59 protein-coding genes (2 of these 59 only partly in view) are annotated in these 54,694 nt (G+C 64.8%); 24 read left to right on the forward strand and 35 right to left on the reverse strand.

The genetic code is table 11. The annotated features are described in order from the left end of the window. Both IR187_RS06825 and IR187_RS06830 read right to left on the reverse strand, forming a co-directional pair. Positions 1 to 350, reverse strand: the start of a protein-coding gene (locus tag IR187_RS06825; protein WP_194953855.1) for a bifunctional [glutamine synthetase] adenylyltransferase/[glutamine synthetase]-adenylyl-L-tyrosine phosphorylase. It extends 2,359 nt beyond the left edge of the window; only the first 350 of its 2,709 coding nucleotides appear in the window; the start codon lies at positions 348 to 350; the stop codon falls past the left edge of the window. Between the two features lie 144 nt (positions 351 to 494). Continuing rightward, positions 495 to 1,289 (reverse strand): response regulator, encoded by a 795-nt coding sequence (locus IR187_RS06830; RefSeq protein ID WP_194953856.1) that lies wholly within the window; start codon positions 1,287 to 1,289, stop codon positions 495 to 497. Positions 1,290 to 1,486: 197 nt separating this feature from the next. Here IR187_RS06830 and IR187_RS06835 point away from each other — a divergent pair, with 197 nt between their 5' ends. Further along, positions 1,487 to 1,657 (forward strand): NepR family anti-sigma factor, encoded by a 171-nt coding sequence (locus IR187_RS06835; RefSeq protein WP_194953857.1) that lies wholly within the window; start codon positions 1,487 to 1,489, stop codon positions 1,655 to 1,657. A gap of 2 nt (positions 1,658 to 1,659) precedes the next feature. On the opposite strand, the gene tgt is transcribed toward IR187_RS06835, so the two are convergent. The 3 genes from tgt to IR187_RS06850 form a co-directional block, all read right to left on the reverse strand. After that, a complete protein-coding gene (gene tgt / locus IR187_RS06840) occupies positions 1,660 to 2,784 on the reverse strand; it encodes a tRNA guanosine(34) transglycosylase Tgt (protein ID WP_194953858.1) in 1,125 nt (374 codons plus the stop codon). 194 nt (positions 2,785 to 2,978) lie between these two features. Next, on the reverse strand, positions 2,979 to 3,467 hold the full coding sequence (locus IR187_RS06845; RefSeq protein ID WP_194953859.1) for a hemerythrin domain-containing protein: 489 nt from the start codon (positions 3,465 to 3,467) through the stop codon (positions 2,979 to 2,981). Between the two features lie 57 nt (positions 3,468 to 3,524). Continuing rightward, on the reverse strand, positions 3,525 to 5,705 hold the full coding sequence (locus tag IR187_RS06850) for an EAL domain-containing protein (RefSeq protein ID WP_194953860.1): 2,181 nt from the start codon (positions 5,703 to 5,705) through the stop codon (positions 3,525 to 3,527). 169 nt (positions 5,706 to 5,874) lie between these two features. On the opposite strand from IR187_RS06850, the gene IR187_RS06855 reads away from it, so the two are divergent. Next, positions 5,875 to 6,540: a helix-turn-helix domain-containing protein gene (locus IR187_RS06855; RefSeq protein ID WP_194953861.1), complete on the forward strand. Its 666-nt coding sequence runs from the start codon at positions 5,875 to 5,877 to the stop codon at positions 6,538 to 6,540. 132 nt (positions 6,541 to 6,672) lie between these two features. Further along, complete coding sequence (locus IR187_RS06860) at positions 6,673 to 7,455, forward strand: MerR family transcriptional regulator (protein WP_194953862.1); 783 nt, start codon at positions 6,673 to 6,675, stop codon at positions 7,453 to 7,455. Here the strand turns inward: IR187_RS06860 and queA are convergent. From queA to IR187_RS06885, 5 genes are all read right to left on the reverse strand, one after another. Further along, positions 7,404 to 8,450, reverse strand: coding sequence for a tRNA preQ1(34) S-adenosylmethionine ribosyltransferase-isomerase QueA (gene queA, locus IR187_RS06865; RefSeq protein WP_194953863.1), 1,047 nt, complete (start codon positions 8,448 to 8,450; stop codon positions 7,404 to 7,406). The two genes, IR187_RS06860 and queA, sit on opposite strands and share 52 nt — an antisense overlap. A gap of 14 nt (positions 8,451 to 8,464) precedes the next feature. Then, positions 8,465 to 9,169, reverse strand: a complete 705-nt coding sequence (locus IR187_RS06870) for a peptidylprolyl isomerase (RefSeq protein ID WP_194953864.1) — start codon at positions 9,167 to 9,169, stop codon at positions 8,465 to 8,467. An 87-nt stretch (positions 9,170 to 9,256) separates the two neighbouring features. Then, positions 9,257 to 9,763 (reverse strand): pantetheine-phosphate adenylyltransferase, encoded by a 507-nt coding sequence (gene coaD, locus IR187_RS06875; RefSeq protein WP_194953865.1) that lies wholly within the window; start codon positions 9,761 to 9,763, stop codon positions 9,257 to 9,259. Further along, a complete protein-coding gene (locus IR187_RS06880; protein WP_407699076.1) occupies positions 9,763 to 10,617 on the reverse strand; it encodes a polyprenyl synthetase family protein in 855 nt (284 codons plus the stop codon). The genes coaD and IR187_RS06880 overlap by 1 nt, the downstream gene beginning before the upstream one ends. Before the next feature lie 72 nt (positions 10,618 to 10,689). Beyond that, on the reverse strand, positions 10,690 to 10,965 hold the full coding sequence (locus IR187_RS06885) for an exodeoxyribonuclease VII small subunit (RefSeq protein ID WP_194953867.1): 276 nt from the start codon (positions 10,963 to 10,965) through the stop codon (positions 10,690 to 10,692). Positions 10,966 to 11,076: 111 nt separating this feature from the next. Here IR187_RS06885 and IR187_RS06890 point away from each other — a divergent pair, with 111 nt between their 5' ends. The 4 genes from IR187_RS06890 (at position 11,077) to IR187_RS06905 (ending at position 15,111) form a co-directional block, all read left to right on the forward strand. Then, the gene (locus IR187_RS06890) at positions 11,077 to 11,493 is read left to right on the forward strand and encodes a DUF2177 family protein (protein WP_194953868.1); all 417 of its coding nucleotides are present in this window, start codon (positions 11,077 to 11,079) and stop codon (positions 11,491 to 11,493) included. 132 nt (positions 11,494 to 11,625) lie between these two features. Further along, positions 11,626 to 11,922 (forward strand): hypothetical protein, encoded by a 297-nt coding sequence (locus tag IR187_RS06895; RefSeq protein WP_194953869.1) that lies wholly within the window; start codon positions 11,626 to 11,628, stop codon positions 11,920 to 11,922. Between the two features lie 84 nt (positions 11,923 to 12,006). Next, the gene (gene purL / locus IR187_RS06900; protein WP_194953870.1) at positions 12,007 to 14,262 is read left to right on the forward strand and encodes a phosphoribosylformylglycinamidine synthase subunit PurL; all 2,256 of its coding nucleotides are present in this window, start codon (positions 12,007 to 12,009) and stop codon (positions 14,260 to 14,262) included. A gap of 111 nt (positions 14,263 to 14,373) precedes the next feature. Next, complete coding sequence (locus IR187_RS06905; protein ID WP_194953871.1) at positions 14,374 to 15,111, forward strand: DUF72 domain-containing protein; 738 nt, start codon at positions 14,374 to 14,376, stop codon at positions 15,109 to 15,111. Between the two features lie 72 nt (positions 15,112 to 15,183). Here IR187_RS06905 and IR187_RS06910 read toward each other — a convergent pair whose 3' ends face one another. Continuing rightward, positions 15,184 to 15,540 (reverse strand): winged helix-turn-helix transcriptional regulator, encoded by a 357-nt coding sequence (locus IR187_RS06910; protein ID WP_194953872.1) that lies wholly within the window; start codon positions 15,538 to 15,540, stop codon positions 15,184 to 15,186. 130 nt (positions 15,541 to 15,670) lie between these two features. Here IR187_RS06910 and IR187_RS06915 point away from each other — a divergent pair, with 130 nt between their 5' ends. Further along, positions 15,671 to 16,333, forward strand: coding sequence for a flavodoxin family protein (locus IR187_RS06915; RefSeq protein ID WP_194953873.1), 663 nt, complete (start codon positions 15,671 to 15,673; stop codon positions 16,331 to 16,333). A 73-nt stretch (positions 16,334 to 16,406) separates the two neighbouring features. Here IR187_RS06915 and IR187_RS06920 read toward each other — a convergent pair whose 3' ends face one another. After that, a complete protein-coding gene (locus IR187_RS06920) occupies positions 16,407 to 17,222 on the reverse strand; it encodes a Coq4 family protein (protein WP_194953874.1) in 816 nt (271 codons plus the stop codon). Positions 17,223 to 17,359: 137 nt separating this feature from the next. Between IR187_RS06920 and IR187_RS06925 the strand changes: the two genes are divergently transcribed. After that, positions 17,360 to 18,613, forward strand: coding sequence for a DUF418 domain-containing protein (locus IR187_RS06925; protein WP_194953875.1), 1,254 nt, complete (start codon positions 17,360 to 17,362; stop codon positions 18,611 to 18,613). Here the strand turns inward: IR187_RS06925 and IR187_RS06930 are convergent. The 6 genes from IR187_RS06930 to panB all read right to left on the reverse strand — a co-directional run bounded on the left by IR187_RS06930 (position 18,607) and on the right by panB (position 23,945). Then, entirely contained in the window at positions 18,607 to 19,029 is a 423-nt protein-coding gene (locus IR187_RS06930) for an Hpt domain-containing protein (protein ID WP_194953876.1), read from the reverse strand. The genes IR187_RS06925 and IR187_RS06930 overlap by 7 nt on opposite strands. Positions 19,030 to 19,127: 98 nt before the next feature. Beyond that, positions 19,128 to 19,364 (reverse strand): sulfurtransferase TusA family protein, encoded by a 237-nt coding sequence (locus IR187_RS06935; protein ID WP_194953877.1) that lies wholly within the window; start codon positions 19,362 to 19,364, stop codon positions 19,128 to 19,130. Next, positions 19,354 to 20,742, reverse strand: a complete 1,389-nt coding sequence (gene der, locus IR187_RS06940) for a ribosome biogenesis GTPase Der (RefSeq protein WP_194953878.1) — start codon at positions 20,740 to 20,742, stop codon at positions 19,354 to 19,356. Before der ends, IR187_RS06935 begins: the two co-directional genes overlap by 11 nt. 81 nt (positions 20,743 to 20,823) lie before the next feature. Continuing rightward, on the reverse strand, positions 20,824 to 22,158 hold the full coding sequence (locus IR187_RS06945; RefSeq protein ID WP_194953879.1) for an outer membrane protein assembly factor BamB family protein: 1,335 nt from the start codon (positions 22,156 to 22,158) through the stop codon (positions 20,824 to 20,826). A 1-nt stretch (position 22,159) separates the two neighbouring features. Beyond that, the gene (locus IR187_RS06950; RefSeq protein WP_194953880.1) at positions 22,160 to 22,963 is read right to left on the reverse strand and encodes a tetratricopeptide repeat protein; all 804 of its coding nucleotides are present in this window, start codon (positions 22,961 to 22,963) and stop codon (positions 22,160 to 22,162) included. Positions 22,964 to 23,081: 118 nt separating this feature from the next. Beyond that, positions 23,082 to 23,945 (reverse strand): 3-methyl-2-oxobutanoate hydroxymethyltransferase, encoded by an 864-nt coding sequence (panB, locus tag IR187_RS06955; RefSeq protein ID WP_194953881.1) that lies wholly within the window; start codon positions 23,943 to 23,945, stop codon positions 23,082 to 23,084. Between the two features lie 126 nt (positions 23,946 to 24,071). Between panB and IR187_RS06960 the strand changes: the two genes are divergently transcribed. From IR187_RS06960 to IR187_RS06975, 4 genes are read left to right on the forward strand one after another with little or no spacing between them, the layout of a single operon-like run. Continuing rightward, positions 24,072 to 24,491, forward strand: coding sequence for a hypothetical protein (locus IR187_RS06960; protein ID WP_194953882.1), 420 nt, complete (start codon positions 24,072 to 24,074; stop codon positions 24,489 to 24,491). Beyond that, the gene (locus IR187_RS06965) at positions 24,488 to 24,757 is read left to right on the forward strand and encodes a hypothetical protein (RefSeq protein WP_194953883.1); all 270 of its coding nucleotides are present in this window, start codon (positions 24,488 to 24,490) and stop codon (positions 24,755 to 24,757) included. Before IR187_RS06960 ends, IR187_RS06965 begins: the two co-directional genes overlap by 4 nt. Positions 24,758 to 24,760: 3 nt before the next feature. Beyond that, complete coding sequence (locus tag IR187_RS06970; RefSeq protein ID WP_228765607.1) at positions 24,761 to 25,249, forward strand: hypothetical protein; 489 nt, start codon at positions 24,761 to 24,763, stop codon at positions 25,247 to 25,249. Next, the gene (locus IR187_RS06975) at positions 25,242 to 25,463 is read left to right on the forward strand and encodes a helix-turn-helix transcriptional regulator (RefSeq protein WP_194953885.1); all 222 of its coding nucleotides are present in this window, start codon (positions 25,242 to 25,244) and stop codon (positions 25,461 to 25,463) included. The genes IR187_RS06970 and IR187_RS06975 overlap by 8 nt, the downstream gene beginning before the upstream one ends. A 264-nt stretch (positions 25,464 to 25,727) precedes the next feature. Here IR187_RS06975 and IR187_RS06980 read toward each other — a convergent pair whose 3' ends face one another. The 3 genes from IR187_RS06980 to IR187_RS06990 are packed head-to-tail and all read right to left on the reverse strand — an operon-like array spanning position 25,728 to position 27,883. Then, the gene (locus IR187_RS06980) at positions 25,728 to 26,801 is read right to left on the reverse strand and encodes a glycerophosphodiester phosphodiesterase (protein WP_194953886.1); all 1,074 of its coding nucleotides are present in this window, start codon (positions 26,799 to 26,801) and stop codon (positions 25,728 to 25,730) included. After that, positions 26,798 to 27,148 (reverse strand): ArsC family reductase, encoded by a 351-nt coding sequence (locus IR187_RS06985; protein WP_194953887.1) that lies wholly within the window; start codon positions 27,146 to 27,148, stop codon positions 26,798 to 26,800. Before IR187_RS06985 ends, IR187_RS06980 begins: the two co-directional genes overlap by 4 nt. 57 nt (positions 27,149 to 27,205) lie before the next feature. Continuing rightward, on the reverse strand, positions 27,206 to 27,883 hold the full coding sequence (locus IR187_RS06990) for a Crp/Fnr family transcriptional regulator (RefSeq protein ID WP_194953888.1): 678 nt from the start codon (positions 27,881 to 27,883) through the stop codon (positions 27,206 to 27,208). A 254-nt stretch (positions 27,884 to 28,137) separates the two neighbouring features. On the opposite strand from IR187_RS06990, the gene IR187_RS06995 reads away from it, so the two are divergent. Continuing rightward, a complete protein-coding gene (locus tag IR187_RS06995; RefSeq protein ID WP_194953889.1) occupies positions 28,138 to 29,511 on the forward strand; it encodes a class II 3-deoxy-7-phosphoheptulonate synthase in 1,374 nt (457 codons plus the stop codon). A gap of 105 nt (positions 29,512 to 29,616) precedes the next feature. Here IR187_RS06995 and IR187_RS07000 read toward each other — a convergent pair whose 3' ends face one another. Then, on the reverse strand, positions 29,617 to 31,119 hold the full coding sequence (locus IR187_RS07000) for a M28 family peptidase (RefSeq protein ID WP_228765608.1): 1,503 nt from the start codon (positions 31,117 to 31,119) through the stop codon (positions 29,617 to 29,619). 93 nt (positions 31,120 to 31,212) lie between these two features. Then, positions 31,213 to 32,019, reverse strand: a complete 807-nt coding sequence (locus tag IR187_RS07005; protein WP_194953891.1) for an HpcH/HpaI aldolase/citrate lyase family protein — start codon at positions 32,017 to 32,019, stop codon at positions 31,213 to 31,215. 83 nt (positions 32,020 to 32,102) lie between these two features. Here IR187_RS07005 and IR187_RS07010 point away from each other — a divergent pair, with 83 nt between their 5' ends. Then, positions 32,103 to 33,014 carry an SPFH domain-containing protein gene (locus IR187_RS07010; protein WP_194953892.1) on the forward strand — a complete coding sequence of 304 codons (912 nt, stop codon included), beginning with the start codon at positions 32,103 to 32,105 and terminating at the stop codon, positions 33,012 to 33,014. Between the two features lies 1 nt (position 33,015). Beyond that, the gene (locus IR187_RS07015; RefSeq protein ID WP_194953893.1) at positions 33,016 to 33,462 is read left to right on the forward strand and encodes an NfeD family protein; all 447 of its coding nucleotides are present in this window, start codon (positions 33,016 to 33,018) and stop codon (positions 33,460 to 33,462) included. Between the two features lie 108 nt (positions 33,463 to 33,570). Here IR187_RS07015 and IR187_RS07020 read toward each other — a convergent pair whose 3' ends face one another. The 3 genes from IR187_RS07020 to IR187_RS07030 all read right to left on the reverse strand — a co-directional run bounded on the left by IR187_RS07020 (position 33,571) and on the right by IR187_RS07030 (position 35,844). Beyond that, a complete protein-coding gene (locus IR187_RS07020; protein ID WP_194953894.1) occupies positions 33,571 to 34,101 on the reverse strand; it encodes a GNAT family N-acetyltransferase in 531 nt (176 codons plus the stop codon). Positions 34,102 to 34,132: 31 nt separating this feature from the next. Next, the gene (locus IR187_RS07025; protein ID WP_228765609.1) at positions 34,133 to 34,681 is read right to left on the reverse strand and encodes a hypothetical protein; all 549 of its coding nucleotides are present in this window, start codon (positions 34,679 to 34,681) and stop codon (positions 34,133 to 34,135) included. Positions 34,682 to 34,953: 272 nt separating this feature from the next. Further along, a complete protein-coding gene (locus IR187_RS07030) occupies positions 34,954 to 35,844 on the reverse strand; it encodes a metal-dependent hydrolase (RefSeq protein WP_194953896.1) in 891 nt (296 codons plus the stop codon). A gap of 58 nt (positions 35,845 to 35,902) precedes the next feature. On the opposite strand from IR187_RS07030, the gene IR187_RS07035 reads away from it, so the two are divergent. Beyond that, a complete protein-coding gene (locus IR187_RS07035) occupies positions 35,903 to 36,502 on the forward strand; it encodes a TetR/AcrR family transcriptional regulator (RefSeq protein WP_194953897.1) in 600 nt (199 codons plus the stop codon). Between the two features lie 64 nt (positions 36,503 to 36,566). On the opposite strand, the gene IR187_RS07040 is transcribed toward IR187_RS07035, so the two are convergent. Continuing rightward, the gene (locus IR187_RS07040; protein WP_194953898.1) at positions 36,567 to 37,022 is read right to left on the reverse strand and encodes a PA2169 family four-helix-bundle protein; all 456 of its coding nucleotides are present in this window, start codon (positions 37,020 to 37,022) and stop codon (positions 36,567 to 36,569) included. Positions 37,023 to 37,319: 297 nt separating this feature from the next. Here IR187_RS07040 and obgE point away from each other — a divergent pair, with 297 nt between their 5' ends. The 5 genes from obgE (at position 37,320) to sppA (ending at position 43,487) form a co-directional block, all read left to right on the forward strand. Next, positions 37,320 to 38,369, forward strand: coding sequence for a GTPase ObgE (obgE, locus tag IR187_RS07045; protein ID WP_194953899.1), 1,050 nt, complete (start codon positions 37,320 to 37,322; stop codon positions 38,367 to 38,369). A gap of 49 nt (positions 38,370 to 38,418) precedes the next feature. Beyond that, the gene (locus tag IR187_RS07050) at positions 38,419 to 39,216 is read left to right on the forward strand and encodes a MipA/OmpV family protein (protein WP_194953900.1); all 798 of its coding nucleotides are present in this window, start codon (positions 38,419 to 38,421) and stop codon (positions 39,214 to 39,216) included. 46 nt (positions 39,217 to 39,262) lie between these two features. After that, positions 39,263 to 40,366, forward strand: coding sequence for a glutamate 5-kinase (gene proB / locus IR187_RS07055; RefSeq protein WP_194953901.1), 1,104 nt, complete (start codon positions 39,263 to 39,265; stop codon positions 40,364 to 40,366). 142 nt (positions 40,367 to 40,508) lie between these two features. Continuing rightward, complete coding sequence (locus IR187_RS07060; protein WP_194953902.1) at positions 40,509 to 41,426, forward strand: NAD-dependent epimerase/dehydratase family protein; 918 nt, start codon at positions 40,509 to 40,511, stop codon at positions 41,424 to 41,426. A 78-nt stretch (positions 41,427 to 41,504) separates the two neighbouring features. Further along, positions 41,505 to 43,487, forward strand: coding sequence for a signal peptide peptidase SppA (gene sppA / locus IR187_RS07065; protein ID WP_194953903.1), 1,983 nt, complete (start codon positions 41,505 to 41,507; stop codon positions 43,485 to 43,487). Positions 43,488 to 43,522: 35 nt separating this feature from the next. Here the strand turns inward: sppA and IR187_RS07070 are convergent, their stop codons facing one another. The 8 genes from IR187_RS07070 to mdh form a co-directional block, all read right to left on the reverse strand. Then, a complete protein-coding gene (locus IR187_RS07070; protein ID WP_324187653.1) occupies positions 43,523 to 44,446 on the reverse strand; it encodes an alpha/beta fold hydrolase in 924 nt (307 codons plus the stop codon). Between the two features lie 38 nt (positions 44,447 to 44,484). After that, the gene (locus IR187_RS07075) at positions 44,485 to 45,114 is read right to left on the reverse strand and encodes a trimeric intracellular cation channel family protein (RefSeq protein WP_267463762.1); all 630 of its coding nucleotides are present in this window, start codon (positions 45,112 to 45,114) and stop codon (positions 44,485 to 44,487) included. A 13-nt stretch (positions 45,115 to 45,127) separates the two neighbouring features. Beyond that, positions 45,128 to 46,525 carry a dihydrolipoyl dehydrogenase gene (gene lpdA, locus IR187_RS07080; RefSeq protein WP_194953904.1) on the reverse strand — a complete coding sequence of 466 codons (1,398 nt, stop codon included), beginning with the start codon at positions 46,523 to 46,525 and terminating at the stop codon, positions 45,128 to 45,130. Between the two features lie 110 nt (positions 46,526 to 46,635). Next, complete coding sequence (gene odhB / locus IR187_RS07085; protein ID WP_194953905.1) at positions 46,636 to 47,868, reverse strand: 2-oxoglutarate dehydrogenase complex dihydrolipoyllysine-residue succinyltransferase; 1,233 nt, start codon at positions 47,866 to 47,868, stop codon at positions 46,636 to 46,638. Positions 47,869 to 47,900: 32 nt separating this feature from the next. Beyond that, a complete protein-coding gene (locus IR187_RS07090; protein ID WP_194953906.1) occupies positions 47,901 to 50,723 on the reverse strand; it encodes a 2-oxoglutarate dehydrogenase E1 component in 2,823 nt (940 codons plus the stop codon). A 90-nt stretch (positions 50,724 to 50,813) separates the two neighbouring features. Further along, positions 50,814 to 51,704: a succinate--CoA ligase subunit alpha gene (gene sucD / locus IR187_RS07095; protein WP_194953907.1), complete on the reverse strand. Its 891-nt coding sequence runs from the start codon at positions 51,702 to 51,704 to the stop codon at positions 50,814 to 50,816. Further along, entirely contained in the window at positions 51,705 to 52,079 is a 375-nt protein-coding gene (locus tag IR187_RS07100; RefSeq protein WP_194953908.1) for a hypothetical protein, read from the reverse strand. It lies immediately after the preceding gene. Continuing rightward, positions 52,063 to 53,025: a malate dehydrogenase gene (gene mdh / locus IR187_RS07105; RefSeq protein WP_194953909.1), complete on the reverse strand. Its 963-nt coding sequence runs from the start codon at positions 53,023 to 53,025 to the stop codon at positions 52,063 to 52,065. Before mdh ends, IR187_RS07100 begins: the two co-directional genes overlap by 17 nt. A 318-nt stretch (positions 53,026 to 53,343) precedes the next feature. On the opposite strand from mdh, the gene IR187_RS07110 reads away from it, so the two are divergent. Together IR187_RS07110 and IR187_RS07115 are read left to right on the forward strand one after the other, a co-directional pair. Next, complete coding sequence (locus tag IR187_RS07110; protein WP_194953910.1) at positions 53,344 to 53,886, forward strand: phosphatase PAP2 family protein; 543 nt, start codon at positions 53,344 to 53,346, stop codon at positions 53,884 to 53,886. 146 nt (positions 53,887 to 54,032) lie between these two features. Then, positions 54,033 to 54,694, forward strand: partial view of a polysaccharide deacetylase family protein gene (locus tag IR187_RS07115; protein ID WP_228765610.1) — the 5' portion only. Its footprint extends 316 nt past the window's final position; 662 of the gene's 978 nt are visible here — the first part of the coding sequence; its start codon is at positions 54,033 to 54,035; its stop codon lies beyond the right edge, outside the window.

The following is a 54,694-nucleotide window of genomic DNA, read 5'->3' on the forward strand; positions in this document are numbered from 1 at the left end:
CGCGGTTCCTCGTCGGGCACCCGCTCGGCAAAGGCGGCGGCGAGCGCGATGTCGCAGGCGCGGTCGGCAAACTCGGTCAGCCGCCGCGTCGTCGCCGCGACGTCATGCTCGCCCGACAGGTCGCCGAGCGCGAGCAGCAACGCGACGCGACCGCGCCATTGGCGCATGGTCCGCATGATATCGTCATCGACCGGCGGCGGCAGGACATGGTCGAGCGCCGCGTCGGTTCCATCGCTGAGGAAGCGCGAGACGTCGTCGGGGTTCAGTTCGGCGAGTCGCGCGAGAAAGGGTGCGTGGGCGGTAAGCCTGTCGAGCGCGGACCGGCGGCTGGAAGCGTCGAGGATCGTCATCGGCGGTGGCTATCGCCCGCCACCATTACGGTATCAACCCCTCCTCGTCATTGCGAGCGTAGCGAAGCAATCCAGGGGTTGCGTAAATCGCTCTGGATTGCTTCGCTACGCTCGCAATGACGATCCGGTCGAAGCGACCGCGCCTCAGGCCGGAACCGTGCTCTCGTCGAAAAACAGCACCTGCGAAATCGCCGCGCGCAGCGTTGCCGGCTGATAAGGCTTGGTCAGCAGGAACGCCGGCTCGGGGCGATCGCCCGTCAGCAGCCGTTCGGGGAAGGCGGTGATGAAGATGACCGGCACCTTGAGGTCGGTCAGGATTTCCTGCACCGCCTCGATCCCCGAGCTGTTGTCGGCGAGTTGGATGTCGGCGAGCACCAGTCCGGGCTGGTGCTTTTGCGCTTCGGCAACCGCCTCGCGGTGGGTGGTGGCGACTGCGACGACATCATGGCCGAGGTCGCGGACGATCATTTCGATGTCCATCGCGATGATCGGTTCGTCCTCGATGATCAGGATGCGCGCGCGGGTCTGGCGGTCGATTTCCGCGGTGGCTTCGGCGATCAGCGTTTTTACATCGTCGGCGCTGCGACCGATGATGCGGCCGGTGTCCTCGATGTCAAAGCCTTCCACCGCGGTCAGCAGCAGCGCTTGGCGCGCGAGCGACGGAATGCGGCGCAGCCGCGCGTCGGCGATCGCGATGTCGGTGCCGTCATCCGCATCCGCCGCAGCGGCCGCCTCGGCCATCAGACCAAAATTGTCGTGAACCATCCGGTACAGCTGGATGCGCAGGTCGCTGCCGGTATCGACCGCGTCGGGGTTCGCCACCAGCGTTTCCAGCAGGCGCGCGACCAGCGCGTCGCCATTTTGCTGGCTTCCCGAAATTGCCCGACCATAACGCCGCAGATATGGAAGATGCGGCGCGATCGCCTGACCCAATGACATATATTTTCCCTCCTGAGCGGGCTGCAACCCGCGAAAAAGCCGGCAAAACCGCCGCAACGCGGCGGCCGCCGACATAATTTCACCCAATGGGAACGAATTAGCCGCAAATTAGTTTCATGGGGAAGAACAAACACGCCATTGCGGTTTGATGAATGCGCGGTTAGCAACAGGCCCCATGTCAAGCGGATGCCCCGATAATGTCGTCTGAAACCGGTTCGCCACGCGGCGATACGTCGGGGAAGGATGCTGCCAAAAGACCCCCCGCCCGGACGCAGGACGTCAATGGCGCCCTGCGCCGTGCCTATGAATCGACGGTGGACGAGACGATTCCCCAGTCGATGCTCGACCTGCTCAGCAAACTCGACTGAGCTCAGCGCCGGTAGCGCGCTGCGAATTCGGACTGGAATACCGCGAAGCGGCGCTCCGCAATCGCGTCGCGCATCGCCTGCATCAACGCCTGGTAAAAATGCAGATTATGCTGGGTCATCAGCATCGCGCCCAGCATCTCGCCCGAGCGGACAAGATGATGCAGATAGGCGCGCGACCAGGTCGTACAGACCGGGCAATCGCATGACGGATCGAGCGGTCCCTGATCCTCGGCATGCTTGGCGTTGCGGATGTTGACCGGACCATCCCAGGTAAAGGCCTGGCCGTTGCGCCCCGATCGCGTCGGCAGCACACAGTCGAACATATCGACCCCGCGCGCGACCGCCCCGACCAGATCGTCGGGCTTGCCGACCCCCATCAGGTACCGCGGCTTGTCGGCGGGCAACTGGCCGGGGGCATAGTCGAGCACGCCGAACATCGCCGCCTGCCCCTCGCCCACCGCAAGCCCGCCGATCGCATAGCCGTCGAAACCGATATCGGTCAGCGCCGCCGCCGATCGCGCGCGCAGCTTTTCGTCGAGCGAACCCTGCTGGATGCCAAACAGCGCCGACCGTTCGGCATGTTCCTCGCCCGCGTCGAACCCGGCGCGGCTGCGTGCGGCCCAGCGCATCGACCGCTCCATGCTCGCCTCGGCGCGCTTCGCATCGACGCCGTTGGGCGGACATTCGTCGAACGCCATCACGATGTCGCTGCCCAGCAGCCGCTGGATTTCCATCGAGCGTTCGGGGGTCAGCATATGGCGCGAGCCGTCGAGGTGGCTCTTGAACGCAACCCCATCTTCGCTCTGCTTGGTCAGGGCCGACAGGCTCATCACCTGATAGCCGCCGCTGTCGGTCAGGATCGGGCGGTCCCAGCCCATGAACTGGTGCAGCCCGCCGAGCCGCGCCATGCGTTCGGCCGTCGGGCGCAGCATCAGATGATAGGTATTGCCGAGGATGATGTCGGCGCCGGTCGCGCACACCTCGGCGGGGCGCATCGCCTTCACCGTCGCCGCGGTGCCGACCGGCATGAACGCGGGCGTACGAATGTCGCCGCGCTGCATTTTGATCGTGCCCGTGCGCGCGGCACCGTCGGTCGCGGCGATAGAAAAGGCGAATCTTGTCGTCATCGCGCGCGCCTATGGCGGGGTAGCCCGATAAAGTCGAGGTTGGTCAATCCTCCCTGTCGCGCAGGGATGGGGAGGTGGCAGCGCGGAGCGCTGACGGAGGGGCTTTTGCGCCGACGTCGCCAAGCCCCTCCACCATCCGCTTCGCGGACGGTCCCCCTCCCCATCGCTGCGCGACAGGGAGGATCGACAATCGCCTATTCCCGCGCGTGCTCGCTCGACGGCTCGTCGGCAGCGGCCTTCGCCTTCTCCTTCGGCTTTTCCTTTTCGAAGATTGCCAGCAGTTCCTTTTTCTTCGCTTCGGACAGTCCCTCCTCGGCTTCGGGGAACATCTCGTCCTCTTCCTCTTCGATATGGTGGAGGTAGCGGTCCTTCATCGTGCGAAACCGCGTCAGCCAGCCGGTCGAGCCGAAATCCATCTCGTAAAGCTCGGTCAGCATGTCGTCGATTTCCTTGTGCTCGGCGACGCTGTGCTGCGCCTCGTCGCGCAGGTCGGGCTTGCCGAGCATCGTGGCGTACAGCGACATTTCTTCCGACGCGGCATGCGCAGTCACCTCGACGCGAAAGGCTTCGAACAGTTTTTCGCGTTCGGGGCTGTCGCCCTTGGTCTGGTCGATCCGGTCGAGCAGTTCGCGGTGGCGATCGTGGTCGGCTTTCAGTCGCGCGAAGATTTTCGTTTCGGCCATGTTCGTCTCCTCTGCGAGGGAGAACGGACTATCACGCCGACGGTTCCCGGTCCGCGATCAGGCGGCCTTCCAGTCGCTCGTCGTGGTGAAGGCGGGCAGCGCCATGCCCGCCGTCGACTGGGTGGCCGCGGCGATCAGATAGGGCGATACGCGGTGGCGCGTACACAGGCCGCCGTTGCCGTCGCTGACCATCGTCTGTTCGAACTCGACGCCCTGCTGGTGCTTCATCGACCGGCGGACGGTCGCGGTCACCAGCTGCCCTTCGCCGAAATCGATGACGAACTGCGTCCCGACGGGCACATCCAATATCCCTTCGATAAAGGCGCCGGTCGCCGACAGGTTGCGGATGACGACGTCGTAACGATGGTTGTCGTGGACCGCCCCGACCTTGCGGAACAGCGAGAAGCGATCGTTGCGCTGTCGCGCCGGCCCGGCTGGCTTGATCGTCCACGACCCCGCCTCGGCATGTTCGAGCAATTCGGCATTGCCCACCGGCTTGCTGTACACATAACCCTGGACGTGGCTGACGTTGAGCTTGCGGATCAGGTCGAGCTGGTCGAGCGATTCGATACCTTCGGCCGTGGTTTCCATCTCCAGCGCTTCGGCCAGCGCGACGATGGCGGCGATCAGCGCGCTGTTGCGCGATCCCTTTTCCGTCGCCCCGCGCACAAAACTCTGGTCGATCTTGATCTTGTCGAACGGCGCGTTCTGCAGATAGCCGAGCGACGAATAGCCGGTGCCGAAATCGTCGAGCGCCAGGCGAACCCCGAGTCCTTTCAGCGCCTTGAACATCTGGGCGGTGTCGGCCGAATCGCCCAGAAAGACGCTTTCGGTGATCTCGAGTTCGAGCCGGTCGGGCGACAATCCCGTCGCCGCCAGCGCCTTGGCGACGACCTTGGGCAAATCGGCATTGGCGAACTGGATCGGCGAGACATTGACCGCGACGCGCATGTCCCCCGGCCACCGCACGGCATCCTCGCACGCCTGACGCAACACCCATTCGCCAAGCGGCCAGATCAGATTGGTTTCCTCGGCAATCGGAACAAACACGCCCGGCGAAATCACGCCGCGCTCGGGATGCGTCCAGCGTACGAGCGCCTCGACCCCCGTCACCATATTGGTCTTCGCCTGCACCACCGGCTGATAGTGCAACTCCATCTCGCCGCGCGCCAGCGCATCGCGCAGATCCTCCTCGAGCGCGCGGCGCACTTCGGCCGCCTGATGGAGTTCGCTCGAATAAAAGGCGAAACGACCGCGGCCGTTACCCTTTGCGGCATAGAGCGCGAGGTCGGCGTTGCGAACGAGGTCGTCGCTGTTCACCCCGTCGAACGGTGCGATCGCGACCCCGACCGACGCGCCGATGATACAGCGGCTGCCATCGACCGAATAGGGTTGCGACAGGCTGGCAATGATATCCGCCGCCAGGTCGCCCAATTTGCCGCGATCGTCGACGTCGGGCAGGATGATCTTGAACTCGTCGCCGCCAAGGCGGCTGACCATTTCCTTGTCGCCGACGATCTTGAGCAACCGTTCGGCGACCTGCTTGAGCAGCGCGTCGCCCGCCGGATGCCCCAGCGTATCGTTGACCTGTTTGAAACGGTCGAGGTCGAGCAGCATGATCGCGCAGGACCGCTGTTGCTGGGCAAAGGCAGCCAGCGTCGAATCGAGCTTTTTCGAGATGTTGAACCGGTTGGCGAGCCCGGTCAGCGAATCATAGAGCGCCAGCCGCGACGCATCCTCGGCCGACCGGCGCTGCGCGGTGACATCGGTGCCGCTGCCGCGATAGCCGGTGAACCTGCCGCCAGCATCAAACTGCGGACGACCCGAAATCGCCCACCAGCGATCGTCGCCCTCGAACGCGCTGCGCAGCGGCAGTTCGTCGAACTTCGACTGTTTGGTCAGGAGGAAGGGCAACGTGCGCTGGTGCTCGCCATGGCCATCGACCGGCAGGAACAATTCGGTGAAATAGCTACCCAGAATCTGCCCGCTCGTCCGGCCCATCAGTTGCGCAACCGAATCGGTAATATAGGTTAGCCGGCCTTTGGCATCGGTCGACCAGAACCAGCCCTGCCCGCTTTCCTCGTAATTCTGGAGCAGGAGCAGCGCCTCGCGCGTGTGCAGATTGGGAGGCGCCGCGTCGATCCGCGGTTTGCCGATACGCGAGCCGAACTTGCCGAAAAAGCCGCGCTGGCCTTCATCGACTAAATCTTCCTCACGTTGGGCAGCCCCCATCCGCATCGGCCCATCCATCAATTCATGCTCTTGCTGAACCCCACATTGAGCACGGCTATGGGCGTAAGGGATTGCGATTATGTAAATAAGCGACGGGTCGCGTCGATACCACGCCTCGCCGTATTTCGCTCCCGGTAACGCTCCCTTAACCGCGCCAGGTTGATTATCGGGGCCGATGGCTATTCCAGCATATATCGAAAAGGTCGCGCAGTCGCGTGACAAGCGTCAAAGCATGCGGCGAAAGCTCCGCCTGCAATTGCCAGGCACAAAAATAAATGGCGTCGAAGTCGAGGTGTTGTTGCACAATATATCGGCGACGGGCCTGCTCCTCGAAGGCGAAGTCGGGCTGGCACCTGGCCATGGGATCGACGTAACCTTGCCTCATGCGGGTGTGACGCGCGCCAGAGTGGTCTGGATCAGCGGCGTGCTTTGCGGTTGCGAATTCGACACACCGATCTCGCCTGCGACGCTCAGCGCCGCCCAGTTGAGAGGCGTTGGCGATGCCCCTCCCAACGAGACCGACTTTTTTCCTAAGCCCGTGACCGACAGCTTCGGTGTCCGGCTGCACCGATTGCGCACCATCAAGCGATTGACGCAGGTTCAAATCGCAGCTGAACTGGGCGTCAGCGAACAGTCGATTTCAGCTTGGGAACAGGACAAAGCGAGGCCCAAGGCCGGACGAATGAAAGCGCTCGCAATCCTGCTGGGGGTTCCGATATCCGAACTGCTCGGGATCGACGAGCCTGTCAGTATCGGCGACGTCGTTGCCCGTGCCAAGGCGCAGATCGCCGAGGCCGCCGATGTCAGCGCCGACAACGTCAAGATTATCATTGAAATCTAGCGACCTTCCACAATCATCATGCCGCGATCAGCAACTATTGCGGTGTCGCGATACCGTGATCGCCAAACAAAAGCGCTTGACCCTGACGCTGCGTCATCCCCGATAGGGTGCGGCGTGATGAGGAGACAGGCGTTGCGAACGGTCAAACAGGTTGCCACGGCAGCGGGGATCAGCGTCCGGACGCTGCATCATTATGATGCGGTGGGCCTGCTCCGCCCCGGGCATGTCGGGGCCAACGGCTATCGCTATTACGGGAAAGAGGAGTTGCTGCGGCTCCAGCAGATCCTCTTTTACCGCGAGCTCGGCATGCCACTCGCCGAGATCGGCGCGGTGCTCGACGATCCCGCCTTCGACCTGCTTACCGCGCTGCGCGGGCATCGCGCCGCGCTTCAGCGCCGGATCGCGCAATATCGCGACCTCATCCAGACCATCGATCGCACGATCGCATCACTGGAAAGGAACGAAATGATGGAAGACAATGATTATTACGCCGGCATCGCCCCCGAAACGCGCGACCGCTGGGAGCGCGAGGCCGAAGCTTTCTGGGGCAAGGAGGCGGTCGCCGCGGCGCATGAAAAGGCGCGCGCGCTGACGAAAGAACAGGTCGATCATATCCGCCGCGAGATGGCGGATATCCGCGACGACTTCACGCAGCTGTTTCGCGGCGGCGCCGCGCCGGGGTCGGACGCGGTGCAGGCGGTCACCGACCGCCATTGCCGCTGGGTCTCGCACAGTTGGACTCCCGACGCCGCGGCATTCGCGGGCCTGGGTCGCTTTTACGTCGAGAATCCCGAGTTTCGCGCGACATATGACGACGGCACGCTGCCCGGCTGCCCCGAATTCATCGCCGAGGCGATGGCAATCTATGCCGAACGGTCGCTCGGACGCGGCAACAGCAGGCTCGCGTCGCCATAGCTGTAGAAACGATATCCGGCGCCGATCGCATGGGCATAGGCCGCCTGCATCGTCTCCAGTCCCATCAGCGCGCTGACCAGCATGAACAGGGTCGAGCGCGGCAGATGAAAATTGGTCATCAGCCCGTCGATCGCCTTGAAGCGATAACCGGGGGTGATGAAGATCGCGGTGTCGCCAGCGAACGCCGCGATCGTGCCGTCGTCCTGTGCCGCGCTTTCGAGCAGGCGCAGGCTGGTGGTGCCGACCGCGATGATCCGACCGCCTGCTGCGCGCACCGCATTCAGCCGCGCCGCGGTGTCGGTTTCGATCCGGCCCCATTCGGCGTGCATCACATGGTCGTCGGTGTCGTCGGCCTTGACCGGCAGGAAGGTGCCCGCGCCGACGTGCAGCGTCAGCGTTTCGGTCGCGATGCCTGCCGCGGCAAGCCCAGCGAGCAGGCCGGGGGTGAAATGCAGCGCCGCGGTCGGCGCCGCAACCGCGCCGTCTTTCGCCGCGAACATCGTCTGGTAATCGGACCGGTCGTCCTCGTCGGTCGCGCGCTTGCCCGCGATATAGGGCGGCAGCGGCATCGTGCCCGCGCGTTCGAGCAGCACCTCGACCGGCTCATCACCCGCGAAAGCCAGAATGAAGCTGCCGTCGGATAGCCGCTCCTCGGCCTGCGCCGACACGCCCGCGCCGAAATCGACCGTTTCGCCGACGCGCAGCCGTTTGGCGTTGCGCACGAACGCCTGCCAGCGGCGCAGGTCGATCCGCTTGTGCAAGGTGGCGCCGATTTTGGCGTCGCCCCGCCGACCCTCCAGCTGGGCGGGGATCACGCGCGTGTCGTTGAACACCAAGCAGTCGCCGGGGCGCAGCCATGACGGCAGATCTCGCACGCCCGCATCGACGATATTGTCGCCCTCGACCACCAGCATCCGCGCCGCATCGCGCGGCCGCGCCGGGCGCAGCGCGATGCGCTCGTTCGGCAGCTCGAAATCAAAAGCATCGACGCGCATCGCGCGCGAATCCCTTAACGGATCGGGGCGTTGAGCTGGTCGGCGGTGATTTCGACGGCGGGTGGCGGCGGCGCTTCGACCAGCATCGACGCGGGCGGCATCGGGCGGTTGTCGGCCGCGACCGACACCTGAACCATCCGCGACATCACCGCGGGCGGCTCGCCCTTCTGGATCGCGTCGACATATTGCATCCCCGACACGACCCGCCCGAAGGCGGTGTAGCGCCGATCGAGCGAAAACCGCGGCTGGAACATGATGAAGAACTGGCTGTTCGCGCTGTCTTCGCTTTCGGCGCGCGCCATCGACACGGTCCCGCGCAGGTGCGGGGTGGGATTAAATTCGGCTTTCAGGTCGGGCAACTGCGACCCCCCCTGCCCGGTCGCCGTCGGATCACCGGTCTGCGCCATGAACCCGTCGATCACACGGTGGAATTTGACCCCGTCGTAAAAGCCGGCACGGGCCAGCTGCTTCAGCCGCTCGACATGGCCCGGGGCGACATTGGGATAGAGCTGGATCACCACCCGGCCGCCCGTCGAAAGGTCGAGGTTGAGCATATATTCGGGGTTGTTGATATATTGATCGGGCGACATCGTCGGAGCGGCGGGCGTTTCGGCCGTGGCTTCGGCTGCCGGGGCCGGAGCGGCTTCCTGCGCCGCGCCAGGGGCCGCGAACGCAAGCGTCATGGCGACAAGGATCGTGGGGCGAAAGGTAAATTTCATGCTGGATCGGCCCTTGGAAAAATCGTTTGCGGTTGCGCCCCGTTGGCGCGCCCTAGCGGGAAAAAGCTGAACGCTCAATGATCGGTATCAGCGCTCACCCTGGAGCAGCCCGCGCTCGGCAATGCGACCCACCACCGCTTCGCGGACCGCAGGCGTCACGAACTTGCGAATGTCGCCGCCAAAGATCGCGATTTCCTTGACCAGCCGCGACGCGATCGGTTGCAGGCCGACGTCGGCCATCAGGAATACCGTTTCGATCCGGTCGTTCAATTGCTGGTTCATCCCCGCCATCTGATATTCATATTCGAAGTCGGCGACCGCGCGCAGCCCGCGCACGATCATCCCCGCGCCTTCGCGCTCGGCAAAATCCATCAACAGGGAGTTGAACCCGACGACGCGGATGTCGCCGCCCAGCCCCGCGACTTCGGTGCGCACCATCGCGATGCGCTCGTCATCGTCGAACAAAGGCGATTTGGCGATATTTGTCGTCACCCCGATCACCAGCCGATCGACCAGCTTTGCGCCGCGGCGGATGATGTCCATGTGGCCCAAGGTGATCGGGTCGAAGGTTCCGGGATAAACCCCAATGCGCATCAACGGTCCCTTTCCACCACATAGCGCGCGATCGCGCGCAGCAGCGCCGCCTCGTCGCCGAAGCTCGCCAGATGTCCGATTGCCTGCTCGACCAGCGCGGTCGCCTGTTCGCGCGCGCGTTCCAGCCCCATCAGCGTCACGAACGTACCCTTGCCCGCCGCCGCATCCTTGTGCAGCGCCTTGCCCGCCAGCGCCTCGTCGCCCTCGACATCCATGATGTCGTCGGCGATCTGGAACGCGAGCCCGATGTCGCGGGCATAGGCGCGCAGCGCGGTGCGCCCCTCGGGCGGGATGCGCGCCAGGATCGCCCCCGCCTCGACCGAAAAGGCGATCAGCGCCCCGGTCTTGAGCTGTTGCAGCCGCGTCACCGTCGGCAGGTCGAAGTTTGCCGTTTCGGCAGCAAGGTCCATCATCTGGCCGCCCGCCATCCCCGCCGGTCCCGCGGCGCGCGCCAGTTCGCAGCACAGCTCGCCGCGCACGAACGGATCGTTGCTCGTCGCCGGATCGCACAGCCACTCGAACGCCAGCGCGTGGAGCGAATCGCCTGCCAGCACCGCGGTCGCCTCGTCGAACGCCTTGTGCACCGTCGGCTTGCCGCGGCGCATATCGTCGTCGTCCATGCACGGCAGATCGTCGTGGATCAGCGAATAGACGTGCATCGCCTCGACCGCAGCCCCGACGCGCAGGCTGGCAGTCCGGTCGACGTGGAACAAATTACCGGTCGCGCAGACCAGCAGCGGGCGCAGCCGCTTGCCCCCTGCAATTGCGGCATAGCGCATCGCCTCGTACAGCGGCGCGCGCGGATCGTGCGGAACCGGGAGCAGCCGGTCGAACAGCCGGTCGATATCGGCCATGATGTCCGCCTGCGCGCTGCGCAAGATGTCCGATCCGCGCGTCAATTCGTCGTTCGTCAAAGCCATGATCGCTCAGCTTTCGCCGAACGCGGTGGTCCCGGTCGGACGACCGTCGGCGCCCAGGCTGACCTGTTCGATCCGCGCCTGCGCCGCGGCAAGCCGCGCCTCGCAATGCGCGCGCAGCGCATGGCCACGTTCGTAAAGGGCGACCGATTCCTCCAGATTGACGTCGCCGCTTTCCAGCCGCCGCACAATCGTTTCGAGCTCGCCCATCGCCGCCTCGAACGACAGCGCGGTGATGGCAGGGTCCGGGGCGGGTGCGGCAGCGGCGTCGGGGGTGTCCGTCATAGCCCTGCTTTGGCCCTTTCGCCCCCCCATGGTCAAGTGCGGTCAGGCTTGACGTCGCACCCCGTCCGCCTACGCTGGCCCATATCCGATCGCCTCGACGAAAGTTCTGCCATGACCCTGCAAACCGTCAGCGCCTATTTCGCCACCGCCATCATTTTCGGCGTCCTCGACGCGATCTGGCTGCGCACGATGTTGACGAAAGTCTATCGCCCCGAAATCGGCGCGCTGTTGATGGACGGCTGGCGCCCTGCCCCGGCCCTGATTTTCTATGCACTTTATATGCTGGGCATCCAGATTTTCGCGGTCGCGCCGGCGCTGGCGGCGGGCAAATGGCAGGTCGCGGCGCAATGGGGCGCGATGTTCGGCTTTTTCTGTTACATGACCTACGACCTCACCAACCATGCGACGATGAAAATCTGGTCGACCAAGGTGACGCTCCTCGACATCGTATGGGGGACGCTGGCGACGGGATTTGCCGCGGGTGCAGCGGCGTGGCTGGTGCTCACATTGCTGCCGCGAGCCACTTAAACCCGCTTCACTTTCGACAATCACGATTCCGCTTTTTGCAATTGCCGCGCGGCGCGCGGCCAATCATGCTGCATTGCACAAGAGAGAGGGGCGTAAAGGCAAGTTTTGTTCTGGTAAACAAGGACTTGCATCATGAAAAAACTCTTCCTCCCCGCCCTGGCGCTGCTCGCCGTCACCCCCGCCAGCGCCCAAGCTGACGAACCCGTGACGCAGCGGTTCGAGCATAAGGGCGCCAGCTACCGCTATACCGTCACCCAAGTCGGCGATGTCCGCGTCATCAGCGGCGTCGAGGAACGCACCGGCAAACCCTTCACGCTGCGCGTCGGCCAGCACCGCGTCCGCGGCACCGTCGGATCGCAACAGGTGAGTTTTCCGCTGCGCGACGTCGAACCGCTGACCAAACCCGCCACCACCCTCGCCGCGCGTTGACCCCTTCACACCGCAGGCCCCATGGTGCCCAAAAAGGCATTATGGGGTCTGTTCGTTTTCCCCGCGCCCCGCTAAAGGCGCGCCATGACTCAGACCGCAACCGCGCCCGCCTCCGTCATCACCCCCGAGATCGTCGCCGAACACGGCCTCTCGCCGGAAGAATATGAGCGCGTCCTGGCCGCGCTCGGGCGCGAGCCGAATCTCGTCGAACTCGGCATCTTCTCGGTCATGTGGTCCGAGCATTGCAGCTACAAAAGCTCGCGTATCCATTTGAAGAAGCTGCCGACCGAGGCGCCGTGGGTGATCTGCGGTCCCGGCGAAAATGCCGGCGTGATCGACATCGGCGAAGGGCCGGACGGCAAGAAGCTCGCGGCGATCTTCAAGATGGAGAGCCACAACCACCCGTCGTATATCGAACCCTATCAGGGCGCAGCGACCGGCGTCGGCGGCATCCTGCGCGACGTCTTCACGATGGGGGCGCGCCCCGTCGCGAACCTCAACGCGCTGCGCTTCGGTCGCCCCGACCATCCGAAGATGAAGCATCTGATCTCGGGCGTCGTCCACGGCATCGGCGGCTATGGCAATTGCGTCGGCGTTCCGACGGTCGGCGGCGAGGTCAATTTCCACAAGGCCTACGACGGCAATATCCTCGTCAACGCGATGACGGTCGGTGTCGCCGAACAGGACAAGATCTTTTACTCGGCCGCTAGCGGCGTCGGCAATCCGATCGTCTATGTCGGATCGAAGACCGGCCGCGACGGCATCCATGGCGCCACCATGGCGTCGGCCGACTTCGGCGAGGATGCCGAGGAAAAGCGCCCGACGGTGCAGGTCGGCGACCCGTTCACCGAAAAATTGCTGATCGAGGCGTGCCTCGAACTGATGGCATCGGACGCGATCGTCGCGATTCAGGACATGGGCGCCGCGGGCCTGACCAGCTCGTCGGTCGAAATGGCGTCGAAGGGCGGCGTCGGCCTCCACCTAAAGATGGACGATGTGCCGCAGCGCGAAACCGGCATGACGGCATACGAGATGATGCTGTCCGAATCGCAGGAACGCATGCTGATGGTGCTGAAGCCCGGCAAGGAGGAGTTTGCGAAGGCGATTTTCCACAAATGGGAGCTCGATTTTGCGGTCATCGGCACCGTCACCGACACCGGCCGCATGGTGCTCGAACATCATGGCGAGATCGTCTGCGACATTCCGCTCGCGCCGCTCGCCGACGATGCGCCGCTCTATGACCGACCGCACGTCCCGACCCCGAAACAGGCGCCGCTGACCAACGTTCCCGAGACGAAGGACGTCGCCGCCGACCTCAAGACGCTGATGGGGACCCCCGACATCGCCAGCCGCCGCTGGATCTGGGAGCAGTATGACAGCCAGGTCGGCGCCGACACGGTGCAGACCGGCGGCGACGCCGCGCTCGTCCGCATCCATGGCACCAACCGCGCGCTCGCGATGAGCACCGACTGCACCCCGCGCTATTGCTACGCCGACCCCGTCGAGGGCGGCAAGCAGGCGGTCGCCGAAACCTGGCGCAACATCAGCGCGGTTGGCGCCACCCCGCTCGCAATCACCAACTGCCTCAATTTCGCGAACCCGCAGCGCCCCGAAATCATGGGCCAGATCGTCGGCTGCCTCGACGGCATGGCGCAGGCGTGCCGCGCGCTCGACTATCCGATCGTCTCGGGCAATGTCAGCCTCTATAACGAGAGCAAGGCGACCGGCGGCGGCAGCGCGATCCTGCCGACCCCCGCGATCGGCGGCGTCGGCGTGATTGAAGATCTGAACAAGGCGGTCGGCATCGGTTTCAAGCGCACCGGCGACATCGTGCTGGCGGTCGGCGAACGCGCCGGGCATCTCGGCCAGTCGATCTGGCTGCGCGAAATTCATGGCCGTGAAGAAGGCCCGCCGCCCGAGGTCAACCTGCGCTGCGAAAAGCGCACCGGCGACTTTATCCGCAATGCGATCAACGCCGGCTGGATCACCGCCTGCCACGACGTGTCGGACGGCGGCATCGCGGTGACGCTCGCCGAAATGGCGCTGAAATCGAACATCGGCGTGCTGGTCAGCGAAGAACAGCCGTTCGGCGTCGCCGAAAGCTTCTTTGGCGAGGACCAGGGGCTGTATCTCGTCACCGTTTGCGACACCTGCCTCGCCGACTTCCTCGACGCCGCGGGCCGCGCCGACGTGCCGGTCGATCCGGTGGGGCGGACGATCAAGGACCGCATCGTGTTCGAGCTGCCCGATAGCGATCATGAGGTGACGCTGGCGGAACTGCGCGAGGCGCATGAGGGGTTTTTCCCGAACCTGATGGGCGCCGACGCGGCGCTCGCGTAACTTCGTCATTGCGAGCGTAGCGAAGCAATCCAGAGCGGTGTACGCCTACTCTGGATTGCTTCGCTACGCTCGCAATGACGAGGGGCTATTTGGCACGGAGATGAGAGGTCCATGAGCATCCATATCGGCATCGGCGGCTGGACCTTCGAACCATGGCGCGGCACCTTTTACCCCGACAAACACCCGCAAAAGCGCGAGCTGGAATATGCCGGGCAGCATCTGACGGGGATCGAGATCAACGGCACCTATTACAGCAGCCAGAAGCCCGAGACATTTGCGAACTGGGCCGCATCGGTTCCCGACGGCTTCAAATTCAGCGTCAAGGCGTCACGTTTCACGACCAATCGCAAGGTGCTGGCCGATGGCGCCGCCTCGATCGAGAAATTCCTGACGCAGGGGCTGACCCGCCTCGGCGACCGGCTCGGTCCGATCCACTGGCAATTCATGGCAACCAAGAAATTTGACCGCGACGATTTCGAGGGTTTCCTCGATTTGCTGCCCGACAGCCAGGACGGCCTCCCCTTGCGCCACGCGATCGAGGTGCGCCACGAAAGCTTCCGCGACCCGGCGTTCATCGACATGCTGCGCGAGCGCAACATGGCGATCGTCTATGCCGACAGCGATGAATTTCCCTGCATCGACGAACAGACCGCCGACTTCACCTATGCGCGGCTTCAGCGGTCGCAGGAGGACGTCGAAACAGGTTATGACGACAAGGCGCTGGACGGCTGGGCCAAACAGGCCCGCGACTGGGCCGCGGGCGAGCGCGACGTCTTCCTCTTCTTCATCGCCGGCGCCAAAGTCCGCAACCCCGCCGCCGCACAAGCGCTGATCGCGCGGCTAGCCTGATAGTAAGGGGTACGACGAGAGCGGAGGGCGAGAGGCCTCGCCGCGGTCGGCCGTTCGTTCATAAACCTGGCGCTAATCGCGCGTTTCGTCAGCGACGGGATGACCTTGCAGGTTTTGCTTCCCCCATTCGCACAGCGGCGTCAGGGCGTCATTCAGCGATCCGCCCAATCGGGTCAGCGAATAATCGACGCGCGGCGGAACCTGATGGAACATTTCCCGATGGACCAGCCCATCCGCTTCCATCTCCCGCAATTGCTGGATCAGCATCTTTTCGCTGATCTGGGGAATACGCCGTTTGAGCGCGCCAAACCGCACAGCGCCATCGGATAATTCCCACAGGATAACCGCTTTCCACTTGCCGCCGATGATACCGAATACCGGCCCAAGACCGTCATTGTAAGGTTGTTTTCGTATCGCCACTTTATCCATTTCTTACCAGAAAGTCAGTATATGACAAATAAGTAGGTAATTGATTAATCGAAAGTATATCGCCACTCCATCTCGCGATCAACACGGCGTCGCGCCAGCGCCGCCTCCAGCGAGAAAGGATCCGATCTTCATGTCCGACAAATTGCTGATACTTGTGGGAAGCCCGAGGCGAAACGGCAACACTGCGGCGCTCGCCGATGCCGTTCGGAAAGGGGCACTGACGGGAGGCAGCGATGTTACGCTTCGCTATCTCGACGATCATATTTCCGCGTTTCTGCGCGACTGCCGCCAATGCCGTGGACCCGATGGCGAATGCGCCATCGATGACCGCTACCGATCGCTGTTCTTCGACGATTTCCTGCCCGCCCGCGGGGTGATTTTTTGCACGCCAATTTATTGGTATGGCGTATCCGCTCAGCTCAAGGCGTTCTTCGACCGCAGCTTCTGCTATTATGCGGCCTCCTATCCGGGGTCGCAGGATGCGCTCGCGGCGATGGCGCGCAAACGGCTCGGCCTGGTGCTGGCGTCCGAGGAAACCTATCCCGGTGTGGCACTTGGCATTATCCACCAGATTCAGGAATTTTCCCGCTACACCAATTCGGACTTCGTTGGCGTGGTGCGGGGCGCCGGGAACAGCCGCGGCGAGGTACGGCGCGATCCGACAAACCCGGTCGGAAACGCCCAACGATTTGGCAGGGACATTTTTTCCCGGGCCTATTCCGACTACCGGTTGGAAACGCCCCGGAGTCCGCGCGTCTGGCCGGAGAGCGGCCTGACAAGCTCTTCATCTTAGGGCGCGCGGCTGCAATGTCGGCCTGTCTAAGCCAGCTTCGATGTCTCCGGTTTTCGCCGGGGACATCGATCATTCACGCCGCGCGGGCGAGCTCCGGCATCGCTGCGGCTTCGGCGGCTTTCGTGCCCAGCAGGTCATAGGGGTCGATGCCGTCGGCGCGCATCATCGCGTGGACCTGCTTGTAAATTCTGGGCTCGGCGATCCCCAGCCGCTGCCGCGCCGCGTCCAGCGGTTCGGCGAGCAGTGCCTCGATATCCTGATAGGCGATCTGCTGCGCGGCGCGGCCGATCCGCTGGCCCTCACGCACCGCGCCATAGATCGGATAGCGGCGGCCGAACCCCTTGCGGATTTCGCGCGCGCCGGCCCAGGCGATGAACAAGGTGCCCCAGCTCGGCGTCTGGCTGTATGAAAAGGCGAGCACGCATTGTTCGCCCAGCGCATCGCGGCCGTATCCGGTCAGGATATGGAACAGGTCGTGCGTGTCGCGCAGCCGGTTGCCATAAAGTTCGAGCATGTCGTCATGGCGCGGCTGGCCGTGACGGAATTTGTCGAACTCGTCGACCAGCCCCTGCGCCGTCAGCCCTTCGCGTTCCATGAAGTCGACATAGGTGCGGCCGACGCTGCCCTCGGGCAATTGGCGCAGCGTGTCATGGTCGTCGAGCATCGCGGGCAGATATTGCCGCTCCGCCATCACCTTGCGACCGGTCGGGGTCGCGAAAAAGCGTTCGGCCGATCGCGCGAAACGACTGTCGCGCAGCGCTTCCAATATATGGAACACCTGTTCGGTGTCTTCCTTGTCGGCGATCAGCTTGCGAAAATGCCGCCATGCCTTGAGCGGGCGAAAGCCGCCGTCAGTGCGGTCGGGATGGTAGAGGGGGATGGTGTTCATCGCGAATCTCGTTTCAAGTTCCGGTATAGCCCAGATAGCATTACTGACAATAATGTCAATAGCTGAAATCGGTTGCGATAGCGCTGGACCGGTCGCCTCGATCACCGTACTAGAACGATAATACAGCGGAGGGCGGCATGACAGATGTTACCGGCGAGGACAGCGCCCGATTGATCACCCTCGACGCGATGCGCGGTTTTGCCGTCATGGGCATATTGGCGATGAACATCATTGCCTTTGCCATGCCCGAAATGGCCTATGTCTCGCCGCGCGCCTATGGCGGCGAAACGGCATCCGACATTGCCGCCTGGGCGTTCGGTTTCATCCTCTTCGACGGCAAGATGCGCGGGCTGTTCTCGATCCTGTTCGGGGCCAGCATGTTGCTCATCATCGACCGGGCCGCGGCGGGCGGGCAAAACCCCCGGTCGGTGCATTACCGGCGCATGGCTTGGCTCGCGGTGTTCGGCCTGTGCCATTTCTATTTCATCTGGTGGGGCGACATCCTGTTCCTGTACGCCGCCGTCGGTTGCGTGGCGTTTCGTTATCGCGACTGGGAAGCGAAGCGGCTGGTCAAACGGGCGCTTGGCCTGTTCGCGCTCGGCGTCGTGTTGACGTCGCTGTTCTTCGGGGCGCAACTCGCCGTGGCTGCCGCCGCCGACGACCCGTCCTCGCCGATGGCTGAAGCGGGGCAGTCGTTGCGCGAGGAATATGCCGCGATCGACGACGAGGTAGCAGGCGAACTGGAACTGTTCCGCGGTCCCTATTTGCCGATCCTGCAGGACCGCCTCGACAATGCGGCCGATCCGCTGGTCATGGTGCTGATGTCCTTCTTTGAAACGCTGCCACTGATGATGCTGGGCATGGCGCTGTATCGCAACGGGTTCCTGACCGGCGCGTGGAGCAGCGGCGAATATCGGCGGATGGCGATGCGCTGGTTGCCGTCGGGGCTTGCCCTCACGCTGCTGGTGGCGTGGATCCAGTGGCGTGCGGACTTCGACTATATCGTCGCGATCAACGCCTTTCTGGCGTGGGCGGCGCCGGGCCGGCTGATGATGACGATTGCCTATGCGGCATTGCTGATCCTGCTCGTTCGCGCCGCCGCGGGCAGCGCCTGGCTGGCGCGCGTCGCCGCGGCGGGCCGCGCCGCCTTTACCAACTATCTGGGGACCAGCATCGTGATGACCACGGTCTTTTACGGTTACGGGCTGGGGCTGTTCGGCGACGTCGGGCGCTGGTCGCTCTATCTGGCTTGCGCCGCGATGTGGGCGCTCATGTTGCTCTGGTCAAAGCCGTGGCTCGAACGCTACCGCTACGGCCCGCTCGAATGGCTGTGGCGCAGTCTGGCGCGCGGGCAGCTTCAACCGATGCGCAGGGGCACCGCCGATCAATAGCCGACGGCGCGACCAAAACCGTTCGGGCGTCGCTGGACCAGCGGATTGGCCTCGCGTTCGAGCGCGCTCAACGTCTCTTCGAACAATTTGCGTAGTTCGACGACGCGCGGAAGATATTCGTCGGGGCTGATCTGGCTTTCGACGCAGTGACGCGCGAACATTTCGATGTCCTCGGCAACCGCGCCCAGCTTTTCACCGCCGAACTGGCGCGCTTCGCTTTTCAGCGTGTGGGCGGGCATCACCATGCCGCGCGCGTCGCTCGCGCGCATCGCCTCTTCGATCGCGGCCACCGATTTGGTGCCGTCCTCGCGGAAATAGCCGAGAATGCGCACGAACGCGGCCCCCAGCTGCGTGCGGGTGGCGCGGAATTCTTCCCAATCGACCAGGATGTCGTCCAACTTCGTGTCCCTTGGCATAGCAATTCGGTCGGTGGTCCCGCCGCAGCCATGCCGGATTTGGGTAAAAAAGCCGTTACGGTGGTTGGCACCTGCGCACCGAACCGCCCCATTTTGGATCAGCGGCGGACGCGCCAGCGCCCCGCCCCGTCGCCATCGTCATCGCCGCCGCCTTCGGACGTCACCGCCCAACCATGCTCGGCGGCGAGCGCCGCGACTTCGCGCGCCGCGTTCGGATCGTCGGCGATCAACACCGCCTCGGGCGCGTCGCGCATCGCGCGGGCCAGCCGGAGCGCGGGCCAGGGACAGCGCATCCCGCGCGCATCGACGACCGTCGCCGATCCCTTATTCGTCATAGGGGTTGCGCGAATTGCGGAAGTTGAGCCGCACCGGTACGCCCTGAAACCCCAGTTCCTTGCGCATCCCGTTGACCAGATAGCGGGTGTAGCTGCCCGGCAGGGCATCGGTGCGGGTGCCAAAAACGACAAAGGTCGGGGGGCGCGTACGCGCCTGGGTGATGTAGCGCAGCTTGATTCGCTTGCCGCCGGGCGCGGGCGGCCGGTTGGCGTCCACCGCCCCCTCGAACCAGCGATTGAGCTTTGCCGTCGATACGCGGCCCGACCAGATCGCCCGCTGCTCGAACGCGACGCGGACCAGCGTGTCGATGCCCTTCCCCGTCGCACCCGACACGGTAAGCACGGGGACGCCCTTCACCTGGCTCAGCCCGTCGTCGAGCGCATTGCGGACGCCGTTGAACAGCGCCGACGCCTCTTCGGCGACATCCCATTTGTTGAGCGCAACGATCAGCGCACGGCCTTCCTGCAGCACCCGGTCGGCGATGCGCAGATCCTGCGCCTCAAGCCCCTTGGTCGCATCGAGCAGCAGCACGACAACCTCGGCAAAATCGACCGCGTGCAGCGCGTCGGCCACCGACAGCTTTTCCAGCTTGTCCTGCACCTTGGCGCGTTTGCGCATCCCGGCGGTGTCGAACAGCTGGATTTCGTGGACCTCGCCGTCCTTTTCCCATTGCCAATCGACGCGGATCGAATCGCGCGTGATCCCGGCTTCGGGTCCAGTGATCAGCCGATCCTCGCCGATCATGCGATTGATCAGCGTCGATTTGCCCGCGTTCGGTCGCCCGACGATCGCCAGCTTCATCGGCCCCGACGGCGCATCGTCTTCGTCGTCACCGTCGTCGTCGATTTCCGGCGAGATATCGTCCTCGGCGTCGTGCGCCTCGATGATCGGGCGCAGCGCGTCGAACAGGTCGACGACGCCCTCGCCATGTTCGGCGCTCAATGCGACCGGATTGTCAAAGCCCAGCGAATAGCTTTCCATCAGGCCGTTTTCGCCCTGCTTCCCCTCGGCCTTGTTGACCAGCAGAATGATCGGCGTGTCCTCGCTGCGCAACCAGCGGGCAATTTCCTCGTCAAGCGGGGTGACGCCGGCGCGCCCGTCGATCATGAACAGCGCCGCATCGGCCTCGCGCACCGCCTTTTCGGTCTGGACCCGCATCCGGCCGGGCAGCGTCGCCGCGTCCTGATCCTCGAACCCAGCGGTATCGACGATGGTGAATTTCAGCCCCAACAGTTCGGCATCGCCCTCGCGGCGGTCGCGCGTCACCCCCGGCTGGTCGTCGACGAGCGCCAGGCGCTTGCCGACCAGCCGGTTGAACAGCGTCGATTTGCCCACATTGGGGCGCCCGACAATGGCTATCGTCGCGGATCGCGACATCGATTTTCCCTCAATAAATAGGGACAATCCCTATTAAATAGTCCCATCAAATAGGGACTGTCCCTATTTATTCCGTGTTTGTCAGCGCCAGGCCGTGATCTGGCCGTCGTCGGCCAATATATAAAGCACGTTGTTCGCGACCACCGGCGGCTGCGACAGCGGCGATTTGAACTCGGTCGACGCCAGCAGCGTCCCGTCGGTCGGCGAAAATTCAGCCAGCGTGCCCTCGCTGTTGACGGCGATCAGGCGACCACCGGCCAGAATCGGCCCGGTCCAGCGGATCGGATCCTTTTTCTTCTTGTCGGTTTCGACGCGGAAACGCGCCAGTTGCTGCAACCAGCGGACCTTGCCCGTGTTGCGCGCGACGCACAGCAGCTTGCCGTCGTCGGTCATCGCATAGACCCACTGCCCGACCACATAGGGGGTCGAGATGCCGGCAATCGAAATTTCCCACGTCCGCTGGCCGGTGAGCAACTCATAGCTCGCCATGCGGCCGCCCTGCCCCAGCGCGAACACGCGGCCGTTGTCGATGACCGGATCGGCGTCGACGTCGGTCAGGGTCGATACCGACAACGCCATCGAGGTGCGCGCCAGCGCATCTTCCCACAGGTCACGCCCGTTTTCGTAACGATAGGCCTGGACCTCGCCCGACGAGAAGCCGGCAACGATCGTTCCCTGTCCGGCGGCGGGCGACGCGGCGCCGAACACGCTGCCAGCCTCCAGAGAGGCGGTCGCCTGCCACAACACCGCGCCGTTGGCCGCATTGAGTGCGATGATCTGGTTGTCCTGGCTGATGACATAGACGCCGCCAAAGGCGATCGTCGGCGCACCGCGCAGCGGACCAGCCGGCTTCACCTTCCAGATGACCGACCCGTCGGCTGCATTCAACGCCGCGACATCACCGACGCCGCTAGTGGCATAAACGACATTGCCGTCCACCCCGGCGCCGCCACCGAACAACGAGTTGCGAAACTCCTTGCCGGGACTGCCGATGGCGGTGCTCCACAGCCGCGCTCCGGTATCGGCGGCAAAGGCCGTGACCACCGCATCGGTATCGACCGCGAACAACCGATTGTCCGCCACGACCGGCGCGGCGGCAAGCCGCTGTTTGTTCGTGCTGCCCGCGATATTGGCCTGCCACAACCGGCTGCGCGTTGCACCCAGTGCGGGGTGCCCCATCGATTTCGACGCATTGCCCCCCGACTGCGCCCAAGCCGCGTTCACCGCCGGTTCGGGCAAGACCACGGCAATGGCCGCGGTGGCCGGATCGACCTTGACGCTGCTGTCATTCGACAGGATCGACACGCGCTCGCCGACCGTTGGCGTCTTGGGTCCGCCGTCACCCTTGAACACGCCACATCCGGCGAGCGGCAGCGCCAGCAGCGCTGCATAGATTCCCAAACGCGTCTTCCGCATATTAATTGGCTTCCTCGGCTTTGGCGGCTGCCGCTGCGCCCTGCGCGGCATTGCCTTTCTGGTCCGCGGCGCCCGGCGCCGCCGTTTTGGTTTCCGTCCCCGCGCTGGCGTCGGCCCGGTCGTCGACGGCATCGACACCCAGCATTCCCGCCATCTGCACCGACCGCGACTGCAGCGATTTGGCGACGCCCGGCAATTTGGCGATACGCCCGTACAGCGCCCCTGCCTGGTCATATTGTCCAAGCTGGTAATGCGCGGTGGCCGACAGTTCGGCAGCGCTGGCAAACCAGCTCGACGCCGGATCCTTGGCATCGACCAGCGGCTTCATGCGCGCGATCACCGCTTCGGGTTTCAGGCTGTCATATTCGAATGCGGTCTGCCGGATCAGCGCCAGGTCGCGCAGCGCCTGGTCGATCTTTTTGTCCGCCACGATGCCGGCCATCAGCGCCGCCGCGCCCTTCAGGTCGCCATTCTGCGCCTTGATGTTCGCCTGCTGCATCACCGCCACCGCGCGATACACCGGCTCGCTGCCCGCGGCGAGCTTTTGCAGTTCGCCGTTTGCCGCTGTCGGCTGGGTGCCCGCCAGCTTTTCGAACGCCGCGATCAGCTCCTCCGCCCGCTCGCCGCGCACTGTGTCCTGATGATGGCCCCAGTAAAGATAACCGCCAAACCCCGCCAGCGCCGCCAGAACGGCTGCAATGATCCACCGGCCATAGCTGTGCATGATCGTGTCGAGCCGGTCCTTGCGAACGGCTTCATCGACTTCCTGCAACAGCGCGGCGTCATTGGTCGGGCGCAGGGCCAATCAAACCTCCATCAAACAGTCATGGCGTCGGGCCAACAGCCCGCCGCGGCTTCCTTAGCGACGGTGCGGAAAAACGCCAAGCGATTCACTCCGCGTCGCCTTTCGCGGAACGATCACGTCAACCGGCGTAGGTCTGATCCTCGGTCGGGAATGAACGCAACCTGACTTCGTTCGCATAATTCTGGACCGCGCCGCTGACGACCCCGGCCATATCTTCGTATTTTTTGACGAACTTGGGGACGCGCTCGAACATGCCCAGCATATCGTCGGTGACCAGCACCTGCCCGTCGCAGCGCGCCGATGCGCCGATGCCGATCGTCGGACAGGCGACCTTGTCGGTGATCTCGATCGCGATCGATTCGAGCACGCCTTCGATCACGATCGAAAAGGCACCGGCATGCGCGACCGCGACCGCATCCTCGACGATCGAGCGCGCCTCTTCCGCACTCTTGCCGCGCACGCCATAGCCGCCAAGGATGTTCACCGCCTGCGGGGTCAGTCCGACATGGCCCATGACCGGGATGCCGCGCTGGGTCAGGAATTCGATCGTCGGCGCGAGCACCTTGCCGCCTTCGACTTTCACCGCGGCGGCGCCGGTTTCCTTGAGCAACCGCGCGGCATTGTCGAACGCCTGTTCGGGGCTGCCTTCATAGCTGCCGAAAGGCATATCGACGATGACCGCGGCATGATAGCTGCCGCGCACCACCGCGGCGCCGTGCAGTGCCATCATCTCCATCGTCACCCCGACCGTATGCGGCAGACCATAGATGACCTGCGCCAGCGAATCGCCGACCAGCAGCATGTCGCAATGCGGATCGAGCAGCTGCGCCATGCGGACGGTGTAGGCGGTCAGCATCACGATCGGCTCGCCCCCCTTGCGCTGGCGAATGCGCGGCACCGTCAGCCGCTTCATCGGCTGCGGCGTCGGATTGGCGCGGCTGGTGGACGTGTCGAGGGTGAGCGTTTTCGGGGTCGTAGACATGGCGCGCGGCTTAGCCGTTTATGCTGCGGCGCGAAAGCGACAAAGCCGCACGATGTTATTTCTGATTGACTCCATGTTAAAAATATCGGACATTGTGTTCGAATCATGAGACATGGAGATCGGCAAATGTCGTTTCGCGAAAAAATCCACTGGATCGCCTTTATCGCCATGCTGCTGGCGTTCGGCTGGTATTTCCTCGCCTTCCCGTGGCGCGATGCCGCGTCGCCGGCGGCACTGTGGGCGGCGGGCGGGATGCTGATTCCCCTGACGATCGGCATTATTGTCGTGATGACGGTGGCGACCGCGATCATGGCGATCCGCAACCGCAGCGAGGTTCATATCGCCGAGGACGAGCGCGACCGGACAATCCACTGGTACGGCACCCATCTCGCCTATTACCCGATGGTGGTCGGCACCTGGGCCGGGATCGGCCTGATCTTTGCCGAAGCCCCGCCCGCGATCCTGCTCAACCTGCTGCTCGCGATGGTGGTGATGTCCGAACTGCTGCGGATCGGATCGCAGATCTGGCTTTACCGGCGCAGTTGAACAGCGCGCTCACCGCGATCCCGGAGGTTGCCATGTCAATTGTCGAAAAAATCGGATGGGCGACGCTGATCGCGATCCTGCTGGCTGCCAGCCACTATTTTCGCGGGCCGCTTGCCGAGCCCATGCCGCTGGCCGTGCTTCTATTTCCTGTCGGAGTGAATGAAATGCCCGAATTATCGTCCACCAACAACCGGCCCGCCCGCCTGCTGACGGGCACGACGCCCGGCACAATTTATCCGCGCCTCACCGGCATCCGGATCGGCTGAGCCATGTCGCCCGCGATCCTGAAATCCGCCCGGCAAGTGGCCGACGACGACTCCGGAGACCTGTCGATGAACTTTCGTGAAAAGACGGCCTGGCTGAACGTCATCGCCATGACCGTGGCCTACATCTTCTATTTCGGCCTCCTGTTGTCGGGGCACCCCGCCGGACGCGAGGTGTTCCCGATGCTGTGGCTCTTCGGATCGATCGCCGTTGCGCATGCGATCACCGTGATTGTCGGCACGATCATCCTGTCGGCGCAGGCACCGAAATCGGAGCGCGCGCGCGCCGACGAACGCGACCGCGCCATCCGCCGCCGCGGCGCCGCCGCCGGCTATTATGTCCTGCTGGTCGGTATGATGGTCGTCGGGGTCTATATGCCTTTTGTCGAAAGCGGCGTGCCGCTGGCGAATTGCGGGCTGCTGGCAATCGTACTCGCCGAACTGGCAAATAGCGTCGTCGTCCTCATGAGCTATCGGCGGGGCTGGCATGGCTAAACTCCCTTTCACCAACGATATCCGCACCCTGCGCTTTCTGGCGGGCGAGATGACGCAAGGCGATCTTGGCGACCGGGTGGGCGTGACGCGGCAAACGATCGCGGCGATCGAACAGGGGAAATATTCGCCGTCGCTCGAAGTCGCCTTTCGCATCGCGCAGGTGTTCGGCAAACCGCTCGAAGCGGTCTTTCAGTGGGAGACCGGCGGCGATTGAAACAGCGCGGCCGCGCGGCCCGGCCCACGCCTCTCCCCGGTGGCGGCGGGCCGGGTTTGGGCGGTGATGGGGTGGAACAAAATATTCCTCCCCGCTTGCGGGGAGGTGGCAGCCCGCAGGGCTGACGGAGGGGGCTCTCGGTTTTAAGCGGCGCGCCAGGCCGTTAGCCCCCTCCACCACCGCCTGCGGCGGCGGTCCCCCTCCCCGCAAGCGGGGAGGATCGATTATGACCGCAATCGATCATCATCCGCCGTTGGTGTATACTTAGCGTTGTGCCACTTTCGCCGCCGCCACCGCCTCGCGCACATTGTCGCTGAACAGGCCGTCGATCCCCGTCGCCAGATAGGCGGCAATCTCGGCACCCAGCTTGCCATGCCCCGCCGGGTTCACCCCGCCGCGCTGACCCAACGGCAGGAAATAATTTTCGCGGCGAAAGGTCCAGGGATGCACTTTCAGGCCCGCCGCATGCGCGTCGCGGACCAGCGTCGTCGGCTGGCCCAGCGACCCGAGCGCGCCGCGCGGAATCACCATCGCCTTGTTCGGGCCGATCCCGTCGGCATAGGTGGCGATTCGCTTCAGCCCCTCCGCCCGCGCCATCGCGGCATAGCTGGTACCGGGCATGTCGGGCGGACCGCCCTCGGCGTCCATCAGCTGGATCAGCGGCAGGTCGCTTTTGGCGCGCAGGTCCATCAGGTTGCGCACCTCGAAACTCTGGATAAAGACGGGCGCCTGCCGCCCGCGATAGCCGAAGCGATCGAGCAGCGCGAGCAGCGGCGCCTCGTGCGGCAGGCCGATCGCGGTAAAATAGCTCGGGTACTTGGTTTCGGGATAGACGCCGACGGGTGTATCGCGATCCCGGTTGACTTCGGCCAGCAGCGTCAGGATTTCCTCGAAGGTCGGCACGTCGAACTGGCCGTCATAAGTCGTCGCGCGCAGTTTCGGCAGCCGTTCGCGCGCGCGCAGAGTCTTCAGCTCGGCCAGCGTGAAATCCTCGGTAAACCACCCCGTCACCGCGCGCCCGTCGATCGTCTTGGTCGCCTTGCGTGCCGCGAACTCGGGGCGATCAGCGACGTCGGTCGTTTCCGAAATTTCGTTCTCGTGCCGCGCCACCAGCACGCCGTCCTTGGTGAGCACCAGATCGGGCTCGATGAAGTCGGCGCCCTGCTCGATCGCCAGCTTGTACGCCGCGATCGTGTGTTCGGGGCGCTCGCCCGACGCGCCGCGATGCGCGATGACGATCGGCGACCGGCCGTCGAGGGTCGGCTGCGCCGTCACCGGTTCAGCCGCGCAGCCGACGAGCAGCAGCGGGGCCAGCAAGGCCGTGATAAACCGGATCATGCCGCAAATCGCGCCTGCCAGTCGGCGGCGGCAAATCCGACGCTGACCCCGTCCGCGGCTTCAACAACCGGTCGCCGGATCATCGCCGGTTGTTCGAGCATCAGCGCCTTCGCCGCGGCGCTATCCAGCCCGGTCTTCGCGTCGTCGGGCAGCTTGCGAAAGGTCGTGCCCGCCTTGTTGAGCAATTTTTCCCACCCGAGCGCGTCGATCCAGCCTTGCAACCGCGCCGCGTCGAGCCCGTCCTTGCGGACATCGTGGAATCGATAGGCAACGCCCTGCTGGTCAAGCCAGCGCCGCGCCTTTTTCACCGTGTCGCAATTGGGAATGCCGTAAAGAATCATCGTCATGATTCTGCCCTAGCAGCAGCCGATGACAAGTTCGAGGCGCGCGACCGGGCCCAGCCGTCAGGCGGCCGACGCGCGGTCGGCGATCCGGGTGTTCGCGCTGGCGAGTTTGCCGCGCAGCGCGCGTGCAAACCCTTCGTGAAGCGCACTTGCGATGTCGGGATTGGCGGCCAGATAGGCGCGCAGCGCGGCAGCGGGCACGAACCACAGCCGGGCATTGCTGGCCAGCGCCACGGTGCCGGTCGCATGGGTGCCGTCAAGCACCGTCGCCTCGCCGATCAGCGCGCCGTCCATGAGCCGCCCGACATCGACGCCGTCGCGGCGAATCGTCGCCTGCCCCTCCGCCAGATAGAAAAGGCTTGGCGCCGCCTGATTCTCGCGGATCAGCACCTCGCCGCGCTTGGCCGAAATCCAGTGGCCCTGGTCGATCAGCCCGCGCGCCGCGACCGCATTGAGTCCGTTGAAATGCTCGCGCCGCAGCGCATCTTCCTCGGCCGAAAAGCGGACTTGCTGCTGACGAAGCCACAGCCGCGCCAATATCGCCAGATTGACGATCAGGATCGCCAGCACCAGCGCCCCGTAACCCAGATCGGGCTCGCGAAAGAGAACGAGCGGTACCGCGACCAGCGCCGCAGCAGCGAGTCCGATCCGCACATAATCGAGGCGCACGACAAAGCTTGTCGCCAGCAGCAACAGCAATGCTCCATAAACAAACCAGGCGGACTCGAAATTCGTCATAGCCACCGCCAATCGCGTTGTGGGGACCCGGAATCAGGTCTCTTGGTGTATAACGTCGCCGATAGCCAACTGCCTTGATGCGCCGGGCAGGGAAAAATCTGAAATAAACTATCAGTTTTTCCGCCCCAAGAAAAGCATAGGTGCGCAAATGTCACGATAATGCTAATTTTTGCATCGCGATTGTCGGGCGCATTGCGTCACGGCGCCATTCGCGCCATGGCGGCCCCGGTTTGGACAGTGAAGACGACAGGCAAATGACAAAAAATTGGCAACCGCACAGCTGGCGCTCGCACGAGGCGCGCCAGCTTCCGACCTACCGCGATGCCGACGCACTTGCCGCGGCCGAACGCGAACTCGCCGGTTATCCGCCGCTGGTTTTTGCAGGCGAGGCGCGCGACCTGACCGCCGAACTCGGCCGCGTCGCCGAAGGCAAGGCGTTTCTGCTTCAGGGCGGCGACTGCGCCGAAAGCTTTGCCGAATTCCATCCGAACAACATCCGCGACACCTTTCGCGTGCTGCTCCAGATGGCGGTCGTCCTGACCTTTGCCTCGAAAATGCCGGTGGTGAAGCTCGGCCGCATGGCTGGGCAGTTCGCCAAGCCGCGGTCGGCGGATATGGAAGACATCGACGGCGTATCGCTGCCCAGCTATCGCGGCGACATCATCAACGACATCGCTTTCGAGGAAGCGGGCCGCGAGCCAGACCCCGCGCGGATGGTCAAGGCGTATAACCAGTCGGCGGCAACGCTGAACCTGCTGCGCGCTTTTGCGAACGGCGGTTACGCCAATCTGCACCAGGTCAACGCGTGGACGCACGACTTCATGGACCGCAGCCCGTGGGCCAAGAAATATCAGGAAACCGCCGCGCGCATTTCCGAAGCGCTCGCCTTCATGGAAGCGTGCGGCGTGACCCCCGAAACCGTGCCGCAGATCAAGGGCACCAGCTTCTACACCAGCCACGAGGCGCTGCTGCTGCCTTATGAGCAGGCGCTGACGCGGCAGGACAGCCTGACCGGCGGCTGGTATGACACCTCGGGGCACTTCCTGTGGGTCGGCGACCGCACCCGTTTTGAAGGGTCGGCGCACATCGAATATCTGCGCGGGATCGGCAATCCGGTCGGCATGAAATGCGGGCCGAGCCTCGAGCCCGACGTGCTGCTGCGCCTGCTCGACACGCTCAATCCCAATCATGTCGCGGGCCGGATGACGCTGATCACGCGCTACGGCCACGACAAGATCGAGGCGCACCTGCCCAAGCTGGTGCGCGCGGTGAAGGAATCGGGGCATCCGGTCGTCTGGTCGTGCGACCCGATGCACGGCAACGTCATCAAGACCTCGACCGGCTACAAGACCCGCCCGTTCGAGCGCATCCTCGCCGAAGTGCGCGGCTTCTTTGCCGTCCACCGCGCCGAGGGCACGCATGGCGGCGGCATCCATATCGAAATGACCGGCCAGAATGTCACCGAATGCACCGGTGGCGCGATGGACGTGACCCAGATGGACCTCGCCGACCGTTACCACACGCATTGCGATCCGCGGCTCAATGCGGGGCAGTCGCTCGAACTGGCGTTCCTGCTGGCCGAAATGCTCAATCAGGAAATGAGCGAGCGCGCGAAGCAGGCGGCGTAATTCCCCTTACCTCGTCATTGCGAGAAGCGAAGCGACGCGGCAATCCAGAGTAGGCGTAAACCGCCCTAGATTGCTTCGCTTCGCTCGCAATGACGATCTATATGATTACTTCCCCGCCCACCGCTTGGTATCGGCGAACGCCCGCCCCAGCGCGACGTGCAGGTCGGCGTCCTCGGCGGCGCCGCCCAGCGGGATCTTGTCGGAAAAATTGTCGCCGGGGCCATGATAGTCGCCGCCCAGAAACGCCTGGAGCAGCGCCATGTCCGAAAAGCTGCCGCCGACCATCAGCGACGTCACACCCTTCGCGCCCAATGCCCAGCCATCCTGCCGCTGGACAAAGGCGTCGGCCTCGCCATCCTCGTCGAGCTTGCGGCCGAGCGCAGTGGCCACCGACCGCACCACCGCGTCATAGGCGGGCTTGCCGCGCCCGATCGTCGCAACGGGGGTACCGCGCGGCGAAATCGCAATCGTGTCGATGTTCAGCGCAACGGTGATGTCGGCCAGCGGCACCACCGGATTGGCGGCGAAATAATGCGCGCCGAGCAGGCCTTTTTCTTCCGCCGTGGTGGCGAGGAAATAAATGTCGCGGTCGGGGCGCGGCCCCTTCGCCAGCCGCTTCGCCACCTCGATCAGCACCGCGATCCCGCTCGCATTGTCGACCGCGCCGTTGCAAATGCGGTCGGCGTCGCCTTCCTTGCCGCAGATGCCCAGATGATCCCAATGGCCGAGGAACAGCACCGCCTTGCCGTCGGGGTTCGCGCCGGGCAGCTTGGCAATGACATTGTTGCTGGCAAAGGCGCGGGTCGCCGACTGCGCCGTCAGGTCGGCGGTGACCGGCAGCGCAGCGCCCTTGTAATCGGCCGATTTCGCCGCCGCGCGCAGCGCCGCACCGTCCTGTCCCGCCTGTTCGAACAGCGCATCGGCGGCCGCCGCCGACAGAAAGCCGCTCACCGAGGCGCCCGCCGGGGCGCTCGCCAGTCGCATCGCGCTGCTGCCCGCGCTGTCGCGCAGCTGGTCCCACGGCACCGCGTCGGTCGCGATCACCAGCACCGCTGCGGCGCCGGCGTCGGCGAGCGACTGCCGCCGCTCGCGAAAGCGCGGCAGCTTGTCACCGAACGGCGCATTGTCGAACAGCATGATCGCCAGCTTGCCCTTGACGTCGGCATTGACCTTGCCCGCGCCATCGACGCCATAGCCGACGAACAATGTCGGCAGATTGGCCAGCGACACCGACGCATCGCGGGCGGTCAGGATCACGCCGTCATCGGCGATGGCCAGATTGCGGCCGCCAAGCCTGAAGGTCGCGCTGCCGTCCAGTGCCCTTGTTTCGACAAAGGGTACCGGCTGCAACCACGGCGTCGCGCTGCCGGGAACCGCCTCCAGCCCCGCCTTGGCCCATTCGCCGACGATATAGGCGATCGTCCGGTCCTCGCCATCGGTGCCCGGCGCGCGCCCTTCGAACGCGTCGCCCGCCAATATCTTCATGTGCGCGGCCAGATCGGCTTCGGTAACCGGCGATTCGGCCGCTTTGGCGTGGGCTGCGGGAACGGCGGCAAAGGCCGCCAGGGCGACAGCCGCAATCGCGGCGCGAAACTTGATCGTCTGCATGGGCGCGCCGCATGGCATGTCCACTTCAGGCAGGCAAGGCGGTTCGTCGAACGACGAACAGCGGGCTCCCCTCGCGCAAGCGGGAGGGGAGAATCAGGCGACCCCCGCCCGCGCCAGCAGCGCCCGTGCCGCGGCGACGTGCATATCCTCGATCATTCGCCCCTCGTAGCGCTGCGCCCCGCCGGTCGCCGCCGCAACCAGCGCCTTGGCGGCGACGATCTCGCGCGCCGACGGCGCAAAGGCCATGTTGCACAGATCGACCTGCGACGGGTGGATCAGCGTCTTCCCGTCGAACCCCAGCCGCCGCCCTTCGCCCGCCTCGGCGGCAAAACCCGCGGCATCGTCGATCGCGTTGTAAACGCCGTCGAAGCACCACACCCCGCCCGCCCGCGCCGCCAACACGATCGCCTGGATCGCGTGGCCCATTGCGCCGCGGTCGGTTCCGCCCGACAGCTTCAGCTCGTGCGCCAGATCGTTAAGCCCCGCGATCAGCCCGGCCACGGCGGGATCCGCGGCGATCTCGCGTGCGGCATAGATGGCCGTCGGGGTCTCGATCATCGCCAAGACCGGCAGGTGGAGGCCACGCACAGGTTCGAGATCGGCGACCGCATCGACCTTGGGCAGCACGACCGCGGCGATCTGCAGTCCCGCGAGCGATTCGATGTCCGCCGCCTGATGCGCGCTGCCCGCACCGTTGATCCGCACCGCGACGCGCTTGTCCGGAAAGCCCGCGGTGACCGCGGCGTGCATCGCCGCGCGCGCGTCGTCCTTGCGGTCGGCCGGCACCGCATCCTCGAGGTCGATTATCAGCATGTCGGCGGCAAGCCCCGGCGCCTTTTCCAGCGCGCGGGCGTTCGAACCAGGGACATAGAGCAGCGAGCGGGGGGCGAAGTCGGTCATGCGCTTTTCTGTGGCGCAGCGACGCCATTGCCGCAATAAGGAAGCTAGTTGCGGAGCGATCCGCGTGCGAGAGGGGATGATCGATGGAATTCGCGCTGGCGCTGGTCGTACTGGCCCTTGTCTTTCTGATCTGGGCGCTGACGCCCGTGCGGCAGGGTTTCGCCTATACGATCGAACGATTTGGCCGCTACACGCACACCGCACAGCCGGGACTGAACTTCATCATGCCGATCTTCGACCGCGTCGGCCGTAAAGTGAACATGATGGAGCAGGTGCTCGACATCCCGGGGCAGGAAATCATCACCAAGGACAATGCGATGGTCGCGGTCGACGGGGTGGTGTTCTTCCAGGTGCTCGACGCCGCCAAGGCCGCCTATGAAGTCAGCGACCTGTATCTGTCGATCATGAACCTGACGACGACGAACCTGCGCACCGTCATGGGATCGATGGACCTCGACGAAACGCTGTCGAAACGCGACGAGATCAATGCCCGCCTGCTGCACGTCGTCGATGATGCGACGACACCGTGGGGGGTCAAGATTACGCGCGTCGAGATCAAGGACATCCGCCCGCCCGCCGACATTTCGAACGCGATGGCGCGGCAGATGAAGGCCGAGCGCGAGAAACGCGCCGCGATCCTCGAAGCCGAGGGGCTGCGCGCCTCCGAAATTCTCCGCGCCGAAGGCGAGAAGCAGGGCCAGATCCTGCAAGCCGAAGGCCGCCGCGAAGCCGCATTCCGCGACGCCGAGGCGCGTGAGCGCGAGGCGGAAGCCGAAGCGAAGGCGACACAGATGGTCAGCGACGCGATCGCCAGCGGCAATGCGCAGGCAATCAACTATTTCGTCGCGCAAAAATATGTCGAGGCGGTGAGCCTGTTCGCGACCAGCCCGAACAGCAAGACGATCCTGTTCCCGGTCGAGGCAACGCAGCTGATCGGCACTCTGGGCGGCATCGGCGAACTCGCGCGCGACGCGATCGAACGCAAGGGAAGCTGACATGCCCGACTGGCTGACCAATATGGAACCGCATTGGGCGTGGCTGTCGCTCGGCGTGCTGCTCGCCGCGGCCGAGATCGTGATGCCCGGTTTCTTTCTGATCTGGATCGGCGCGGCGGCGGTCGTCACCGGGGTTATTGCCTGGATTGTGCCGCTCAGCATTCCGTTTCAGCTCGGCATTTTTGCGGTGCTGTCCTTCGTCGCGCTCTATGGCGGACGCCGCTGGCTGAAGACGAACCCGATCACCACGACCGATCCCAATCTGAACCAGCGCGGCCATCGCCTGGTCGGCGAGGTGCTGACGGTGACCAAGGCGATCGAGGACGGTCGCGGCCGTGCCAAGGTCGGTGACGGCGAATGGCCGGTGCGCGGCCCCGATGTTGCGGAAGGCGCCAAGGTCCGCGTCGTCAGCGCCGACGGCGGGCTGCTGGTGGTCGAGGCGGTTTAGATTTTTCAGCAAACCTCGTCATTGCGAGGAGCCGAAGGCGACGCGGCAATCCAGCGCGCGCGTAAACCGCTCTGGATTGCTTCGCTGCGCTCGCAATGACGATATGGGTCACCCTCCGCGCGGCCGACTGTAAATTTCAACCACATGCCCCAGTGCGTCGCTTTCCCCGATGCGCCGAAAACCCAGCTTGGCTGCCACCCGTTCCGACGCGTCATTGCCCGGATCGATGATGCAGCGCACTTCCGCCGCGTCGAGCTTCGCGTCGGCCCAGCCGAGCACGGCGGTCATCGCTTCGGTCGCATAGCCTGCACCCCAATGGTCGGCGTCAAACGCCCAGCCCACCTCGGGCAATCCTTCGAGTTCGGCGATGCCGCGCCCGAAATAGCTGAGGCCGCCCATACCGATCAGCTTGTCCGTGTCCTTGTCGGCGAACACCCAATAGCCGAAGCCCATCACCGGCCACAGCCCCGCCGCGCTCAAAAACTTGCCCCAGCTGACGTCGGGCGCGCGCGGTTCGCCGCCGATGAAGCGCGTGACCCGCGCGTCGGCCCACATCGCGATATGCGTGTCCTTGTCCGCCAGGCGACCGGGACGCAGGCGCAGGCGCGCCGTTTCGATGATCGGTGCAAGGGTCGGCATGATGCGGATGTGCCGAAGCGCGCCCCGCGGGTCAATCGGGGATCAGGAAATGGTCGAACAGGTCGTGCAGCACTGCGGTGCCATCGACCCGCGCCTTCGTCCGCATCACCGCCAGCGTGTCGATGCACGCGAGCATATCGACATGCTTCAACACCACCCGGTAATAATCGCGCTCGGCAAAATCGTGGAACAGAAAGATGCAGTCGGGTTTGCAGTGGATGACCGACTGGAGCAGGCAGGCGACGCGGAACCGGCCGTCGATCAGCACCGCGTCGGGACTGCCGCTCATCCCCCGCCAGATTTGCGAATGATAGCGCGGCCAGTCGCGCAGCCGCTGTTCGTCGGCGGGATAACCCCATTCGCGGACCGGCCCGATGTCGATATGCACCGGCGTGAACTCGACCGCCGCGGCCGCCATCGCGGTCTGCACCTCGGCGAGCCAGGCGGCGTCGCTGTCGACGCTGACGATCCGCCGCACCTGCCGCGCCGCCACCAGCGTGCTGCCGCCACAGCCAAACTCGAGCAGCGAACCCAGTCCCGCCAGCTGCAATTCCAGCTGGGTGGTTTCGGCCGTGGTCATATGTGGTCGCATGGTCCCCTCCACTGGAACGGGGATATGGGACGCGGGGCGCGGCGTCCAGCCCGCGCGGATCAAGCCGGGGGCAGCCGGGGGGCGCACTATCATCCTCTCCCCTTGAGGGAGAGGATAGCGCAGCTTGCTCCGTCAGGAGCTAGCGAAGCTTGGCGAGGGGATGCGCCGTCAGCGGGGGCAAACCCCCCTCTCAACTGCGGCTAGGCAGCAAGCTGCCAAGCCTCCGTATCTCTCCCTCAAGGGGAGAGACAAAGAAAAGACTACGCCGCCGCGGCAACCCGCTCCGGCCCCGACGCATGCGCCGGCATCACCGCATCGGCATAATCGCTCTCGTAAAGCTTGATCAGCGCGCGGTCGTCATGGATCCACGGATGAAACCCTGGCATGAAATAGCTGAGCCACGGCAGAAAGCTTTTGCGCAATATCCCCGGATTGCCGACCAGATACCACCAGATGCGCGCGGTGACGCGCCAGCCGGTCAGCCCGTCCTGCTTCAGCAAATTCTTCATGCCCTTGATCCGCTTCGGCCAGAAGCGGCTCGTGACGAGCAGCATCATGATCGACTTGGCGCGCCAGCGTTTCCACCGGCTCCAGTCCTTCGTTGCGTGCAGCCACGTGTCGTACGCGACGCCCTTGTGCTCGATCTCCTCGACCGCGTGCCATTTCCACAAGCTGGCCCATTCGGGCTCGGCGCCGTCGTACATATGGCCGTCGCGCAGCATGATCGCCGCCATCATCGCGGTATAATGTTCCAGCGCGATCGTCGCCATCAGGTTGACGATCTGCGGCCGCGTCTTGATCAGGTCGAGCACCTCGTTGACGTCGGCCTCGAGCTCCGAAAGGTCGTAACCCGCCTCCGCCGCTTTCTTGTTGAACACGACATGCTCGCGGCTGTGGATCACCTCCTGCTGGGTGAACGCGCGGATTTCGCGCGCCAGCTTCTCCGGCACGCCGTCGCGGTGCGCCTTCACCGCCTCGATGAACATCGCCTCGCCGCGCGGAAAGGTCACCGACAGCGCGGTGTGGAACGTCGACGCGATCGGGTCGCCGTTCAACCACCAGCGACCCTGTTTGTCGTCGCGGCCAAAGCGCATGTCGCGCGGGGTGATCGACAGATCGGCGGGAGTCGGGGAGAGGGAAAGGCTGGACATATGGGCCTCACAGGCGGAAAGGGGCGATGGGGATGAAAACTAGGGTTTACTTACATATATGTCAATAGTGAAGAAGCGCCTGAGCCCGGAAGAAAGCCGGTCGGCCGCGCTGCATGCGGCGCGCGAGATTTTGATCGAAACCGGCCCGGCGGCGGTGACATTGAAGGCAGTGGCGGCGCGCATCGATCGCACCCACGCCAATCTGCTCCATCATTTCGGCAGCGCCGCGGGGCTGCAAAAGGCGCTTGCCGCTTATCTCGCCGAAACCGTCTGCGCGACGATCGGCGCCAAGATGGCCGAATCGCCGCCGGGCGAGCGCAATGTGCGCGAGATTGTCGATCTGGCCTTCGACGCGTTCAACAGCGGCGGCGCGGGCGCATTGGCGACGTGGATGGCGGCGACGGGGAACGAAGACGCGCTCGACCCGATCGTCGCCGCGATCCACAAGCTGATCGACGGCATGGCCCCCGACGCGCATGAAAAGCGGCTGATGCACGAAGACACGCTGGCGCTGGTGCTGATGGCGCTCGGCGATGCGCAGCTCGGCGGACCGATGGCCGAAGCGCTCGACCTGCCGCGCGACACCGGCCGCGTCCTTGCGACCGAGCTGATCAGCGGCCGCATCGCGAAATTCTGGGCCGAACCGAACGCCCGATAAAAACGGCGGCTCCGCATATCGGAACCGCCGTTTCCATGCTTCTCCGGGAGGGCGGGAGAAGGCCTTAGCTGGCGTTCAGCTGATGTTTGAGCGCCGACATCTGGTCATGGCCGTCGCGGACCGAAGCGTAGCTGGTCTGGATCAGTTGCTGGACCGCGAGGTCCAGATCGCCGTCCTTCAGCGCGCTTTCAAACTTCGCCTTGATATGGTCCTCGCCGCGCTCGACCTCGGCGATCACCGCCGAATCGTCGCGGTCGCCGGTCAACGCGTCGCGCAGCCCCAGAAACGCGCGGTGCGCCGATGCCAGCACCGTGCCGTCGTCTTCGGGGTTGCCCCCAAGTTCGCGCACTTTGGTCTGGAACGCGGTCACGATGCTCTGCCGCTCGTTGGCACGGTTCAGGAAAATCTCGCGAAACCGTGCCGCGTTCGCCTCTTCGGCCGCCTTGCGATAGCCATCGACGCTGTCGAGCGTCGTTGCGATCAGCGAATTGAGCGTGCTGACATTCTTGTTGTCAAACATTTGAAATCCTTTCGGGAAAACAGCGAGCAGGCGTTATGCGCTGCCTTGTTCACCCAACGGGCACCAGCCCGCAAAGTTGCGTCGGCTTGGCGCTTGGCAAGTGCTTTTCATCGAACGCGGCGGCGGCGCATCACAAAACTGGCCATTTCGGCGCGCGGCGACTAAGGGGGGCGCAACCCGATCCCGTCACTCATGCCGGGCGCCGTCGCCGGAAGCGATGCCGCCGCATGAACCGGGACCATTGCCGGCATCGCTTCCAGCGCTGCCGACGCGATGTTACCGCTCCAAAGGTCTCCCATGCACTTCCTCGATCAAGCCAAGATTTTCATCAAGTCGGGCGACGGCGGCCCCGGCGCCGTGTCGTTCCGGCGCGAAAAATATATCGAATATGGCGGCCCCGACGGCGGCAACGGCGGCAAGGGCGGCGACATCATTTTCGAAGCGGTCGCGGGGCTGAACACGCTGATCGACTTTCGCTACACCCAGCATTTCAAGGCAAAGCGCGGCACCCCCGGCGCGGGCCGCGACCGCACCGGGGCGGGCGGTCCCGACCTTGTCATCCAGGTGCCGGTCGGCACGCAGATATTGGACGACGACGAGGAACGCAGCCTGCTCGCCGACCTGACCAAAGAGGGCGAACGCATCGTCTTTCTGCGCGGCGGCGACGGCGGGCGCGGCAATGCGAGCTACAAGACCTCGACCAACCGTGCTCCGCGCCAGCACGGCCCCGGTTGGCCGGGCGAGGAAATGTGGGTGTGGTTGCGGTTGAAACTGCTTGCCGACGCGGGCCTCGTCGGCCTGCCCAACGCGGGCAAATCGACCTTCATCAACGCGGTGACCAATGCGCAGGCCAAGGTCGGCGCCTATGCCTTCACGACGCTGCGCCCCCAGCTGGGCGTCGTCAGCCACAAGGGGCATGAGTTTGTCGTCGCCGACATTCCGGGGCTGATCGAGGGCGCGGCCGACGGCGCCGGGGTCGGCGACCGCTTCCTCGGCCATATCGAACGCTGCCGCGTCCTGCTCCATCTGGTCGACGCCAATGACGAAGATGTCGCCACCAGCTACCGCATCGTGCGCGACGAACTCGAAGCCTATGGCGCAGACCTGACCGACAAGCCGGTGATCGTCGCATTGAACAAGATCGATACGCTCGACGACGAACTGGTCGCGGCGCTGTCCGCCGAACTCGCCGAAGCCAGCGGGCATCCGGTGATGGCGTTGTCGGGCGCCAGCGGCGCAGGCGTACCCGCGGTGCTCGACAAGCTGCTCGAGATCATCGGCCCCGAAAAGCGCGCCGCGGGCAATTCCGACGATGGCGAAGAATCGACCGACTGGTCGCCGGTTTAGGAACGAACCCGCCGCTGGGGAATTTCGTGCGGAACAACAAGGATTTCGCATGACCCGACACGCTCCCCTCGCCGCGCTTTGCTTCGCCGCCGCCACCGCGCTCGCCAGCCCCGCCTACGCCCAGAATGACGGTGCCAGCAGCGAAAAACGCACCCGCTTCATTTTGGGGCCTCAACTGTCGCCGTCTTGGCCGGGATCGAAGGATTTGTCGGTCGGTCCCTATATCGACGTCTCGCGCGAGCGGGCCGGCACCGAATTCACCTTCGAAGCCGCCGACGAAAGCTTTGGGGGGCCGCTGATCCAGACGGGAGACTTTGCGTTCGGACCGTCGCTGGGGTTTATCGGCAAACGCACCGCCGCCGACATCGGCGCCGACCTCCCCAAAGTGGGCTTTTCGTTCGAGGTCGGCGGGTTCGCGCAGGTCAACCTGACCCCGGCGTTGCGCGTCCGCGTCGAAGGCCGCAAGGCGGTCAGCGGCCACAAGGGCTGGACGGGCGAAGTCAGCGCCGACTATGTCGCGCGCCAGGGCGACGACTGGCTGTTCTCGATCGGCCCGCGCGTCACGCTGGGCGACGCCAAGTACAAGAACGCCTATTTCGGCGTGACCCCCGCCGCCGCCGCGACCTCCGGCCTTGCCACCTATGACGTCGATGGCGGCATCCAGTCGGTCGGTGTGACCGCCGGCTATCACCGGATGCTCGGACGCGATTGGGGCATCGCGGTTTACGGCCGCTACGACCGGCTGGTCGGCGACGCCGCCGACTCGCCGATCACCCGCCAACTCGGCAGCCGCAGCCAGCCGTCGGTGGGGGTTGCGTTGAGTTATACTTTCGGGGGTGGGCGCTGACGTAATAGCATTGGCGCAGGCGGCGCCGCGCGCTATCGGCGGCGGCATGTTGTTCGCGCCCCCCACCTGCCCCCGGCTGATCGTCAAAATCGGGTCGGCGTTGCTCGTCGATCCCGCGGGCGCGGTGCGGCGCGACTGGCTGGGCGGAATCGCTACCGACATTGCCGAGCGGACGCGCGCGGGGCAGCAGGTTGCGGTTGTGTCGTCGGGGGCGATCGCGCTCGGCGCGCGGCGACTGGGCCTCGCGAAGGGCGGGCGCGGGACGCTGGAGGATGCGCAGGCGGCGGCCGCTACCGGCCAGATTGCGCTGTCGCAGGTGTGGGCCGAGGTACTGGGCGCCGAAGGACTGACTGCGGCGCAGATGCTCGTGACGCTTGACGATCTGGAAGACCGGCGGCGCTATCTGAATGCCGCGGCGACGCTCGACCGGCTGCTCAGCCTGGGCGTGGTGCCGATCATCAACGAGAATGACAGCGTTGCGACCGAGGAAATTCGTTTTGGCGACAACGACCGCCTCGCGGCGCGCGTCGCACAGGCAGCAGGCGCGGGCGGCGTCGTGTTGCTGTCCGACATCGACGGGCTGTACGATCGCAATCCGGCGCTGCCCGGTGCCAGCCATATCGCGCAAGTCGAGCGCATCGACGCCAGCATCGAGGCGATGGCCGATACCGGATCGGCGTCGGGCATGGGATCGGGCGGCATGGTGTCAAAGATCGCCGCGGCGCGCATCGCCAATGCCGCGGGCGCGCACCTCGCCATCGCCTCGGGGCGGATCGACCGGCCGCTATCGACCGCGGCACGGCACAGCCTGTTCGTCGCCGAAAAGGGCGCCAGCGCGCGCAAGGCGTGGCTCGCGGGCGGGCTGACCGCGAAAGGGCGACTGTTGATCGACGACGGCGCGGCGCGGGCGCTGCGTGGCGGCGCCAGCCTGCTCGCCGCGGGAGTCACCGGCGTGACGGGCAGCTTTGCCCGCGGCGACGTGCTGGACATCGTCGGCCCCGACGGGACGGTGATCGCGCGTGGCCTGTCCGAATATCCCGCTACCGATGCCGCGGCGATCACCGGCCTTGGCCGCGACGCGCAAGAGGCGGCGCTCGGCTATGCGCCAAGAAGTGCCATGGTCCACCGCGACCATATGGTGCTCTTATGATCCTCCCCATTCATGGGGAGGTGGCAGACGCCCCGCGGCTGACGGAGGGCGGGTGCGTCCTTCAGCAACGTGGCGAAACACCGCCAACCCCCTCCACCACCGCTTCGCGGCGGTCCCCTTCCCCACAAGTGGGGAGGATTTTATGAGCGCCGTGCTGGCCGTGACCGGCGCGACCGGCTTCGTCGGCGGCGCGACGATGCGGCAGGCGATCGACGCCGGCTGGCACGTCCGCGCCCTCACCCGCCGTCCGCAACCCGATCGTGATGGCGTCACCTGGATTGCGGGCGCGCTCGACCGCCCCGATGCTATCGCCGAAATGGTGGCGGGCAGCGATGTCGTGATGCACATTGCCGGGGTGGTCAACGTCCCGACCCGCGCGGCGTTCGAGGCGGGCAATGCCACAGCGACCGCCAACGTCATCGATGCGGCACGCAACGCCGGGGTGACGCGTTTCGTCCATGTCTCGTCGCTCGCGGCGCGCGAGCCCGGCCTGTCCCACTATGGCTGGTCGAAAGAGCGCGCCGAGGCCGCGGTGACCGCCAGCGGGCTCGACTGGACGATCGTCCGCCCCCCCGCGGTGTTCGGTCCCGGCGACACCGAAATGCTCGACCTGTTCCGCATGGCGCGGCGCGGCATCGCGCTGTTGCCGCCGCGTGGCCGCATGTCGGCGATCTATGTCGATGATCTGGCGCGCCTGCTCGTCGCGCTGGCCGCTGACCGCACCGCAGGCATCGGCGCGATCTACGAACCCGACGATGGCAAGCCGAACGGCTGGTCGCACCGCGGCTTTGCCCAGGCGATCGGGCGCGCGGTGGGACGCGGTCAGCTCTCGACCTTTGCCATTCCAGGCGTCGTGCTCAGGGCCGGGGGCCGCATGGACAAATTCCTTCGCCGCAGCCGCGCCAAACTGACCCCCGACCGCGCGCGCTACATCGCCCATCCCGACTGGGTGGCGACCGCGGGCGCGCATCCCCCCGCAGCGCTATGGCGCCCCGAACGCGAAACCGACGACGCGCTCGCCGAAACGGTGCGTTGGTATCGCCGCGAAGGCTGGCTGTGATGTCGCCGATAGGGTGCTATTGCCTGCCGGTCGAAGCGTGCATTGCCAACGGCAGGCCGCAGCCTTAGGTTCGCGCCCATGACCGACACCACCGCCAACACCCCGAACGATCCCGCCGGCCCTTGGGCCATTCCCGTACGCCGCCCGCTGCCCGGCGACGACAAGGCGAAATCGACGACCAGCTTTCCGCGCAAGGTCTGGAAACTGCTGGTTGCCATCAAGGACGCGCTCGCGCTGATCTTTCTACTGCTGTTTTTCGTTGTCCTGTTCGGGCTGCTCGCGGGACGCCCCAATGCCGGGCTGCCGGTCAGCAAGGGCGCTTTGTTGATCGAGCTCGACGGCATCGTCAGCGAACAGCCGGCAGAGGTCGATACGTTCGCCGCGCTGTCGGGCGGCAATCAGCTCCGCGAAATCCGCACCCGCGATGTCGTCCACGCACTGGAAACCGCTGCCGACGACAAGCGCGTGACGTCGGTGGTGCTCGACCTCGACCGTTTTCTGGGCGGCGGTCAGGTCTCGCTGGCCGACATCGGCGATGCGATCGACAAGGTGCGCGCGAAAAAGAAACCGGTGCTGGCCTTTGCCACCGCCTATACCACCGACAGCTACCAGATTGCATCGCATGCCAGCGAAATCTGGGCCGACAGCATCGGCGGCGTCGCCATCGCCGGTCCCGGCGGATCGCGACTCTATTACAAGGGGTTGATGGACCGCCTTGGCATCACCGCAAACATCTATCGCGTCGGCACGTTCAAGAGCGCAGTCGAACCCTTTCTCCGCAACGACCAGTCGCCCGAAGCGAAGGAAGCCAGCCTCGCCTATGCCAGCGTGCTGTGGGACAATTGGCTGACCGACGTCAAAAAGGCGCGTCCGAAAGCAAAGATCGACGCCTATATCACCGACACCGCAGGCGCGGTCCAGGCGGCCGGGAACGACTTGTCGAAAGCCTCGCTCGACGCAGGTCTCGTAGACAAGCTGGGCAGCCGCATGGCGTTCAACACCCGCGTTGCCGAAATCAGCGGCGCCGGCGACAGCAGCAGGCCGTGGGAGTATAATGCAATCCCGCTGGACAATTGGGTCGCCGCCAACCCGCTCAAGACCAAGGGCAGCGCGATCGCGGTCGTCCCTGTCGTCGGCGAGATCGTCGATGGCGAAGCGCCGACCGGTACCGCGGGCGGCGCCACCATCGCCCAGCATATATTGGACGCGGCATCGAACAGCAGCACCAAGGCGATTGTCCTGCGCGTCGATTCGCCCGGCGGGTCGGTGCTCGCGTCCGAAGAAATCCGGCAGGCGTTGCTGGCCGCAAAGGCGAAAAAGCTGCCTGTGGTCGTATCGATGGCCAATGTCGCGGCGTCGGGCGGTTACTGGATCTCGACCCCTGCCGACCGCATCTTTGCCGAGCCCGACACGATCACCGGTTCGATCGGAGTGTTCGGCATTCTGCCGAGCTTTGAGCAGGCGCTGGCAAAGATCGGGGTCAATGCCGACGGCATTGCCACGACGCCGCTGTCGGGCCAACCCGACGTGTTCGGCGGGGTGAACGAGGAATTCAACGCGTTGGCGCAGGCGAGCGTGGAAGACATTTATGCCCGTTTTACCGGGCTGGTCGCCAAAAGCCGCAAACAGCCGATCGAAAAGGTTCGCGAAATTGCCGAAGGGCGCGTCTGGGCCGGTGGCACCGCGCGCCAGCTGGGCCTGGTCGACCAGTTCGGCGGCCTGTCCGAGGCGCTGGCAGAGGCGGCGAAACTCGCCAAGGTGGACGGCGAATTCCACGCCAAATATTATGAGGAAGAGCCAAGCGCGTTTGCCAAGATGCTCGCCAGCTGGGGCCAAAGCGAGGAAGAGGTCGCCGCCGCGCCGCGCGGCTGGTTCGGCATCGCGGCGATGAACCGCCAGCTGACCGAACGGCGGCTGGTACAGGATATGGCGCTGCTGACCCGCTCGGGTTCGGTGCAGGCCGCGTGCCTCGACTGCCGCGGCTATCTGCCCGCCGTGCCGCGGACGCGTGCGGCCGAGGCAAAGGGGTTGCTGGCAACGGCGGCGATGCTGCTCCGCTGATTGCTCCCCTCCCGCTTGCGGGAGGGGAGGAGGATTTAAGCCGCCACCGCAACGGCCTTCGCATGCTCCGCAATCGCATCGGCCAGCGTATCGACCAGCGCCAGCGGAAGATCGTGGCCCATCCCCGGGATCGTCAGCAACCGCGCACCGGCGATGTTGGCGGCAGTATCGCGTCCGCCGTCGATCGGCACCAGCGGATCATCCTCGCCATGGATCACCAGCGTCGGCGCCGTGATGTCTTTCAGCATCGCCCGCCGGTCCCCGTCGGCGACGATCGCCGCCATCTGGCGCGCGACCCCCTGCGGATACCAGCCGCGTTCGAAATCGGTGCGTACGCGGCGTTGCAGGCGGGCTTCGTCGGCGGGGTAGCCGGGGCTGCCGATCACCCGCGCCGCATTCACGGAATATGCAATGAGCGCTTCCTTGTCGCCGCTCATCGGCCGGTTCGCGAGCACGCGCATCGCCTCTTTCTGCGCGCGCGGGAGGCGCCGGTTGCCGGTGGTCGACATCACCGAGGTCAGCGACAGGACGCGCTGCGGATAGCGCGCCGCGATATGCTGTGCGATCATCCCGCCCATCGACACGCCGACGACATGCGCGCGGGCGACGCCCAGATGGTCGAGCAGGCCGATACCGTCGGCCGCCATGTCGGCGAGCGTGTAGGCGGGGCGCACCGGCAAGCCGAGCACCGATTTGACGATCATCCACTTCACATTCGGAATGCCAGCCGCGTCGAAGCGCGTCGACAGACCGACGTCGCGATTGTCGTAACGGATGGTGCGGAAACCGCGGTCGTTGAGGGCATCGACAAACTCGTCGGGCCACAGCGTCAACTGGCCGCCCAGCCCCATCACCAGCAATATCACCGGCGCGTCACGCGGCCCTTTGTCCTCATAGCTGATGCTGATGCCGTTTATATTCGCTTGTGCGGTGGTCATGCCGTCCCCGTTGCTGTCCATGTTCCGGACAGCATGGCGCAGTTTACGCGAACGTCAAGTCAGTCGGCCCGCGCCCCGCGATAGGACGGCAGCGCGAGCGACCAGCGGATCGCGGCGCCGCGCAGTGCAAAGCCCGCGACGGCGCCCGCTACTGCGGCGACCGGCGTTCCTGTCCCCAGCCATTCGAGCAGCAGGAACAGGCCCGATGCGAGCGCCGCTGCGGTCACATACACCTCGGGCCGCATGATGATCGACGGCACGCCCGCCAATATATCGCGGATGGTCCCGCCGACGCAGCCGGTGATGACGCCCATCATCAGCGCGGGAACCGGCGGCACTCCCCACGCCAGCGCCTTGGCGGTGCCGAACACCGCATAGGCGGCAAGCCCCACCGCATCGGCCCATTCCAGCAATTGTCCGCGCCACCAGCGTTCGGGGGTGATCCACACGACCAGCGCGATCGCGATGCACACCGCGGCGATCGCGCCGTCCTGCACCCAGAACACCGGCGCGCCGATGAGCAGATCGCGAACGCTGCCGCCGCCGACCCCGGTCACCAGCGCAAAGAAGCTGGCGGTCACGAGCGTCTGGCGCATCCGCACCGCCATCAGCGCACCCGACAGCGCGAACACGGCGATGCCGGCAAGGTCGAGCAGGCGGACGATCAGCGCGTTGTCGATGTCGAACAACGCCGCCGCCCGCTCAAATGTGGATCGGCTTGCCGGTCACCGCCATCGCGGCTTCCTTGACCGCTTCGCTGTGCGTCGGGTGGGCGTGGCAGGTGTAGGCGATGTCTTCGGATGTCGCGCCGAATTCCATCGCCTGCGCCGCCTGTGCGATCATTGTGCCCGCAACGCTGGCGATGCACCACACGCCGAGCACGCGGTCGGTCTTGGCATCGGCGATGATCTTCACAAAGCCGTCGGGCTCGTGGTTGGTCTTGGCGCGGCTGTTGCCCGCCATCGGGAATTTCCCGACCTTGACCTCGCCCTTTTCTTTCGCCTGTTCCTCGGTCAGTCCGACCCCGGCGATTTCGGGCCAAGTGTATACGACCGACGGGATGACGTCATGGTTCACGATGCCGGTCTGACCCGCGATATTTTCGGCGCAGGCGATGCCTTCGTCTTCGGCCTTGTGCGCCAGCATCGGGCCGGGGATGACGTCGCCGATCGCCCAGATGCCGTCGACCGCCGTGCGGAAATCATGGTCGGTTTCGATCTGACCGCGCGCGTTGACGGTCAGGCCCGCCTTGTCCAGCGCCAGTCCGTCGGTGTTCGGACGCCGCCCGATCGACACCAGCACGACATCGGCTTCGAGTGTTTCCGCGTCGCCGCCCGCGGCGGGTTCGAGCGTCAGCACGGCTTTCTTGCCCTTCACGACCGCGCCGGTGACCTTGGTCTTCAGCTTGAATTCGATGCCCTGCTTCTTGAAGATGCGGTTTGCGTCCTTGCGGACGTCGGCGTCCATGCCGGGCAGGATCTGGTCGAGAAATTCGACGCAAGTGACCTTGGCGCCCAGACGGCGCCACACGCTGCCAAGCTCCAGCCCGATCACGCCGCCGCCGATGACGACCATATGGCCGGGCACCTTCGCGAGTTCGAGCGCTCCGGTCGAATCGACGATGATCTGCTTGTCGTTATCGACTTCGACGCCGGGCAGCGGGGTGACCGACGATCCGGTAGCGATGATGATGTTTTTGGCGCGATAGGTCTTGCCCGCGACCTCGACGCTGTCCTTGCCGGTGAACGCCGCATAGCCCTTCAGCCAGTCGACCTTGTTCTTCTTGAACAGAAATTCGATCCCCGCGGTAAGCCCCTTGACCGCGTCGACACGCTGGGCGTGCATCGCGGGCAGGTTCAGCTTGGGGGTCACGTCGATCCCCATCTTCGCCATCGCGCCGTTCGCCGCGGCGTCAAAATACTCCGACGCGTGCAGCATCGCCTTCGACGGGATGCAGCCGACGTTGAGGCAGGTGCCGCCCAGCGTTTCGCGCCCGTCGGCGCACGCGGTCTTGAGCCCCAGCTGCGCCGCACGGATCGCCGCGACATAACCGCCGGGACCGGCACCGATGACAAGGACGTCGTAGTCAAAGTCAGACATATTCGTCTCCGTTCGCCCTCAGCTTGTCGAAGGGCCGTACTTTTCTCAATCCGTCGCTCTCAAGAAAAGAACGGGGCTTTGACAAGCTCGGCCCGAACGGATGTGGGATATTAAAGGTCGATCAGCAACCGCGTTGGATCCTCGATCGCTTCCTTGATCGTTTTGAGGAAGGTCACCGCTTCGCGGCCGTCGATCAGGCGGTGGTCGTAGCTGAGCGCCAGATACATCATCGGGCGGACGACGATTTCGCCGTTCACGACAACCGGACGTTCGTCGATGCGGTGCAGGCCCAGCACCGCCGACTGCGGCGGGTTGATGATCGGGGTCGACATCAGCGACCCGAAGACGCCGCCGTTCGAGATCGTGAAAGTACCCCCCGTCATGTCGTCCATCGTCAGCGTGCCCTCCTTGGCGCGCTTGCCGAAATCGCCGATCGTCTTTTCAATGTCGGCAAAGCTGAGCGTTTCGGCATTGCGGATCACCGGCACGACAAGTCCGCTGGGGCCGCTCACCGCGACCGAGATGTCCATATAGTTATGATAGACAATCTCGTCGCCGTCGATGCGCCCGTTGACTGCCGGAATATCCTTGAGCGCCAGACATGCCGCCTTGGCAAAGAAGCCCATGAAGCCCAGCCGCACCCCATGCTTCTTTTCGAACAGGTCTTTATAACGCGCGCGCGCCTCGATCACCGCCGACATGTCGACGTCGTTGAAGGTCGTCAGCATCGCCGCGGTGTCCTGCGCCGATTTCAGTCGCTTTGCGATCGTCTGGCGCAGGCGGGTCATCTTGACGCGCTCTTCCTGGCGGCCCGGCGCGCCGGTTGCGGCGGGCGCTGCTGCGGGTGCGGGGGCCGACGCCGGCGCGGCTTCGGGCGCCGCATTGGCGGCTGCCAGCACATCTTCCTTGGTCAGGCGGCCGTCCTTGCCGCTGCCCTTGATCTTCGTCGGGTCCAATCCATGCTCGAGCACCAGACGGCGTACCGCGGGCGACATGGTCGCGACGGTATCGACGCCTTCACCGGCGGCGGGTGCGGTCGCGGCCGGAGCGGGTGCGGCGGTCTCGGCCTTCGCCGGGGCGGGCGCGGCAGCGGCAGCCTTGCCGTCCCCGGCCTCGATCGTGGCGATGACCGCGCCGACGTTCACGGTGTCGCCGACCGCAGCGACCTGCTGCCCCATGACGCCCGCGACGGGCGACGGCACCTCGACCGCGACCTTGTCGGTTTCCAGGCTGGCAATCGGCTCGTCGAGCGCGACCGCGTCGCCCGGCTGTTTCAGCCATTCGCCGATCGTCGCTTCGGTGACGCTTTCGCCCAGCGTGGGGACTTTGACTTCGGTGCTCATAGGTGCAGTTCCTTGGGGGTCTTGTGCCTGGATCAGGCTTTATTCTTGCTGCGGCGAATTTCGGCGCGGACGCTCAGGCCCAGAGCGTCGGCGACCAGCGCCGACTGCTCGGTTTGGTGGCGGCTCATCAGCCCCGTCGCGGGCGAAGCCGCGGCGGCTCGGCCGGCATAGCGTGGACGCATGTCCTTCTTGCCCGCCTCGTTCAGTGCGTCCTCGATTAGCTCGTTCACAAAGAACCAGCTGCCGTTGTTGCGCGGTTCTTCCTGCGCCCAAACGACATCCTCCAGCTTCGGCATCCGCTTCAACCGCACCGCGAGCGGCTCGCCGGGGAAGGGATAGAGCTGTTCGATGCGAATCACCGTCGTGTCGGTCAGGCCCGCCGCATCGCGCGCCTCCATCAGGTCGTAACCGACCTTGCCCGAACATAGCACGACGCGCTTGACGTCGGCGTCGGCGGGCGGGGTGCGGTCGGACATGATGCGGCGGAAATGCGCGTCGCCGATGAAATCGCTGCGCTGCGACACCGCCAGCTTGTGCCGGAGCAGCGATTTGGGCGTCATGATGATGAGCGGCTTGCGGAACGGACGCAGCATCTGGCGGCGCAGGACGTGGAAATAGTTCGACGGGGTCGAAATGTTGCACACTTGGATATTGTCGCCCGCGCAGAGCTGAAGGAAGCGTTCGAGCCGCGCCGAGCTATGTTCGGGCCCCTGCCCTTCATAGCCGTGCGGGAGCAGCAGCACGAGGCCGTTGGCGCGCAGCCATTTGGCTTCGCCCGACGCGATGAACTGGTCGATCATGATCTGCGCGCCATTGGCGAAATCGCCGAACTGCGCTTCCCACAGCACCAGCGACTTCGGATCGGCCATTGCATAGCCATATTCGAACCCGAGCACGCCATATTCGGACAGCGGGCTGTCGAGCACCTCGAACCGGCCGTGCGGCACGGTCGTCAGCGGCACATATTTGCGCTCGTCCTTCTGGTCGACCCACACCGCATGGCGCTGGCTGAAAGTCCCGCGGCCCGAATCCTGTCCCGACAGGCGGACCTGATAGCCTTCGCTGAGCAGCGTACCAAAGGCGAGGCTTTCTGCGGTTGCCCAGTCGAACACTTCCTTGTCCCCCTTGTCGGCGAACATTGCGGCGCGCGCGTCGATGACGCGGCGCAGCGTCTTGTGAACCTCCAGATCGTCCGGGATCGTGGTCAGCGTGCGGCCGATCGCATCGAACAGCTTGTCCGACACGCCGGTAGCGATGTTGCGGCGCGCGCCTTCGGGGTCGGTCGGCGCGTAAAGTCCCGACCAGCGACCGGCAAACCAGTCGGCCTTGTTCGGCTTGTAGCTTTTCGCCGCCTCGAACTCGCCTTCCAGATAGGCGACGAAATCGGCGCGGCGGGCGTCGGCCCAACCAGCGTCGATCACGCCTTCGGCTGCCAGCTTGGCCGCGCACAGCTGCGATACCGGCGGGTGCTGGCGGATGCTGGCATACATCAGCGGCTGGGTGAACGAGGGTTCGTCGCCTTCGTTATGACCGAAGCGGCGATAGCACCACATGTCGATCACGACGTCGCGCTTGAAGCGCTGCCGAAAATCGATTGCCAGCTTGCAGGCGAAGGTCACCGCCTCGGGATCGTCGCCGTTGACGTGCAGGATCGGCGCCTGGACCCCCTTGGCAACATCCGACGGATAGGGTGACGATCTGGCAAATTGCGGACTCGTCGTAAAACCGATCTGGTTATTGACGATGAAATGGATGCAGCCGCCGGTATTGTAGCCGCGAATGCCCGAAAAGCCGAGGCATTCCCACACGATCCCCTGCCCCGCGAACGCCGCATCGCCATGAATCAATACCGGCAACACCTGTTCGTGCTTCACCAGATCGTCGCGCACCACCTGTTGCGCGCGCACCTTGCCGAGCACGACCGGATCGACCGCCTCGAGGTGCGAGGGGTTGGGAACCAGCGACATATGGACCGAAATCCCGTCGAATTCGCGGTCGGTCGAGGTGCCGAGGTGATATTTAACGTCGCCCGACCCGCCGATGTCGTCGGGATTGGCCGATCCACCGGCAAATTCGTGAAAGATGACCTTATAGGGTTTGGCCATCACGTTCGCGAGCATGTTGAGCCGCCCGCGGTGCGCCATGCCATAGACGATTTCCTTGACCCCGTACTGGCCGCCATATTTGATGATGGCTTCCATCGCGGGGATCATGCTTTCGCCGCCGTCGAGCCCGAAGCGCTTGGTTCCGACATATTTGCGGGCGAGGAATTTCTCCCATTCCTCGGCCTCGATCACCTTGTTCAGGATCGCGCGTTTGCCCTCGACCGAAAATTCGATGATCTTATCGGCGCCTTCCATCCGCTCCTGCAGGAACTGGCGCTCCTCGATGTCGGCGATGTGCATATATTCGAGGCCGACATTGCCGCAATAATTGGCGCGCAGGATCGCGACGATCTCGCGGATCGTCGCCTTTTCCAGGCCCAGCGTGCCGCCAATGTACACCGGCCGGTCCTGGTCGGCGCCGACAAAGCCATGATATTCAGGGGTCAGATCGGCCGGCAGCTCGTGCTCGCTCAGCCCGAGCGGATCGAGATTGGCGGCCAGATGCCCGCGCACACGATAGGTGCGGATCAGCATCATCGCGCGGATCGAATCATTCGCGGCGCGCTCGACCTCGGCCGACGACAGCGGCGTTCCGCCCTTGGCAGCGGCGGCCTTGACCGCAACCTGCATCTGCTGCGGATCGAGCGCGGCGGTCAAATCGTCGCTGTCGATCAGCGGCCAGTTCTTCGGCGCCCAGCTGGGGCCGGCCTGCGGCTGGTCGATGTCAAAGCTTTGTCGTTCGAGGTTCATTGTCTTTTCCATTCTCGAAAGAGAAATGGCTCCGGGGAGGATATGGGAGCAACGCCCGCTGACAACGACTGTTGCCAGCGGGCGCTTAAATCACACGCGTTCTTTCAGCACTTCGACCAGCGTCGTGCCGAGTTCCGACGGGCTGGCCGACATCGTGATGCCCGCCGCTTCCATCGCCGCAATCTTGCTTTCGGCGTCGCCCTTGCCGCCCGACACGATCGCGCCAGCATGGCCCATGCGGCGGCCCGGAGGCGCGGTGCGGCCCGCGATGAAGCCTGCCATCGGCTTTTTGCGGCCGCGCTTGGCTTCGTCGATCAGGAACTGCGCGGCCTGCTCTTCCGCATCGCCGCCGATTTCGCCGATCATGATGATCGACTTGGTCGCTTCATCGGCTAGGAACAGTTCGAGCACGTCGATGAAGTTGGTGCCGTTGACCGGGTCGCCGCCGATGCCGACCGCGGTCGTCTGACCCAGACCCGCATTGGTCGTCTGGAACACCGCTTCATAGGTCAGCGTGCCCGAGCGCGAGACGACACCGACGCTGCCCTTGGAAAAGATGCTGCCGGGCATGATGCCGATCTTGCATTCGCCGGGGGTCAGAACGCCGGGGCAGTTGGGGCCGATCAGCCGCGACTTCGAACCGCTGAGGGCGCGCTTCACCTTGACCATGTCGAGCACCGGAATGCCTTCGGTGATGCAGACGATCAGCGGGATTTCGGCATCGATCGCCTCGAGGATCGAGTCGGCGGCAAACGGCGGCGGCACATAGATGCAGCTGGCGGTCGCACCGGTCGCGGCCTTGGCTTCCGCGACAGTGTCGAACATCGGCAGGCCGATGTGCGTAGTGCCGCCCTTGCCCGGCGTGACGCCGCCGACCATCTGGGTGCCGTAAGCGAGCGCCTGTTCGGTGTGGAAGGTGCCGGTGGCGCCGGTCATCCCTTGCGTGATGACCTTGGTATTCTTGTCGATAAGGATAGACATTTAATAACTCCAGCTTTCGCCCGGTCGAGGCCGTTGGGTAGCGCCGTTCAGTTCAAGAAAATTGAGTGTCCTGCTCTTGTAGTTGCCTGCACAACCGAAGAGTGTTTTTGTGGCTTCCTTAGGATCCGTACTCGGTATCTCGATTACAAAATCACCGTTGCGTTTCAGCTTTATATGCTTGTCGCGCGGAACGCCGTTTTCGAGGTCCATTTCCTTCCCCCCGCCGGAGCCTTTAGAAAAAGACATCTGCTCCAAGCATCGAGTAAAAACCTCGCCACGGTTCCAGCCATCCGCCGCAGCCTCCTCCTGCGAGACGGACGACCCGCAACTCGCCAAGAGGAAAAGCAACGGCAGGACTTTATACGAGCGAAGCATCCAGCGCCCTGCAGGCGTCGAGCAGTTCCTTGACCGCGTCGACCGACACCTGCAGCCCCGCCTTGTCTTCGGCATCGAGTTCGATCTCGACGATCTTTTCGACCCCGCCGGCGCCGATCAGCACCGGAACGCCCACATAAAGACCGTCGAGGCCATACTGGCCATCGACATAAGCGGCACACGGCAGGATGCGCTTCTGGTCACCCAGATAGGCTTCGGCCATCGCGATGCCCGAGGCCGCGGGGGCGTAGAACGCCGAACCGGTGCCGAGCAGCGCGACGATTTCGCCGCCGCCGCCGCGGGTGCGCTTGACGATCGCGTCGATCTTGTCCTGGCTCGACAGGCCCATCTTGACGAGGTCGGGGACGGGGATGCCGTTGACGGTCGAGTAGCGGACGACGGGAACCATCGTGTCGCCATGACCGCCGAGCACGAAGGTGTTCACATCCTTCACCGACACGTCGAATTCGTCGGCGATGAAGTGGCTGAAGCGCGCCGAGTCGAGCACGCCGGCCATGCCGACGACCTTGTCGTGCGGGAGTCCCGAGAATTCGCGCAGTGCCCAGACCATCGCGTCGAGCGGATTGGTGATGCAGATAACGAAAGCGTCGGGGGCGTTCGCCTTGATACCCTCACCGACGGCCTTCATGACCTTCAGGTTGATCCCGAGCAAATCGTCGCGGCTCATGCCCGGCTTGCGCGCGACACCCGCGGTGACGATGATGACGTCGGCGCCCGCGATGTCGTTATAATCGTTCGAGCCGGTGATCTTGGCATCGAAGCCCGCGATCGGACCGACCTGCGACAGGTCGAGCGCCTTGCCCTGCGGCACGCCTTCGACGACGTCGAACAGGACGACATCGCCGAGTTCCTTCTGCGCGGCGAGCAGCGCCAGCGTTCCGCCGATATTCCCGGCTCCGATCAAAGCGATCTTCTTGCGTCCCATGGCGCGCGGCACTCCCTTCCTGGCAAGCCCGGCAATTGGTTCACAGACCGGCAGGAGCACGGGCCAAAGCTCCGATTCCAGTCCTAAGACTGGCGACGCCCTACGCCGATTCCGTTAAGGAAACAACCGCGAAAAGGGCGAAAATCAGGGTTTTTTTGCAAATAGTTCGCAATAGTAATAAATGGCGGCAGGTGGCAATCGCTCACGCTCGGCACTGTCACGAAAGTGCAACATAGCCTTGGTGCGCGAAGCGGGGTACGGTATGATCGGGATGGCTGCGCGGGCAGCCGGGAGCGGAACCAATCGGAAGGACAAGTCATGGCCGCAAGAACCCTCGGACTGGCGGCCGTCGCCGTCGCGCTTGCCGCTGCCGCACCCGCGCGGGCAAGCGAAAAGGGCTGGAACGACACCGGAACCGTCGCCAAAAATGCGCTGGTGGTCGCGGCCTTTGGCGTACCGGCGGTGCAGCGCGACTGGAACGGCGTATTGCAGGCGGGTGGCAGCATCGGCGGGACGATTTTGCTGACCCAGGGGATGAAAGAAGTGTTTCCGTCGCGCCGGCCCGACGGCAGCGACAACAAGAGCTTTCCGTCGGGCCACACCTCCACCAGCTTTGCCGCGGCGGCGACACTCCACAATCGTTACGGGTGGGAGGCAGGCCTTCCCGCCTATCTGGTCGCCTCGTTCGTCGGGTTGTCGCGGGTCGAGGCGCGCAAGCACCGCGTCGGCGACGTGCTGGTCGGCGCCGCCGTTGGCACCGCTGTTGGCCATCTGGTCACCCGCAAGGCGAACGCACAGGTGCAACTGGTCCCCTGGGCCGATACCAAAGGTGCCGGGGCACATCTTGCTCTGCGTTTCTGACCGGTCTTTTGACCGGCGATTGCGTCGGACCACAGTCCCGGGTTAACCCTCCTTTATTCCGGCAACGCTAGGATTCCGGAGTGACGCGAGCGATCATCAGTTTTGACACCGAAATGTCCGCCGGCCTCTACCAACGGGGCGTGGACATGCGTGCCAATTTCGAAAGCTCGATCCTTGGCCGCTGCCGCGAAGGCGATTTCGGCATTCACTTCCAGATGGACATGCTCGAGCAGCACGGCCTGAAAGGGGTCTATTTCGTCGACCCGATGCCGGCCCTGGTCTATGGGCCCAAAATTATCGACGAGATCGTCCAGCCGATCGTCCGGCGCGGACACGAAGTCCAACTGCATATCCACACCGAATGGTTGAAATTCGCCCGCTTCAATCCGGTCGGGCGGCTGACCGGCCGCAACATCGGCGATTTTCCGCTGGCGGCGCAGAAAAAGCTCATCGCGCTGGCGCGCGACATTCTGGTCGGTGCCGGGGCACCAAAGCCCACCGCGTTTCGTGCCGGCAATTTCGGCGCCAACGACGACACGCTGCGCGCGCTCGCGGCGCTGGGATTTGCTTTCGACAGCAGCTTCAACGGCGCCTATCTGGGTCGCGGCTGCGCGATTTCGCTCGACGCCGCCAATCTGGGTGTGCGGATCCATCACGGCGTTGCCGAGGTACCGGTCAGCGGGCTGCGCGACCGCGCCAGCCGCTTTCGCCCAGCCCAGCTGTGCGCGATGTCCGAAGAGGAAATGCGCGACGCGCTGGACCATGCCGCCGCCAGCGGCGCGGTCCAGTTTTCGGCCTTCAGCCACAG

The organism is Sphingopyxis solisilvae (assembly GCF_015475875.1).
GTDB lineage: Bacteria > Pseudomonadota > Alphaproteobacteria > Sphingomonadales > Sphingomonadaceae > Sphingopyxis > Sphingopyxis solisilvae.

Excerpts from the sequence above, each read along its gene's own strand:
- IR187_RS06895 (WP_194953869.1), top strand. The coding sequence starts at position 11,626 with ATGAAAAAACTCTTCCTCCCCGCCCTGGCGCTGCTCGCCGTCACCCCC.
- IR187_RS06920 (WP_194953874.1), bottom strand. The coding sequence starts at position 17,222 with ATGAACACCATCCCCCTCTACCATCCCGACCGCACTGACGGCGGCTTT.
- IR187_RS06845 (WP_194953859.1), bottom strand. The coding sequence starts at position 3,467 with ATGGCCGAAACGAAAATCTTCGCGCGACTGAAAGCCGACCACGATCGC.
- queA (WP_194953863.1), bottom strand. The coding sequence starts at position 8,450 with ATGCGCGTCGATGCTTTTGATTTCGAGCTGCCGAACGAGCGCATCGCG.
- IR187_RS06975 (WP_194953885.1), top strand. The coding sequence starts at position 25,242 with ATGGCTAAACTCCCTTTCACCAACGATATCCGCACCCTGCGCTTTCTG.
- IR187_RS07090 (WP_194953906.1), bottom strand. The coding sequence starts at position 50,723 with ATGAACCTCGAACGACAAAGCTTTGACATCGACCAGCCGCAGGCCGGC.
- IR187_RS07070 (WP_324187653.1), bottom strand. The coding sequence starts at position 44,446 with ATGGACAGCAACGGGGACGGCATGACCACCGCACAAGCGAATATAAAC.
- sppA (WP_194953903.1), top strand. The coding sequence starts at position 41,505 with ATGACCGACACCACCGCCAACACCCCGAACGATCCCGCCGGCCCTTGG.
- purL (WP_194953870.1), top strand. The coding sequence starts at position 12,007 with ATGACTCAGACCGCAACCGCGCCCGCCTCCGTCATCACCCCCGAGATC.
- IR187_RS06960 (WP_194953882.1), top strand. The coding sequence starts at position 24,072 with ATGTCGTTTCGCGAAAAAATCCACTGGATCGCCTTTATCGCCATGCTG.
- IR187_RS07015 (WP_194953893.1), top strand. The coding sequence starts at position 33,016 with ATGCCCGACTGGCTGACCAATATGGAACCGCATTGGGCGTGGCTGTCG.
- sucD (WP_194953907.1), bottom strand. The coding sequence starts at position 51,704 with ATGTCTATCCTTATCGACAAGAATACCAAGGTCATCACGCAAGGGATG.
- IR187_RS06835 (WP_194953857.1), top strand. The coding sequence starts at position 1,487 with ATGTCGTCTGAAACCGGTTCGCCACGCGGCGATACGTCGGGGAAGGAT.
- panB (WP_194953881.1), bottom strand. The coding sequence starts at position 23,945 with ATGTCTACGACCCCGAAAACGCTCACCCTCGACACGTCCACCAGCCGC.
- tgt (WP_194953858.1), bottom strand. The coding sequence starts at position 2,784 with ATGACGACAAGATTCGCCTTTTCTATCGCCGCGACCGACGGTGCCGCG.
- IR187_RS07100 (WP_194953908.1), bottom strand. The coding sequence starts at position 52,079 with ATGCTTCGCTCGTATAAAGTCCTGCCGTTGCTTTTCCTCTTGGCGAGT.
- IR187_RS06905 (WP_194953871.1), top strand. The coding sequence starts at position 14,374 with ATGAGCATCCATATCGGCATCGGCGGCTGGACCTTCGAACCATGGCGC.
- der (WP_194953878.1), bottom strand. The coding sequence starts at position 20,742 with ATGTCGCGATCCGCGACGATAGCCATTGTCGGGCGCCCCAATGTGGGC.
- IR187_RS07030 (WP_194953896.1), bottom strand. The coding sequence starts at position 35,844 with ATGTCCAGCCTTTCCCTCTCCCCGACTCCCGCCGATCTGTCGATCACC.
- IR187_RS07050 (WP_194953900.1), top strand. The coding sequence starts at position 38,419 with ATGACCCGACACGCTCCCCTCGCCGCGCTTTGCTTCGCCGCCGCCACC.
- IR187_RS06855 (WP_194953861.1), top strand. The coding sequence starts at position 5,875 with ATGGCTATTCCAGCATATATCGAAAAGGTCGCGCAGTCGCGTGACAAG.
- IR187_RS06830 (WP_194953856.1), bottom strand. The coding sequence starts at position 1,289 with ATGTCATTGGGTCAGGCGATCGCGCCGCATCTTCCATATCTGCGGCGT.
- coaD (WP_194953865.1), bottom strand. The coding sequence starts at position 9,763 with ATGCGCATTGGGGTTTATCCCGGAACCTTCGACCCGATCACCTTGGGC.
- IR187_RS07020 (WP_194953894.1), bottom strand. The coding sequence starts at position 34,101 with ATGCCGACCCTTGCACCGATCATCGAAACGGCGCGCCTGCGCCTGCGT.
- IR187_RS06995 (WP_194953889.1), top strand. The coding sequence starts at position 28,138 with ATGACAAAAAATTGGCAACCGCACAGCTGGCGCTCGCACGAGGCGCGC.
- IR187_RS06945 (WP_194953879.1), bottom strand. The coding sequence starts at position 22,158 with ATGCGGAAGACGCGTTTGGGAATCTATGCAGCGCTGCTGGCGCTGCCG.
- mdh (WP_194953909.1), bottom strand. The coding sequence starts at position 53,025 with ATGGGACGCAAGAAGATCGCTTTGATCGGAGCCGGGAATATCGGCGGA.
- IR187_RS07060 (WP_194953902.1), top strand. The coding sequence starts at position 40,509 with ATGAGCGCCGTGCTGGCCGTGACCGGCGCGACCGGCTTCGTCGGCGGC.
- IR187_RS06870 (WP_194953864.1), bottom strand. The coding sequence starts at position 9,169 with ATGAAATTTACCTTTCGCCCCACGATCCTTGTCGCCATGACGCTTGCG.
- IR187_RS07110 (WP_194953910.1), top strand. The coding sequence starts at position 53,344 with ATGGCCGCAAGAACCCTCGGACTGGCGGCCGTCGCCGTCGCGCTTGCC.
- IR187_RS06885 (WP_194953867.1), bottom strand. The coding sequence starts at position 10,965 with ATGACGGACACCCCCGACGCCGCTGCCGCACCCGCCCCGGACCCTGCC.
- lpdA (WP_194953904.1), bottom strand. The coding sequence starts at position 46,525 with ATGTCTGACTTTGACTACGACGTCCTTGTCATCGGTGCCGGTCCCGGC.
- IR187_RS06970 (WP_228765607.1), top strand. The coding sequence starts at position 24,761 with ATGTCGCCCGCGATCCTGAAATCCGCCCGGCAAGTGGCCGACGACGAC.
- IR187_RS06880 (WP_407699076.1), bottom strand. The coding sequence starts at position 10,617 with ATGGCCGATATCGACCGGCTGTTCGACCGGCTGCTCCCGGTTCCGCAC.
- IR187_RS06850 (WP_194953860.1), bottom strand. The coding sequence starts at position 5,705 with ATGCGGATGGGGGCTGCCCAACGTGAGGAAGATTTAGTCGATGAAGGC.
- IR187_RS06980 (WP_194953886.1), bottom strand. The coding sequence starts at position 26,801 with ATGATCCGGTTTATCACGGCCTTGCTGGCCCCGCTGCTGCTCGTCGGC.
- IR187_RS06935 (WP_194953877.1), bottom strand. The coding sequence starts at position 19,364 with ATGACGAATAAGGGATCGGCGACGGTCGTCGATGCGCGCGGGATGCGC.
- IR187_RS06915 (WP_194953873.1), top strand. The coding sequence starts at position 15,671 with ATGTCCGACAAATTGCTGATACTTGTGGGAAGCCCGAGGCGAAACGGC.
- odhB (WP_194953905.1), bottom strand. The coding sequence starts at position 47,868 with ATGAGCACCGAAGTCAAAGTCCCCACGCTGGGCGAAAGCGTCACCGAA.
- IR187_RS06890 (WP_194953868.1), top strand. The coding sequence starts at position 11,077 with ATGACCCTGCAAACCGTCAGCGCCTATTTCGCCACCGCCATCATTTTC.
- IR187_RS07000 (WP_228765608.1), bottom strand. The coding sequence starts at position 31,119 with ATGCAGACGATCAAGTTTCGCGCCGCGATTGCGGCTGTCGCCCTGGCG.
- IR187_RS07040 (WP_194953898.1), bottom strand. The coding sequence starts at position 37,022 with ATGTTTGACAACAAGAATGTCAGCACGCTCAATTCGCTGATCGCAACG.
- IR187_RS06985 (WP_194953887.1), bottom strand. The coding sequence starts at position 27,148 with ATGACGATGATTCTTTACGGCATTCCCAATTGCGACACGGTGAAAAAG.
- IR187_RS06910 (WP_194953872.1), bottom strand. The coding sequence starts at position 15,540 with ATGGATAAAGTGGCGATACGAAAACAACCTTACAATGACGGTCTTGGG.
- IR187_RS07035 (WP_194953897.1), top strand. The coding sequence starts at position 35,903 with ATGTCAATAGTGAAGAAGCGCCTGAGCCCGGAAGAAAGCCGGTCGGCC.
- IR187_RS07010 (WP_194953892.1), top strand. The coding sequence starts at position 32,103 with ATGGAATTCGCGCTGGCGCTGGTCGTACTGGCCCTTGTCTTTCTGATC.
- obgE (WP_194953899.1), top strand. The coding sequence starts at position 37,320 with ATGCACTTCCTCGATCAAGCCAAGATTTTCATCAAGTCGGGCGACGGC.
- proB (WP_194953901.1), top strand. The coding sequence starts at position 39,263 with ATGTTGTTCGCGCCCCCCACCTGCCCCCGGCTGATCGTCAAAATCGGG.
- IR187_RS06990 (WP_194953888.1), bottom strand. The coding sequence starts at position 27,883 with ATGACGAATTTCGAGTCCGCCTGGTTTGTTTATGGAGCATTGCTGTTG.
- IR187_RS06925 (WP_194953875.1), top strand. The coding sequence starts at position 17,360 with ATGACAGATGTTACCGGCGAGGACAGCGCCCGATTGATCACCCTCGAC.
- IR187_RS07005 (WP_194953891.1), bottom strand. The coding sequence starts at position 32,019 with ATGACCGACTTCGCCCCCCGCTCGCTGCTCTATGTCCCTGGTTCGAAC.
- IR187_RS07025 (WP_228765609.1), bottom strand. The coding sequence starts at position 34,681 with ATGACCACGGCCGAAACCACCCAGCTGGAATTGCAGCTGGCGGGACTG.
- IR187_RS06930 (WP_194953876.1), bottom strand. The coding sequence starts at position 19,029 with ATGCCAAGGGACACGAAGTTGGACGACATCCTGGTCGATTGGGAAGAA.